The sequence below is a fragment of the Acinetobacter sp. AC1-2 genome (assembly GCF_016124155.1).
Taxonomy (GTDB): domain Bacteria; phylum Pseudomonadota; class Gammaproteobacteria; order Pseudomonadales; family Moraxellaceae; genus Acinetobacter; species Acinetobacter calcoaceticus.
The window spans coordinates 1-57,671 of sequence record NZ_JABFFO010000002.1 but is presented as its reverse complement, the minus strand read 5'-3'; the positions used below and the strand labels follow the sequence as shown (position 1 = coordinate 57,671).

The window sequence follows — 57,671 nt, the reverse complement described above, 5'->3', positions numbered from 1 at the left end:
ATGCACCAAATACAGTGGCTGCTCCGCCGCCGCCAAAAGAGGCACCCGCATCCGCACCTTTACCGTGTTGCACTAGAATCAAGCCAATCATCAGTACCGCTAAAATAATATGTACGATCAGTACAAAAGAGTGCATACCCTATCCTCGTTATTTACTTTGTGCAAAGGCTTGTACGATTTGGTAAAAAGATGCTGCATTTAACGATGCACCTCCAACCAACGCGCCATTAATATCTGGACATGCTGCCAACTCGACTGCATTTTCAGCTTTTACACTACCGCCATATAAAATCGCAATGTCTGGACCCGCAGAGGTAATCTGACTTAAACCTTCACGGATTTTAGCATGCATAGCCTGCGCATCTTGTGGTGAAGCAGTTTTACCTGTACCAATTGCCCAGATTGGCTCATAAGCAATTACAATTTGCTTTTGCCATTGCTCTGCGGTCACTATAGGAGCTATATCACAGATTTGTTGCAATACAACCTGCTCTGCCAAATCTTGTTCACGCTGTTCGAGACTTTCCCCCACACAATAAATGACAGTTAAGCCTGCATTTAAAGAATTTTGGAGCTTTGCCTTCAAAATTTCAACGTTATCACCTAATAAATCACGGCGTTCAGAGTGACCCACCAATACAAAATTAATTTCGCTATCTTTTAATAATTCTGCACTGACTTCACCCGTATAGGCGCCTGTACCTGCTACACGCGATACATCTTGTGCAACTGTATATACTGTTCTTGCAGCATCTTGCAATTGTGTTTGTACCATTGCAAGTGCAATAGAAACTGGAGCAACCCCGACATGGCAGCTTTCATCTGCAATTTGGTTTTGTTGCAATAGTTGTTTAAATTCTTCTATAAGTTGTTTGGCATTGGCACGCATTGGGTTCATTTTCCAGTTGCCAACTACCCAAGGCGTAATCGTCGAACCCGACATACGGCTCACCTTTCATCAAAAATGCAGCACATTCTACACGCATTTCTACAAATTTCAGATACTTTTCTTTAACGGGGTTGCTCATATCTTTTCTACTATTTGAAATCAGTAATAAAACTTTATTGAGCCCAAAGCCTTAGCTTTTAAAAATTAATGAATAAAAACTTCGACTGGTTCAAGCTTTGATAAGCGGATCAAGACGAGAGCATCATTTTCTCAGGTAGTAATTTTAGATAACAAAAGTATAATTTTTTATATACCAATTATAAACATATGAGCACAGGTAGGCAGATGTCAGTCATACATACATCTCCAAAATTTTCGGGGTTTTTTCGACGATTAGTCGAAGAAAAACATGTGTCGGCAGCGACCATGCAAACAGCATTAGATGCGGCAAAAAGAGCTAAACAGGATACAGTTTCGTACCTGATTGAAGAGGTTCATCTCTCCCCTTCTTTATTAGCTGAAACAATTTCTATTGAATTTGCTGAACCATATTTTGATCTGGATGTTTACGATACCAGCCAGATTCCTAAAGATTTGGTCGACCAGAAACTGATTTTAAAACATCGGGTCTTGCCTCTCGTACAAAGAGGACAGATTTTATATGTTGCTACCAGTAACCCCAATAATATTGAAGCGATTGATGCTATTCGCTTCAACAGCAAGCTTATGGTTGAGCAGGTTATTGTCGAGCATCATAAACTTGAGAAAATTCTGGCGCAGCAATTTACTGAAGAAAGCAGTTTCGAGTTTAGTGATGAAGAGTTTGATCTTGATGTAGATCTTGATACCTCAACCGCTCCAGAAGAGGATGAGGATACTCCGCAAGGCGATGAAGCACCTATTGTTAAATATGTTAACAAGTTATTAATAGATGCGATTCGTATGGGGGCTTCTGATTTACATTTCGAACCCTATGAGAAATCGTATCGGGTCCGTTATCGGGTCGATGGCGTTTTGCGTCAGATTGCAAACCCACCTTTGCAACTAGCTAACCGTTTGGCTTCACGCTTGAAAGTTATGTCTCAAATGGACATTTCCGAAAAGCGTGTTCCTCAAGATGGTCGTATCAAACTCAAGCTATCGAAATCTAAAGCAATTGATTTTCGTGTGAACTCTCTTCCGACCTTATTTGGTGAAAAGCTAGTTCTACGTATTCTCGATCCATCTAGTGCCATGCTTGGGATTGATGCTCTAGGATATGAAGAAGAGCAAAAAGCACTCTTTATGGAAGCATTAGATAAGCCACAAGGTATGCTTTTAATTACTGGTCCTACAGGTTCTGGTAAAACAGTATCCTTATATACGGGCCTCAACATTTTAAACACTGAAAGTTCCAATATTTCTACTGCCGAAGATCCAGTCGAAATTAACCTTGAAGGTATTAATCAGGTTAACGTAAACCCTAAAGTAGGTCTCACTTTTTCAGCTGCGCTTAAATCATTTTTACGTCAGGACCCTGACATTATTATGGTCGGTGAGATTCGTGATTTAGAAACAGCTGAAATCGCGATTAAGGCTGCTCAGACGGGTCACATGGTAATGTCCACACTACATACCAACAGTGCCCCTGAAACACTTACTCGTCTACGCAATATGGGAGTTCCATCTTTTAATATTGCGACATCGGTCAATTTGGTCATTGCTCAACGTTTGGCACGTCGATTATGCCCTCAATGTAAGGTGCCTAGTGAAATTCCTAAACAAAGCCTATTAGAAATGGGTTTTACCGAACAAGATCTAACACACCACGATTTTCAAGTTTTTCAACCAGTCGGTTGTCCAGAATGTCGTGAGGGTTACAAAGGTCGAGTTGGTATTTATGAAGTAATGAAAGTCACACCTGAGATTTCCAAGATTATTATGGAAGATGGCAATGCTTTAGAAATCGCTGCCGCTTCTGAAAAACTGGGGTTTAGTAATCTGCGTCGCTCAGGTTTAAAGAAAGTTATGCAAGGTGTTACTTCTTTACAAGAAGTCAATCGCGTAACCAGTGAATAAAAGACAATTTAAAATAAGGATAATGTCATGACTGTCAAAAAGGCACAATTGATGCCGACTTTTGCTTATGAAGGGGTTGACCGTAAAGGCGTAAAAATTAAGGGAGAACTTCCGGCTAAAAATATGGCTTTAGCTAAAGTCACCCTACGCAAACAAGGTGTAACTGTCCGTAATATTCGGGAAAAGCGTAAAAATATTCTTGAAGGTTTATTTAAGAAAAAAGTATCAACGCTCGATATCACGATTTTCACGCGACAACTTGCAACCATGATGAAAGCTGGTGTCCCACTGGTACAAGGCTTTGAAATTGTGGCAGAAGGTCTAGAAAACCCAGCGATGCGCGAAGTAGTACTCGGTATTAAAGGTGAAGTTGAAGGTGGCGGTACTTTTGCCTCAGCTTTAAGAAAGTATCCTCAGCACTTCGACAAATTGTTTTGTTCTCTTGTAGAGTCTGGCGAACAATCCGGTGCGCTTGAAACCATGCTGGATCGTGTGGCAATTTACAAAGAAAAAAGTGAATTGCTCAAGCAGAAAATCAAGAAAGCCATGAAATACCCAGCAACGGTTATTGTAGTTGCTGTGGTTGTTACCATTATTTTGATGGTTAAAGTAGTTCCCGTCTTCCAAGACCTGTTTTCTTCCTTTGGCGCAGATTTGCCTGCATTTACACAAATGGTCGTAAATATGTCGAAATGGATGCAGGAATACTGGTTCATTATGATTATTGTGATTGGTGCAATTATTGCTGCGTTTATGGAAGCTAAAAAGCGCAGTAAAAAATTCCGTGATGGTTTAGACAAACTCACGCTTAAGTTACCTATCTTTGGTGATCTTGTTTACAAGGCGATTATTGCCCGCTACAGCCGTACTTTAGCAACTACTTTTGCAGCAGGTGTTCCGCTCATTGATGCACTTGAATCAACAGCTGGTGCAACCAATAATGTTATTTATGAACAAGCTGTAATGAAAATTCGTGAAGATGTTGCAACAGGTCAACAACTCCAATTTGCGATGCGCGTTTCAAATCGTTTTCCATCTATGGCTATACAAATGGTCGCAATTGGTGAAGAATCTGGTGCACTAGACAGCATGCTCGACAAAGTTGCCACCTACTATGAAAATGAAGTTGATAATGCCGTTGATGGTTTAACTTCAATGATGGAACCTTTAATTATGGCAATCTTAGGGGTACTTGTAGGCGGTCTGGTTATTGCTATGTATCTTCCAATTTTCCAAATGGGCTCAGTCGTGTAATGCAAGAAATTATTGCTTATTTTATTCAAAACTTAACTGCACTTTATATTGCAGTTGCACTATTGAGCCTGTGTATTGGTAGCTTTTTGAATGTGGTGATTTATCGCACCCCCAAAATGATGGAACAAGATTGGCAGCAAGAATGTCAAATGTTACTCAATCCTGAACAACCAATCATTGACCATGAAAAGCTAACATTAAGTAAGCCCGCTTCATCATGCCCCCAATGCCACCAGCCCATTCGCTGGTATCAAAATATTCCTGTCGTCAGTTGGTTAGTTTTAAAAGGTAAATGTGGGCATTGTGAGCATGCAATTAGCATGCGCTACCCAGCCATCGAACTATTAACAATGGCATGTTCACTGGTTGTGGTCATGGTGTTTGGCCCAACCATACAAATGCTTTTTGGACTAGTCCTGACTTGGGTTTTAATTGCTTTAACATTTATTGATTTTGATACTCAGCTGCTACCCGACCGTTTTACCTTACCTTTGGCCGCACTGGGTTTAGGTATTAATACCTTTAGCATCTACACCACACCCACTTCAGCTATTTGGGGTTACTTAATTGGTTTTTTATGCCTATGGATTGTGTATTACCTATTTAAAGTAATTACTGGCAAAGAAGGCATGGGCTACGGCGACTTTAAGTTGCTTGCGGCATTAGGTGCATGGATGGGGCCATTGATGCTGCCATTAATTGTGCTATTGTCATCTTTACTAGGTGCAATTATTGGCATCATTTTACTAAAATTACGCAATGACAATCAGCCCTTTGCCTTTGGGCCGTATATTGCCATTGCGGGTTGGGTTGCCTTTTTATGGGGTGACCAGATTATGAAAATCTATTTGGGAGGTTAAGATGGCTTTTATTCTGGGAGTCACAGGTGGTATTGGTAGCGGGAAATCTGCTGCAACACAATGGTTTGAATCCCAAGGAATACAAGTTGTCGACGCCGACATCATTGCTCGCGAAGTGGTTGAAAAAGGCCAACCTGCCCTTCAAAAAATTCAACAAACTTTTGGAGACTGGGTACTTCAACCTGATGGAAGCCTAGATCGTCGTGCCCTACGCGAGTATATTTTTCAAAACCCACAAGCGCGCCATACACTTGAGCAAATTACTCATCCTGCAATCCGCCAATCTATTATTCAACAACTACAAAATCCACGTAGCGCTTATGTGATTTTAGTTTCACCATTGCTCTTTGAAACCAACCAGCATGAATTGGTTAATCACACGTTATTAGTTGATGCGAGTGAACAAACTCAAATTCAGCGTGCAAGTCAACGCGATGGACAAAACCAAGAACAAATCCAGAAAATTATTGCGGCGCAAATGCCACGTGAACGAAAACGCGAACTTGCCAATGACATTGTGTTTAATGACGGATTACTCGAACATTTACATCAACAATTAGAGCCTTTACATCAAAGTTATTTGAAACGTACAGACTAATCTGGCTCATTTTGCTGTTTAATTTTTTGTGCCAAGCTATCTGGTCGGAACCATCGCCAAGGTTGTAAAGCACCGATTCCCATTCCGACCAAGCCCACAACAATCGATGGGCTTAACGCCTCCCCTAACAGAGGTACGGCCAATATGGCTGCAATAAAAGGCGCCAAAGTGACAATGCTTCCTGTTTTAAAAGCACCTAAACGCTGAATCGCTGCCACATAAGTCAAAGTTGCAATAATAACGACAAACACACCATGGAAGATGCCTTGTATGGCTAAATGAACAGGACTGACTTCCATGAAATGCTTAGGCAAAAATAAAACATAGATGGGCAAATAAATAATTGCAGACCAAATCGCAACACTTGCCATTGAGTGCCATGCAGACAATTTCCACTGTTTAAGTAACACAGTGAAAATACCCCACCAAATCGCACTAATAAAAAGGAGTAGATCACCTATTCCAAAAGCAGAAGCATTACCTTGCAGCATCAAAACACTCATGAGCCCTAAAGCAGCGATCATGATTGCTAGACTAGCCCATGTATGCTTATCAAATGGTTGTCTAAATAAAATATATGCTGCGAACGCAGTACAAATTGGGATACAGCCATTTAAGAAAATTGCAGCGTGAGCGGCGGGAGCATAGAGAAAAGCGGTATAGACGGTAAGACAATAAATGACCCCACCAATCAAGGCCAAAATAACCGCATGCTTACTCCATAAAAAAGCCAGATCTTTTTTATAGATCAGAATAGGCATTAAAATTAAGAAGGCTATAGCGAAGCGTAGTGCGGCAATATCCCAAGCACTGATGTGCCACTGTGCATTTAAACGGGCAAAAAGCGTAAACCCGCCCCAAATGCACATGGTCACCAATACAAAGAAATAACCTTGCTTACGGGGAGACATATCAAGATGACTTAAAAACTAGAAAGGCAGCTAAATTATACCTCAGAACGCTGGCGGCAAGCCTCATAAAGAGCCATACCAGTCGCTACACTGACATTTAGACTTTGTAGATTTCCTGACATAGGAATATAAACTTTATGATCACACTGTGCCTGTGTAATAGGACGCAAACCGGTATCTTCAGCTCCCATCACAATCACAACTGGGCCAGAAAAATCGCACTTTTGAAGTGGCAACGCACTTTCATCAAGCATGGTGCCAATCACACGCACATGCGTTGTTTCTTTAAGATGAGCCAATGTACGAGCTAAATTTGTGACTTGAATGAATTTAACTTTCTCCGCTCCACCCGCTGCAACTTTACGAGCAGTTGGCGTTAAACTTGCCGCACGATCACGAGGCACGATGACCGCTTGTACACCCATCGCAGCGGCAGTACGAATACAAGCCCCTAAGTTATGTGGGTCTGTTACCTGATCCAATGCCAACAACAAGGCATCTGGAGTTTCACTTAAGATTTGATCAAGATCTTGCTCATTTAAGACAGGATGCGGACGCACTGCTGCAACTACGCCTTGATGAAATGGTAGACCTGCAAGTTTTTCAAGACTATCGCGGCTTGCTTTTTGTACACTAATTCCAAAAGGCTCTGCCAATTGCAAAATCTTTTGCAAACGCTGATCATCCCGTCCTTTTAAAGTAAACAGGGTTAGCACACGCTCCGGCTCAAGTTCTAGCAATGACTCCACTGAATGAACGCCATAATAATATTCCTGTTTTGCCATGCATGACCTCTAACAACGTTTGAGCAAAAAAATAAAAATCCTGCAAAGCCAACTTCACAGGATTTCTTTGGGCATAGTGTACCCGATTTGAACAGGAATTTCTTAGCCTTCTAAATGGCACACGTAATCGAGGACTTCATCAGTTTCGATTTTGAAAACGCTATTTCCAGGCACGTAAAATGATTGGCCTGCACGGAACAATTCACTTTCATTACTGTCCGCAATTGTTACGCGACATTCACCTGAAATAATTTCCATACGCTCAGGGACATGCGTTTCAAAAGTTAAGGCTTGCTCAGTCGGCAAAATAACACCTAGTGTTTTTTTCGTTCCATCTTCAAATTGCACGGTATGGCTGATACATGCTCCACCAAAATAAACGTTTGATTTTTTGATGACCGTTACATGATCAAATTGGTTTGTACTCATGCACATTCTCCAGATAATGCCATATTTATATAAATTATGATGAATGTAGTTTAATTGTGCCTAAATAACTAATCAATCAGTTTTCATACGGATAGACTTGTAATTTCCACTGCTCGGCCTGAATTTTTTTGGCAAAAGCATGAGGTAAATTAATCTCAATATTTCGACTATTCGACACAATTGCATCGTATCTGCAAACTTCGACCTGATTTTCATCTAGGAGTACCCAACACACTCTTTGCGCTGTTGGATGGGCAACTGCTGTAGCAACCACCGGTGAACCGTCATTCATTCCTACATGAAAATTTTCACTGTCATTTTGCATTAACACCAGATCATAAGCTGGAAAATCAATAGCATCTGAATCGAATTGCTGGCTATCGTGTATAAGCACACTCTGTTTTAAAGTCGGCCAAATACAATAACGCAAATAATGCTGATCCATTACCCGATTATCCAGATAACGCCCGGTGGCAACATAATCTCTGATATGTGCTTCAATATTATGAAAAATCCCCGTACATCCGCCCCACATTCCAGCCAGAATTAGTTCGGTATGAGAATAGTTATCTCGCATTAAATGAAACCATTTATCGCTCTTGAGCCACGCATCTACAGCCGCCCTTTCACGGTACGACACAATCGAGTCGGCATCACGTATAAGAAAACGCTTAATTGTTGGATCATCCATCACAAAAAAACGCCAAAACAGCCCTGATAGTTGTTTTTGGGAGTCTGTAACTTGGATGACTTGCGCACCCTTCTCTTTTAAACGCTGTTGCACAAGCACTGGTACGGTATCATCTACATAAAATCGGCACGTCCATTCTGGATAAACTTGTTTGGCTAACTCAGTATTTAAAATAGAGGTTTCACAATAACGCGGGTTTGCTCCAAACAATGAAAAAGCAATAATATTTTCTTGAGGGTTTGAACTAAACTCTGGGGGTGCATGATTGGGAATAGGCAAAACAGGTTCGTTCTTAGCCAATTCTTTTTTAGTTGTAATGGCCAAGTGTCCAAATTTTATTGTTTCTTCTTTTTTATTTAAATGATGACAAACTTCTGTTAATCCATCATATAAGTTTGTATTTACGTTAGACCCACTTGCCTGAATCGCTTGCAAATAGTGTTGATAGGCATCGTTATAACGGCGTAAGCGTAGCTCAGTATATGCCAAATCGGATAATGCTCCTGGATGCTTGGGAACTAAATTAACAGCCTGTTTAACATGTTGATAAGCTTTGGCATAATCGCCTTGTGCAGCTGCTTGTTTAAATGCATTAAAATGTTGATTTAAAATTTTATTCATTTCCGCAGGATTGTTTTTTTTATGACGGTTAATCATCCCTATCGGTGGTTTCGGTAAGCTTAATGTTTTTTTCATTGTAAATATCCGCAATCTTGCTGTTCTATAATTTCAGTTAGAATAATAGATCACTTGTAGCAAATTCAAAACTTCTCTATCTTTAACCCATAATTTGGCGCGTTGGATGCGTTTATGCTCACACATTTAACTTTAATTAATTTTGCATTAGCTGATCATTTAGCTATTGATATAGAACAAGGATTTAATGTTCTAACAGGCGAAACAGGTGCCGGAAAATCATTATTACTGGATGCACTTTCTGCCTGTCTAGGGGAACGTACAGATACAAATTATGTCCGTTATGGTTCAGACAAAGCGGATATCACTGCTGTTTTTACCTATCAAAATAATAGCCCTGAAGAAAAATGGCTACAAGAACACGAGCTAGATGATGATTCTGGGGAAATTCATTTACGTCGCGTTATTTTTGCAACTGGACGTAGTAAAGCATGGGTCAATGGCCGCCCTAGCAGTTTATCTGAACTCAAAGAATTGGGCCGTTTACTCGTTCAACTCTATAGTCAGCACAGCCAGCAGCAGCTTCTTGAACCGCCTTATCCAAAGCATTGGCTAGATCGTTATAACAATTTTTATGTTGAAGCGAATGATGTACGTGAAGCCTATAGTATGTGGCAACGCACGATTCGTTTACACCAAGCTGCCTTAGATGCACAAGCAACACGTTTGCAACGTATTGGCACTTTAGAGCATCAAATCGAGGAACTTGAAGAGGTTGTCCAAACCGATTACAAAGAAATTGAGCAAGAATTTGATCGTCTTAGCCATCATGAACATATCATGCAAGACTGTAGCTATAGCTTAAATGTTTTAGATGAAGCTGAGCAGAATATTACTCAAGAAATGTCTTCGATTATTCGCCGTCTAGAATCTCATGCCGGGCGTAGTGATCAACTTTCTGAGATTTATAATTCTTTACTGAATGCTCAAAGTGAAATAGATGATGCAACGGCGAACTTGCGCCAATTTATTGATCGTCAGAGTTTTGATCCAGAGCGAATGGAAGAACTCAACTCTAAACTTGAGGTTTTTCATCGTCTGGCACGCAAATACAGGACTCAACCGGAAACACTTAAAGAAGAATATGAAGCTTGGCAACGTGAGCTTGAGCAACTACATCAACTTGAAGACCCAGAAACACTGGCAGAGCAAGTTGAAAAGTCGCATGAGGAGTTTTTAGAAAAAGCTCAGCATTTAGACAATATTCGTCGTGAAGCTGCCGCTCCGCTTGCTAAACAATTAACTGAACAAGTGAAACCTTTAGCGTTACCAGAAGCACACTTCGAGTTTAAGTTCGAACCATTAGAACAACCAGGTGCAGAGGGTTTAAGCTTTATTCAACTTTTATTTACTGCCAATAAAGGTATTCCTCCACAACCACTGGCACGAGTGGCATCTGGTGGTGAGCTTTCTCGTATTGCACTCGTGATGCAAGTCATGAATGCTGAGAAAACCGAATCCGAAGTTTTGGTGTTTGATGAAATTGATGTCGGGATTAGTGGCGGTACCGCAGAAGTTGTGGGACGTTTACTTGCCGACTTAGCGCAACATGTCCAACTCTTATGTATTACTCACCAAGCACAAGTTGCTGCGCAATCTGATCAGCATTTATTAGTGAAAAAACAACAAACTGACCCAGCCAGCAGTACAATTATAGAACTTGATGAAAATCAAATCATTTTTGAATTAGCTCGCATGTCAGGTGGTGTTGAAATTAATGAAACAACCTTGCAGCACGCAAAACAATTACGCCAACTTAAATTTCAGGCTTCTTCAAATTAATAAAGAAAATGAGAGAAAAAGATTGGCGAAATCCGATTAACTCTTGTATGTTGATAAAAAGAACCTATATAGATAAAAGGGTCGAGAGGCCCTCTAGTGACATTTTTTGAGGGAGAACCGCTTAGGTGACCAAACAATACCTGACTCACCGTTGTCTGATTGCCCCGCCAGAAATGGCAGATGACTTTTTCGCAAACACTGTAATTTATCTTGCTCGTCATGATGAAGAAGGTGCTCAAGGCATTATTATTAATCGTCCTTCTGGTATTCAAATTAAAGAATTACTCAATGATCTCGACATTGAAGCTGACAATGTAAATCCACATGCGGTTTTACAAGGTGGTCCTTTACGTCCTGAAGCTGGATTTGTTCTCCATACGGGGCAACCAACATGGCATTCATCTATTGCTGTAGGTGAAAATGTTTGTATTACGACCAGTAAAGATATTCTTGATGCGATTGCTCATAACGAAGGTGTCGGTCGATACCAAATTGCATTAGGCTATGCGAGCTGGAGCAAAAATCAGTTAGAAGACGAAATTACGCGTGGTGACTGGCTCATTTGTGATGCCGATATGGATCTGATTTTTAACCTGCCTTATGACGATCGTTGGGATGCAGCTTATAAAAAAATTGGTGTAGATCGTGCGTGGTTAGCATCTGAAATCGGACACGCTTAATGACCGAAACACAATCAAAATCGATTATGGCTTTTGACTTTGGTACTCAAAAAATGGGAATGGCGATTGGCCAGTCTTCGATTGAAAGTGCCAACCCTCTCCCTCTATTTGTCATGAAAGATGGTATCCCCAATTGGGATCAACTCTTAAAAATCGTGAAAGAATGGCAACCTGATTTATTTTTGGTCGGTCTTCCCCTAAATATGGACGATAGCGAGTCAGAACTCTCTACACGTGCTCGCAAATTTGCGAGACGTTTACGTCATCAAACCAACATAGAAACCTTAATGGTAGATGAGCGTTTAACGACACGTGAAGCAAGAGAAGAGTTAGGTTTTTACCAAGAACAAGGTCGAGCAAAAAAGCTATCAGCAGATAGTTTTGCAGCTGCACTACTCATTCAGAGTTGGTATCGAAATCCAGTCGGTTTAACACCCTAAGATTTAAAAAAAGAAGGAAGGCTAAAGCCTTCCTTCTTTTTTTTACTTCTCAACAATATGTACGGTAGCAGTTCGTCCAGAGACAAAAGCAAGCTGATTCTTCGGTGTTTCATCCAGTACGATCTTCACGGGTACACGCTGTGCTAAACGAACCCAGCTAAAGGTTGGGTTTACATTGGCAAGAAGCTTAGAGCTACTTGAACGCTCACGATCTTCAATTCCCGATGCAATACCTTGTACATGGCCTTTAATTTTTTGGTTATCACCCATTAACTGTACAGTGGCCTGATCACCGACATGAATACGATTTAATTTAGTCTCTTCAAAATAACCCACAACATAAAGTTGTTTACGGTCAAGTAATGCAGCAACCGCTTGGCCTACTTGAACATAGTTTCCTGGGCTCATATCAAAGTTAGATAAAGTACCATCCGCTGGTGCAACCACTGCGGCACGATGCATATTAAGCTCAGCCAAATGTAAACTGCTCGTTGCTGCCTCAATCAAAGCCTGCTGTTGCTTAACAGTTGCTTCTGCTTGCTCAATTGCTGCTTGTAATTGCTCATGCTCTGCATGGGATTGATCACGTGTTGCAAAAACCTGATCTTGTTCTTGTTTTGAAATCGCTCCATCCATTAAGTTTGAATAGCGGCTCGCATTTTTTTCAGCTAAACGAATATTGGTATCTGATTTAATCAGGTTTGCTTTTGCTTGAGCTAAGCCTGCTTGTGATTGAGCAAATGCTGCTTTCGCTTTTGCTAAATCAGATTTTGCTTGCTCGACATCTAAAGCTCGACGAGACACGTCAATTTTAAAGAGTACCTGCCCCTTCTTCACACTCTGGTTATCTTGAACCAAAACTTCTGTCACAAGGCCAGCTACATCCGAAGATACTTGAATAACGTCACCACGAACTCGACCATCTCGTGTCCACGGCGCTGCATTGTAGTAGTTCCACAAATGCACAATGGTATAGACCGCAACCATTAATGCGACAATCAAAATTACTGGACGGATGACTTTTTTCAAATCCACCTGATTCATTTCACTCACCTAACTCAATCTTTAATTTCGCAATCATCTCTATGCACCCACCCCAACAAAAATTTGATGTATCACCAAGAGTAATAAAAGGTAAAAACACAAATTAAAAATACTAGGTAATGCAATCCAGCCTTGTGCAATCCACTTGTTGGTTAAAATACTTAATCCACGGAAACATATATATGCCAAGAGGGCTTGAACGAGCAAAGAAGGCACGTAAATGCCATAAACATTAAACTCACCCATTTGCTGTGGCTCCTCTAAAGGTACTGTTTTCATTCATTTGATCTGATGAAACATGACACATGCTATAAGCAATATTGTTAAGTGAAATGAGTAATCTTTGTCGCATAGTCATATCGTCAACATTTGAAGCAAGCTGTTTTAGTTCAAATAAAGCTCGATGGATTTTTTCCACTAAAGCCACAGTATTGTCTGCATCATTTTCTTTAGCTCTAAACAGTTCATCCAGATTCTGTTGCAGATTTCCGATGTGATGAGCCAGTTCTGAATTTTGAGGGAACTGATTCGCTAGTTCTTGTAATCTACTTAAATCGACAATACTGCTCGACTCAATCAGTGCTTGATGAATTGAAGTTTTAATCTCGCCAGATTGCACCATTTTGCTGTTTAGAATCCCAATTCGGTCTAGCATGCTGCGTAAGTGAACTTTAAAATCAAGACCATATGGCAAATAAATCGCCTGTCTCATTGCACGATAATGCAAGGCCAAAATACGGCTGGCACTCGTGTCTGGAGACATTGCACGAACCACGTCAATGACAACTAAAGACACTAAGACACCCAAGATCATGGCAAAAGAACCATCAAGATAAGACACTGCATCCATGCTATAAGCATTGTGCAGGTTTAGGCCCATCATGGTATTAATACCCAAAACCATACCCACTGGCATAAGCATCTGGTTAGCCATCATAGAAACTGCAAACAGGAACATAGGTAATAAAACCAGTCCAAGCTCCCAGAATGTGGTGACATGAGGAAAAATACCAAACGCGTAAACGAAGACTAAAACTGCTGAAGCGATACTGCCCCAGATAAAAATACGCAAAACTGGAACGGGGTTATCTAAGGCCGTTAAAATACAGGCCGTTACTGCGCCCATTTGCGCCATCATAAATCCAGCTTTCCACCCCGAAATAATCCAGACCCCAGTCACAATAAATGTAATAAGGACTGCACTAATGCCGCCTCGTATCGCCACACCATGATCACGGTGTAAACTCGGATATTTGGTGGTCATTGGAGTAATGTTGTCAGGAATTTCTTTATTACCTTGCTGAATTCGTTGCCACAAGACTTTAACCGCTAAAACATTGCTAATGAAATGACGTACATCCATTTTCATAGCTGCGACCAAAACTTGCTGATGTGTAGAAGCCGATTCCATCAAACTTGCAAAATCACTTTCAAATTCATCTGGTAACTGCAAAATATTTTCATCAACAATTAGATCTTTTTGCTCCAGAAAATGTACAACATGGGCTGAGAGCTGTTGCAGTTTTTCTGCATGAGTCTCGATAAAATGCAGTTCTTGAAGCTGCTTAATACGCTCAGATAAAGCGACCAGATTAGCGACCACCATTGAGATTTGATGAAGCATTTCCTGCAATGGTTTGGTCATGCCATGCAATTCACCCTTCTCATAACTCAAATGTACTGCCAAAGCATGAATATCTGTGGTGTCGCGAGTAATGGTCGCTAAAAGTTGAGTATTGTTCTGCTGCGGGTCAGCAGTTAATAAATTAGCAAACAGATTTTCTGTATCTTTCAGCGTTTTGATGACGCGTTGCTTAATCGCAGAACCAATGTGCATTGGAAGAATAGTGGCAGAAACCACAGCGCTTGAAATCACCCCAATCGAAATCTCTATGACCCGAGCTAAAGCAATATCAAAAATATTGTATTGATCAATATACGTAATCGCATTGAAGACAATCATGGCTGTCGAATAACCCGCCAGCATAAAAGCATAACTGCGTGGAGTCCGGTCAAGTAAAGACACATAAAGCGCAAAACCCACCCACAACGACAACACCACAGTAAACAACCAAGGTGTATTAATTAGATGTGGCGTTAGCGTTAAGGCAATCACAGCCCCACCAATCGTCCCTACCACACGGTAGACACACTTAGAGGACACCATTCCTGAGTAAGGATTGGCAATAATCAGGACCGTACCAATCGACCACATCGGGTTAATCAGATCTAATTCAAATGAAACAAATAACGCCAGCATGCCGGCAATAAATGTTTTTGTTGCAAAGATCAGATCAAGCCTACTCGGGCGAAACGCCAGTATTTGCTTTAATAACATGAACTCATCTCAAATACAGATTTGAACTGATGAGCATGCCCTTCAATGTTAAATTGCCTTTCTAGAGACAACAAAACTGTGCCATTTGCCTAAAAGCAAATGAGATGAGGAGCATCCTTCAATACAATGATTTTTCCACATCCTGCCTGATTGGCCCAGATGATTTCAATTTGGACGTTATTTAAACGGCCAAACTTTGGAAAGAAGAGGTATCAAGAAATTCGCCTAGAATCGACCAATTTCTCGATTAGATATTTTGTTTGGCAATTTTTTCAAAATAAAGCGATTTAGTCAACTAAAATATCTCTATTTGATAATTTGATATATTTTTTGATAATCATATATGATGTATAAGCCAAGAGAAGTTTTCTCTTTGTCAGAGTAAAATACTCAAATCAGGCATTTATTTTAGAATTGAGACAAATTTTCTTTTTTTCTGTTATAAGAACTCAAACATGACTCTTTGTTAAAGGATACGAACAAGACGCTATGGCAATTTCAAGTTTTGGCAAAATTTTAACCGTATTGGACCTATTTTCAGTTTCGCGTCCAATAATTAATGTCGATATTATTTGCGAAGAACTTGGCTTGTCTAAACCAACCAGTTACCGTTATCTGAAAGAACTGGTGTCTACCGATCTATTAAAACGCATTAATGGAACGTCTGGCGATTATACCTTAGGCTCAAAAATTGCAGTTCTTGACTATATTTCCCGAACCACTGATCCGTTAGTTCAAATCAGCACACCATTTATGCGAAACATTGTGGAGCGTACCGAACTGTGCTGCTTGCTCACCTATTTAAATGATGACTATTGCATTGACATTCATCATGAAATATTCAAAGACACCGAATTACTCTCATATGGCCGAGGCTGCCCAAGACCTATTTATGTTGGGTCATCTCCAAAAACGATGGTTTCGCATTTAAGTAAACAACGGATGCAAGACTACTATCATCGTTACCAGCAAGAATTAAAACAATCAGGTTTTGCTGAAGATGAACCAAGCTTTATTCAGCGTATGCGTAAAATTAAAAAACAAGGGTTCTATTTCTCACAAGGTGAGATTGACCCCAATGTTTCTGGCCTTGCCGTTCCAGTTCGTTTTTCGAACAAAGAGGTACCTTTAGCTTTAACTTTAGTTGCTTCTAAAAATCGTTTTGATTTTTTAAATGTTGAAAAGCTCACCGAAATTTTGCAAGAAAATGCAGCACTTATTGAACAACGTTTTATGGAGTTATCTGAAAAAGGTGAAATTTAAAACCCGACTTTATGATAATTTAACCTTTTCTTACATTTTAATGCATTGAATAGATCACAATATTCTCATATTATGATTTTAGCTCTTATTGATGATTCTTTTCATCAGCAGCTCATCAATAGAAGCATCCCCCTCAGAGGAATAAGCTCATGTTGCCATCATGGGCTTTTTTCTTGCCCAATTTTTAATGAAAGTCATGAAAACTGAAACTGCCTGAAAGTAAGATTAATACGCGGCTGTAAAATCTTTGTTGAGCGATTTAAACGATGTTGCCAATGTTGTTGCGTTTCACCACGCATCACGATGAGTTGGCCTGGTTGTAGCCACAATTCAACTTTCTCTTTACTTTGAATGTGTCTAAAAGAAAATTTACGGGTAGCTCCAAAACTTAAGGATGCAATCGTTGTGGTCTTTGCTAAAGAAACATCCGAATCACTATGCCAAGCCATCCCTTGTGTTCCATCTTCATAAAGGTTTGCTAAGCAGGAGTTAAATTTTTCTGAAAGTCGTTGTTCTACCAATTGTTTGAGTTTGGCAAGCGCTCGATCCCAAGGCAAAGAATCACGAATGACACCCGAATATTTATATTGATAATAATTATCTCCATACCATGCCACTTTTCGAGGGGTGATAAAGTGCTTACCATACAACTTAGCCTCGTCATGTTTCCACGCGAGATGTTGGTAAAGATAGTGAAAATATTGTTCAGCTTCTTCTGGGCTTAAAATACAACCATATTCCTGAACTTCACCATCGTAGGGCAATAAATTTTCACAAGGCTCTGGAGCAAATAAATCCAAGGTCATACGGTCTCTCCATGTTGCTTTGACATCTCCCAGGCTAACAATGCCAATTTACGCCCCTTTTGCCAATGATATTCTCCAACCATGCCTGTTGCACGTATCACCCGATGACAAGGAATTAAATATGCAATCGGGTTTTGTCCAATTGCTGTAGCAACAGCTCTGACAGCCTTAGGCTTTCCAATCTGTTCGGCAATATCTTGATAGGTCCGCAATTGCCCTTCTGGAATGGTCAGTAACGCTTCCCAGACTTGCAATTGAAATGGAGTTCCAGCCAAATTAAGCGGAAGTTTCCGCTGTAAGTGTTCTGAGAAATCTTGATCAAACCACTGTGCAATTTGTTGATGCCAAATCGGCGCCTGATTTTTTAATTGGGCTTTAGGGAACTGCTGTTTAATTATTTCTTCGATATTCTCACGAGTATCGATAAAGCGAACAGAACATATCCCTTTATCACTACTTACAACCAGCAACTCACCAAATGGGCTTGCCTCAATCGAATAATTAAGTGTAACCCCTTCACCTTGCTGTTTATATTCACCAGGCGTCATGCCTTCAAGTTGAATAAACAAATCATGTAAACGGCCAGTACCAGACAAACCCGTGTTTAAAGCAGTGTCTAATAAGCTGCGTTGCTGCATCAAATAGTATTTAGCCTGTTGCAAACTCATATATTGGACAAATTTTTTCGGGCTAATACCCACCCATTCTTGAAACTGACGTTGAATATAACCTGAACTTAAATTCATATGACTCGCAACATCATCCAGACTGGGTTGCTGGTCCAGATGTTCATATAAATATTCAATTACAGTGGCAATTACAGCAAATTGCCGAGAAGAAAGCATTTGCATGTGTCACCTCCTTAGCACTTATATCTTACATTAAAGTAGCTAAAGCTCGGTGACGACCCGATTCTTGCACTATCCGAAAATAAAAAAGCCTTTCATTATAGAAAGGCTTAATCATTCAATCTTAAATTAAGGTTGCTTTAAATAAGGCCAAGCGGCTCTTAGGTAAATAAACATTGACCATAAAGTAAGAATCACAGCGGTATATAACAAGGCATATGCCAGCATTTCTAAAGGCTGCCAATTAAGTAAAAACACACTGATGGCAATCATCTGAAAAGCTGTTTTATATTTACCTACTGTCGATACAGCCACACTCGTTCTTGCGCCAAGTTCTGCCATCCACTCACGCAAAGCAGAAACTGTAATCTCTCTTGAAATAATGACAATTGCAGCAAAAGCCATTGATATGGTGGGATTCCACTGCACCAAAACAATCAGTGCTGCTGCCACCATAAGCTTATCTGCAACTGGATCTAAAAAACGGCCAAATGCTGAAGTCTGGTTTAAAGTTCGTGCCAAATAGCCATCAAACCAATCGGTAATAGCAGCAAACACAAAAATTGCAGTCAAGATAATATGACGACTCATACTTCCTTCTTGCTCACCAATACCCATTGCAGGCGGCCAATACGCAATCACCAAAAATACAGGAATAAGCGCGATACGCGCCAAAGTTAGGATATTTGGGATATTCAGGATTCGCCCTGTGGTCATAAACACCGCCAATTTAGTCTTCAAGCATCTTGTAACAGACAAAAATACTTTCTTCAATATTGTATCTATCTGTAACAGCCACTTTATACGAAATATATGAATCGAGGAAGTAGACTGCTTAGGTAAATACCGTAACAGTTTGCCGTAAAATTGCAATTAAATGATCATTTTGATCCCATAAATGCGCATATTCTGTGGAATAACCTTCACCAGCATATTCAGTTACCACTTTATATTTAAACCAGTCACATAGTTGATGCTGGATTGGATGCACATAGGTGATGTGCCAAGTTAAAGAACTTGCAGGAGCAACTTGTTTAAACATCGGTAATACACCAGGTGGCCAAATATCCATCAGAACAATTAAATCTGGCAAAGTCATTTGACGATTTTCATGCTTCTCTGGGGAGAACCTTGACCATCCTCCAAAGTCAGCATACTGACTTCCTGTAACAGGATGATGACCTTCTGCCCAGCATACATCAAAATGTTGATAGCATTCTGGCATTTGTCTAGCAAAAGGAAGAGGTTTTAAGTCTTCTGGTGGTGCATAAACTGGAACCATAGGTTCTTGGCGTACTTCAATATTCGAAGTACGAGGCACACCAAAGCTTGCAACCAAAATGGTTTGTACCGCGCCATCTTGCCATAAACGGGTTTCAAGCGTAGTGACCGACTTTCCTTCCCTTAAAATTTCAATAGTCAATTGGGCAGGTCCCTGCTGTACAGGGCCAACAAAAGTAATACTACAACTTAATAATCTTTTATTTGGGTCGTGAATATTTGAACATGCTTTTTGCATCAATAACCCTGCAACAAAACCACCAAAAACCGTGCGGCCTTGTAACCATCCTTCAGGTATTTCAATCCATTCCTTTTCTTTTATTTCTTCAAATATTCGCAGCAATGACATTCCTTTCCCTAAAACGAAAGTGTTGTTAGGAAATATCTTTCATCATTTTGATTGGAATGTGAATGGTCAATCATTTAGTAATTGGCGAATTATTTTGTCACTCACATTATTCGCATGATTATTCGTGCAGAATTTTATAAATTGTTCTGGCCATCATCTCACCAAAACCAGGCACAAGTGTGAGCTCTTTTTCCGAAGCTTTCAAAACACCTTGGATCCCACCAAAATGAGTCAATAAATCTCGACGGCGTTTCGGCCCCAACCCAGGAATTGCCTCTAAAACTGATGTACTACGACGTTTATCACGTTTAGCTCGGTGTTTAGTAATTGCAAAGCGATGGGCTTCATCACGCACCTGTTGAATCAAGTGCAATGCTTTATTGTCTTCTGGTAATTGAATTTTAGTGCCATCAGTAAAATGTAGGGTTTCAAGTCCTGGTTTACGCCCTTCACCTTTCGATACCCCCACCATAAAAGCATCGAGCCCAAGCTCTTGCATGACGTCCATCGCCATGTGAAGTTGACCTTTACCGCCATCAATCAACAACAGATCAGGCAATATGGCTTTTTTATAACGTCGTGTTAAAGCTTGGCGCATAGCAGCATAATCATCGCCACCAGTAATATCTTGAATGGCAAATTGGCGGTAATCACGCTTACGAGCACCACCTTGGTCAAACACCACACATGATGCAATTGGAGCTTCACCCATGGTGTGACTAATATCAAAGCATTCAATACGATCGACTGGTCTTCCAATCACTTGTTCTAACTGATGAAAACGTTCATTGAGTTCTAAATGATTACTCAACTGCCCCTTAATGGCATGTTGAACGTTCATTTCAGCAAGCTCTAGCCACTCCGCACGAGTTTCTCGCACACTACTCTTAATTTGGACCTTCTTACCAAACTGCTGTGCTAATGCCTCTTCTAACTCCTTACGATCAGGTAATGCAATATTCACAATAAGTTCATTTGGAACTTCATCTGCAACCTGAAAGTAAAAGTTAGCCATAAAGTCACTGAGCATTTGGCCAAGATCATCGCCAAGCATGTCAGGGAAATAACTTTTACCGCCTAACATTCGCCCATTTCGTACATACATAATTTGTACGCATGTCACGCCAGCCTGATATGCAATTGCCAGAATATCCGCTTCACCCTTAACCTTAAAAACAGCCTGTTGTGCTTGTACTTCACGAAGCAAAGACAATCGGTCGCGGTAAAAAACAGCTTTTTCAAATTCGAGTTCAGCCGCAGCTTGCTCCATTTTGGCAATCAGCTCTTGATTTAACTCTTTGGTGTCGCCTTGCAAAAAGCGAATACTGTTATTAACGTCTTCTTTATAATCTTCGGGTGAAATCAAACCTACACAAGGTGCAGAGCAACGCTTGATCTGATATTGCAAACATGGACGCTTGCGCTGTGAGAAGTAGCTATTTTCACACTGACGCACATTAAAAAGTTTTTGCAAAACAAGTAAGGTATCGCGAGCGCTATAGGCGCTTGGATAAGGTCCAAAGAACTTACCAATTTGATGCTTCCCTTTGCCACGACCGCTCGCAAGTCGAGGATAGGGCTTATCTGACGAAACAAAAATATAGACATATGACTTATCGTCCCGCAGCATGATGTTATAAGGCGGACGATGTTGTTTAATTAGGTTTTGTTCTAAAAGTAATGCTTCGGTTTCTGAACGAGTCACCAAAGTTTCAATATTATAAATTCGTGCAACCAAAGCCTGAGTTTTAGGATGCTCAATCGTTTTAACAAAATAACTCGATACCCGATTTTTTAGGTTTTTTGCTTTGCCGACATATAACAATTCGCCCTCTTTCCCTAGCATTTTATAAACGCCTGGAAGTTGGGTCATGTGGGCTAAAATTTTTTCAATGTGGGGACGAGCGTTTTGATTCACTATTGGCAGACATGGCTTAATACTGAATAGCTAATGTGATGTTTTAACCACTACTTTTCAAGTGCTTTACTGTGCCAGAAGCCAAATTTGAAAAGAGATTTTGATAGGCCCCGACAGACTATGTCGTACTATTTTAAGAATCGAGACGATAGTAGCTATATTTCACGTCTTTCTCTTTATAGACCGCATAGGTTTTTTGGCGAAAATCCGAGAACCAGCCATTGCCTGTATAACCTGCAATATGACCATATGTGTGCCCACTTGTCCGCTCAATAATATAGATATCACCTTCTTGAGGACGGTTAAAAGCAGGTTTAATTTTCTTATAGCCATTCTTCTCAAGCGTATGCCCCCAATCAGAGGCAGCTACTGGGTGCTTAGACACATCTGCTCCTGCCGCTTGTAAAGCAATACGAATATTTTTGGCACATTTTTCTTTGCTATGGTTGGCAGATATACTTTCAAGCTTACTTGAGAACTTGTGCAAATTAATATTTTGATCTTCAGATGGCTGTCTTTTAGCATCAGATTTTTTATGTTTTTCAGACGTCGGAGCTGCTTGTCTTAACATCACTTTCATTTTTAAATCATCTTGAGAGCTTTCTTCTTTTCTCTCTTCGATATGATGAACATGTGCATGAACTGCGTGATGAGCATGAGCCATTTTAAAACCTACTTGCGCTAACCAGTCTTCGAAAAAACCGCGCCATTGTAGAATCAAAATTGCTCTTTGGTTTTTAATAGTTGTAACAAATTGCCAGCACTGTGAAATGAGTCACAAAATTTAATAAAGGTTAGTTTCTATGAATACTAAAGAATTTGTCAAAGAACTTATAAATACTGTTTCAGATGAATATATCGATACTTATCAACAAATTTATTCATCCACCTTAATCGATAGTAAAATTAAAAAAGATCCCTACTGGTTTGATGCTCTCACTTTTTATCAATCTTTATCTCCAAAAGATAAAGAAACCTTATTTAAAATCATTAAACAGACGACTATTGATACTACAAGTATAATTCTAGGTATTATTGATGGTCCTGTGACTTTAAATCAGATCCCTGGTGACTTTACGCTGACATATACAGAAAATGAGAAGACAGTAATTTTAAATGGAGATCTACAAGATGAATTCCTTACCAAAATAAAAGATAAAGACAAATCACAACAATAATATATATGGAATTATAATTAGGAAAATAAAATTATGAGATTAAAACAAAAGTTTATTTATAGAAACTCGAAAAATGAGAAAATCAAATTAGTACTTGAACCTTGGGCAGAAGAATATAATATTGAATCAAATTCTGAAGTGGAGATCATTGTTGAAGGCGATATAGAAAAAGGATATTTAATGATTGAGTCAGAGATAGATCGTGTTGTCATCTATGGTTGGCAAGGGAGTCTTATACAAGTTTTCAAAGATGGGGAACTTATTTACTAAAGATTTAACCTATATTTTATTAATAACAGGCTATTTTTAGCTTAAAATAAAAAACGCCCTTTCGGGCGCTTTAATTAAAATACATATGGTCGAACAAAAATCAGGAAGAAAATCCCAAGCATCAAGAACCATTTTAAGAAGTAATACAACTTACGATTTTTAGCTTTTAAAGCTTTAGCTTTAATACGAATTTGGTAAACATAACCAAAAGCTTTATTTAAACCGCCTGTTTGGTCACCTGTTTCATTCGGTGAGCTTGCCGCGGTCATCACACTACGACCGAACCAATGGTTGAAACGTTCCATCCATTTCACTTTCATTGGACGTTCAACATCTGCAAAGAAAATGATACGGTTTTGATCTGTCTTATTTTCAGCATAGTGAATATAAGTTTCATCAAACACTACACTTTGGCCATCACGCCAAGAGTATCTTTCACCATCGACATCAATAAAACAACGGTCATCATTTGGTGTAATTAAACCCAAGTGATAACGCAATGAACCTGCATATGGGTCACGGTGTCTTACCAAACGGCTATCAGGTGCAAGCTCAGTAAACATTGCGGCTTTAATCGTTGGCAATGTTTTAAGAAGAGCTGTGGTTTTTGGACAAAGCTCAGCAGCAGACGGATGACTTGATTCGTACCATTTTAAATAAAAACGTTTCCAGCCTGTTTTAAAGAACGAGTTAAAACCTAAATCGTTATAAGTACTCGATGCTTTAATCCCACCTTGATCATATAAAGCTTTCGCTTCGTCACGAATCATTTCCCAATTGTCGTCCAACACTTTTAAATCTTTAAAATGCTGAGTGTCGATATAAGGCTGATTCGGCACCTTTGAAAAGATGTACATTAAAAAGTTAATCGGTGCGAGCAAGGTTGAATGATCAAAAAATTGACGATAAAACGAGTGACGCACTTTGCCGCGATGTTGGATATACAATGCTGATATCACAAAAATCGCTAATATGATCCACTTAATCATATTGCTACTCTTTTAAAAGATTGGGGCAACTTCACCTTATATTTAAGGCAATAGAAACCGGAGGTTTATTTAATTGGCGCAAATTTTAACAAAATTGACTTATAAAAAGCCAATGTAAAAAAATTAAGTCAAATGATAGAGATCATACTTTAAATAAAAAAAATAAATATACGTTATTTTTCCATAACTTTAAGAGAGTTAAAATTCATGAATGTTCCTAATATTATTTACAGACTAACCTACTAACAATTGACATTTTTGACAAAAAGTTAAGCTTTAAAACTTAATCGTTTTTATATAAAAATTTGATAATTCCAATGCTTTATAAAGAAAAAATTAAATTAAAACAAATGACTTTGGTTTACAGCTATCTTTATGATTTCTTTTATGCATTTACTAGAGATGAATTAAATAAAAAATAAGATGACCCTTGCGTCACGGCTTGATACAACTTGTCAGGTTTTTTTTAGATATAGTTATCGTAAGATTAGCGAAGCATAAATGTGTACCTAAGCTGTGCACACGCTTCATAACATCAATTTAGAAGTCCTCCAAAACCAAGGAGATCAGGCATGATCCACGCTGGCAATGCCATTACCGTCCAAATGCTTTCGGACGGAATTGCAGAATTCCGCTTTGACTTACAAGGTGAGTCGGTCAATAAATTTAACCGTGCAACAATTGAAGATTTCCAAGCTGCTATTGCTGCGGTAAAAGCAAATAATGATATTAAAGGCTTAGTTGTTACCTCTGGCAAATCAACATTTATTGTTGGGGCAGACATTACCGAGTTTGGTGAAAATTTCGCTCAAGGTGAAAAAGCGATTGTTGACTGGCTTATGCCTGTTCATGAAATCTTCAATAGCTTTGAAGATTTAGACATTCCAAAAGTTGTTGCTATTAACGGTATGGCGTTAGGTGGCGGTTTTGAAATGTGTTTAGTGTGTGACTATCGAGTGATGTCAGAAGCTGCACAAGTGGGCTTACCAGAAATTAAACTTGGTATTTACCCAGGTTTTGGCGGTAGCGTACGTTTAAGCCGTGTTATCGGTATCGACAACGCTGTTGAATGGATGGCGATGGCTGCTCCGAAAAAACCGGCTGCTGCATTAAAAGATGGTGCTGTAGATGCGGTTGTAGCTGCTGATAAATTACTTGATGCTGCAACTGATTTAGTTAAGCAAGCAATTTCTGGTCGTTTAAACTGGAAAGCAAAACGTCAAGAAAAACTTGATGCTGTGAAATTGAACCCACTTGAACAAATGATGGCGTTCAACACAGCAAAAGGTGCAGTACTTGCTAAAGCGAATCCGGCTCAATACCCTGCTCCAAAATTATTACTTGATTCATTACAAGCAGGTGCAAGCCTTGCACGTGACGAAGCCTTAAAAGCTGAAGCTGAAGGTTTTGCTAAAGCAGCAATTACTCCACAAGCTGGTGCATTGATTGGTTTATTCCTCAATGACCAAGTTGTTAAGAAAACTGCTAAGAAACATGAAAAAGGTGCTCACCCTGTAAACCAAGCAGCTGTACTGGGTGCTGGTATCATGGGTGGTGGTATTGCTTACCAAGCGGCAAGCAAAGGCACACCAATCATCATGAAAGATATTGGTAACCCACAACTTGCACTAGGTATGTCAGAAGCGAACAGCTTGTTAACTAAACAAGTTGAACGTAAGAAAATGAAACCTGCGCAAATGGGTGAAACGCTTGCACGTATCCGTCCTACTTTAAGCTACGATGAGTTTAAAGAAGTCGACATCGTGATCGAAGCAGTTACAGAAAATCCAAAAGTTAAAGAAATCGTTCTTGCAGACACTGAAAAGCATGTTCGTGAAAATACGATTATTGCGTCTAACACCTCTACAATTTCAATTACACGTTTAGCGAAAGCTTTACAACGTCCTGAAAACTTCGTAGGTATGCACTTCTTCAACCCGGTTCACATGATGCCATTGGTAGAAGTGATTCGTGGTGAAAAGACTTCTGAAGAAGCAATTGCAACAACTGTTGTTCTCGCTCAAAAAATGGGTAAAACACCAATCGTTGTAAACGACTGCCCAGGGTTCTTGGTTAACCGTGTATTGTTCCCTTACTTTGGTGCGTTTGACCTTCTTGTAAAAGACGGCGCAGACTTCCAGCAAGTTGACAATGTAATGTCTAAGTTTGGTTGGCCAATGGGTCCTGCTTACCTCATCGACGTTGTAGGTATCGACACAGGTGTACATGGTGCAGAAGTGATGGCTGAAGGTTTCCCAGACCGTATGAAGCCAGACTACAAAGGTTCAATCCAAGCAATGTACGAAGCTAAACGTCTTGGTCAAAAGAATGACGTTGGTTTCTACAAATACGAACTCGACAAGAAAGGCAAGAAAGCAAAAACTGTTGATCCAACAGCGTATGAAATCATTGCTCCTTTCGTCACTGGTGAAAAACGCGAGTTTGATAACCAAGAAATCATTGACCGCATGATGCTTGCTTTCTGTAACGAAACAGTTCGTTGCTTAGAAGACAACATCGTTGCAACTGCAGCAGAAGCTGATATGGCAATGATTATGGGTGTAGGTTTCCCTCCATTCCGTGGTGGTCCATGTCGTTATATCGACCAAACAGGTGTTGCTGAATACGTTGCGCTTTGCAACAAATATGCACACTTAGGTAAGGCTTATGAAGCGCCACAAATGTTGCGTGACATGGCTGCTAACAACAAAAAATTCTACGGTTAAGGAGCAACGTGAATGGCTACTTTAAATCCACGTGACGTTGTCATCGTTGATGGCGTACGTTCTGCAATGGGTAAAACCAAAAACGGTATGTTCCGCAATGTACGTGCTGACAGCTTATCTGCTGAATTAGTTCGTGCACTCGTTGCTCGTAACCAGTTTGATACCAATGAAGTTGAAGACTTGATCTGGGGCTGTGTAAACCAGACTCTAGAGCAAGGTATGAACATTGGACGTAACATCGGCTTATTGGCTGACCTACCAAAAACTGTGGCAGGTCAAACGGTAAACCGTCTTTGTGGTTCATCTATGCAAGCGCTTCATACGGCTGCTGCACAGATCGCAACCAACCAAGGTGATATCTTCATTATTGGTGGTGTAGAGCACATGGGCCACGTAGGTATGATGCACGGCATCGACCTAAACCCAGAAGCATCTAAACACTACGCAAAAGCATCTAACATGATGGGCTTAACAGCTGAAATGTTAGGTCGTATGAATGGCATTAGCCGTGAAGAGCAAGACGCATTTGGTGTTGAATCTCATCGCCGTGCTTGGGCTGCAACACAAGAAGGTCGTTTTAAAAACGAAATCGTTGGTGTTGAAGGTCACGATGCAAATGGCTTTAAAATCCTTTGTGACATCGATGAAGTGATTCGTCCAGATGCAAACCTTGAATCGTTCAAAGCATTACGTCCTGTATTCGATCCGAAAGGCGGTACGGTAACTGCGGCTACATCTTCAGCGTTGTCTGACGGTGCTTCTGCAATGTTGCTTATGTCTGCAGAGCGCGCACAAGCGTTAGGTTTAAAACCACGCGCTGTAATTCGCTCTATGGCAGTTGCAGGTTGTGACGCTGCAATTATGGGTTACGGTCCAGTTCCGGCAACTCAAAAAGCGCTTAAACGTGCTGGTTTAACGATGGCTGATATTCAAACTATCGAGTTAAACGAAGCATTTGCTGCTCAAGGCTTATCAGTAATGAAAGGCTTAGGTGTTTATGACAAGCAAGACATCATTAACTTAAATGGTGGTGCGATTGCTTTGGGTCACCCACTAGGCTGTTCTGGTGCACGTATCACCACTACGTTGTTGAACGTAATGGAACAACAAGATACTCAAATTGGTCTTGCAACGATGTGTATCGGCCTTGGTCAGGGTATTGCAACGATTATCGAACGTGTTTAATTAACACCAAGATGAAAAAATCCCCGCTCAATGCGGGGATTTTTTTATCTATTATAAAAACTTCTTAACTTTAAATCATCAATAATAGCATCTAATTTATCTAGAAAACTTCTATATAATTCCAGATATTCATTTTCTGTATATTCCTTAAAACTCAAACTTCTTTCCTCCCAAACAAATTTAGATAACACTACAATATCAGTCAATTTTATTTTATTCTTCTCAATCTGATAAGGACTAATTACATAGCTAAAATAATCATCACAAGAAAATAATGGCTCATATCCTTTAATAAAATCGCTATCACTTACAACAAAAACCCCACAATTAAAAATTGAATAATTCACGTCAATTTTCTTGTTTAAAAAATCAATATTAGACAATAAATTTTGATTTATATTATTCATATCAAAATCATAATCATGTAACAAAATCTCTTGCCACACCAGACTAAAACCATCAACTTCAACTAATGGCTCTTCACCATTTTTTGACAGGAAAAATCCCGTTATAAATATTTCATCATCATTATCAAATGATATAAGACTATATATTTTATAATTTTTAAAAATTGAAAAATCTAATGAAAAAAGTTTTCTAAAAATATTCCCTCCACGATTATAAACCACATATACATTTTGACCAACCAAGTCCTCATCTAAATCAAAAAAATACTTAATATCTTCATCAAATATATAAAAATGATCATTATCAAACAACTTTGCCAACTTTAATCTTCTATTTAAATTTTTAAATTCAAACTTATAATCTAACCATAGCTCATCTAAATCTGCATTTATTTTCTTTCTAACTTCCTTACTTAACATATTTTTTATCATAGAAATCGATGGGCTCTTATTATTATCAAGGTAAATTTTTAAGAGTTCCAATAAATCATCTTTTATTTTTAAGTTGAATTTTTCTTTCCACACATCTCTATTTATATTTAAACAATCTTTTGCTGAAATATTATAATAATCAAGAACTCCTCCCAATCCATAAGTTTCAAATTCATGTAAGTTCCGTGCAATAGCCTGTTGTCCTTTATAACAAATATCTAAAGAGCTTTTAGTTTCATTAAAATAAAATTTATAACCTATGCCTTTTTCCTTATCCCATAACATGTCTTTATTTGAAAAGAGAGAATTATTTAAAACTTCGTTATTAATACTATCTAAAAACGATTTTCTCCAAGCATAATCAACAAAATCTTTATTAAAAATAAAATTATTTTTTTCTAGCTTTAAAGCACGATTCTTATGATTGAAAAATTTCTCACTTTTAATACTAATATTAATCGTAGTTCCAACTTCTCTATCTAAATTATTTCTTTTAGAAATAAAACAGTATCCTTTTTTCGCACTTAAAGGAGAGTTTATTACAATCTCTAACGTTTCGTTAGAGAAATAACTTTTAGATATTATTTCAATTTTTTTATATTCATCATCAAGTCCATCCATGAGTAAAAATGCACTATGCAATCCTATTCCAAACTCACCAGATGGTTTCATCCACAATGGCATTTTATCTAAAATTTTCTTCTTTTCTATATTCTTACTTGACCCAGCTATTTTCTGCATATACTTTAAATCATTTATATTTATTCCAATTCCATGATCAATAATTTTTAATATCCAATAACTAATACCATTATCTTCATTCACTTTTTCCAAATCAATTTCAATTGGAAAATCTTTTAGTATTTCCTTAAAATCATCATGAAATGGGTTAATTTTTTCCCAATTCAGTTTATTTTTACTAATCCATATTCTTAATAGCGTTGCATCCACAGCATTTTGAAAAAGTTCTCTAATTATACTTATTTCATTTGAATATAAATTAGCACCTTGTATTAATTCTATTACCTTTTCCTCATCCACACTAAATTTCATAGGCTTATTATCTAGTAATACCTTTTCTATTTTTACTCCCTCTTTATTTTTTATTTCCATTCTTACATCTAATTGTTCAATAGTTGGTAATGCACCAAATTTTTCATTAGGTACAATTAAATTCCATTGTGACATTTGATTTTGAAACTCTTCACGTATCCAACCAAACCAATTCTGAGTTTCTACATATGCCATCTCGTTTGGGCACTCTGCAACAAGTTTTACAGTTCTTTTATCAAGTTGGAACTCTCGTAAAGATAAATGTTTATCTTCATGTACTTTGCTTAAGCTTGGTTGATGACTCATATGCTTAGCCATCACTGGGCAAAAACGATTATCGTCTAAGTCAAATAAATCACCTAAACGAAGCAAACAACCTATAAATCGTGGATGACAATCTTCAATCCCTAAACCAGTTTGTTTGAAGGGTAGCTTTTCCAGCACATCAACAAAATTCATACCATGTGACATACAAATTTGACCTAAATAGCGATAAATACGTTTAGGTAATAATTCTGTTCTTGGAGAAGTAATATTTAGAAATTTAAATGGATCCTCAACTAACCCACCTATTCGTCTATCATGATTTCTTCGAAACCATTCAGCAATCAATTGTCTATATTTTTCAACACCATCAAAAGGATGTTCTTCTGAACCTATTGCACCGGTCCAGTCAGCCTGTAAATAAGTTAAGCAAAATTTATGTAAATCATGCCCCTTATCTAAGGCAATGGTTTTAATCATAAATTTAAAATCTTCATTATCATGTACGTCTTTTGCTGATTTAGCATCTACTAGCATCCCAACATCGTGCCAATATGCTGCTTCAAGAATAAGCCAAGTATCTGTAGCGGTTAATAAATCAATATCATTTCCTAAAATACGTTCAATATTGACTAAAATCTGCTGTGAATGTGAGGCATTATGATTACTGAAGTGCGGATAAAACCCACCAATATTTTCTAAAGCTTTACCTACAAGTTTTTGATCAAATTCCCACTGAGAAAGTAAAATTTTTACGTTGTCATCAGCTTCACATTTCTTTTTTAAATGTGCGATTAATTGAGTGCTCATATCTTTATTTTTAAAAAGTATAGTTATACTGATAATACCGCATCTTTTATTTTTCGATCAAAATAACAGATTCTTTTTAAATAAAAATCCCCGCTCAATGCGGGGATTTTTTTAACGACCAGCTAATCCATTTTCGATTTTCTTCTGTAAATCTATAATGTCATTAATATTGACTTTCATCGTACCCTCACGATAAGCATCGACATTACTTCGGTAAATTTTCAGAGGCTCTAACATCTTAAAAATACCATTGGTTGGATCAGAAGACTGAATTCCACCCGCTACCGCTAAAATGTATTGTTGTAAAAATGGAGAAAGTTGAGACAAATCAGGCTGTGCCATAACTGGCTGATAATCTACCGTAGTCATGCCTTCAGGGACTAAAGCATTCTGTATATCGTAATGAGTTTTATACTCACGATGTTGCAGAGCCTGACGCACTTTTTTATCTTCTTGAAACGGTACAAACCCCACTTCTTCACGTAGCTCAGATTCAGCCATAACGCGAATTGTTGGTAAAGTAGCGACCTCTTCAGCTTGAACAGTCGGCAACCCCATAAAAGCAAATGCAGCGATCAAAGCTGATTGTTTTAGAAAGTTCATAACTTGCTCCAAAAATCAGTCACCCTATTCAAATTAAAAGATGATGATTAAATTAAAAGTATCTATAAATAGGCTACAACAAAGTCGAATTTGATTCAGTAAGGCTCAGATAAACGGTAAATATAATTAAAAATTTTAATGTAATAGTAAGGTTCTTTTATTTATTAGAAGAGTCCAATTATATAAATGCACTCTATAACTGAGACAAAAGTGTTCAGATTATAGAGTGCGATTTATCTTATAAATTTTATTTGCTCTCTAACATCTCTTTTAAAGAATTCACGACTTGTGGAAACGTCGTATAACCTTCCCTTCCTAAAAAATGCCCGCCATTAGGTACTGTAATGTACGGCGCATCAATTTCTTTAGCGAATTGAATCGTAAGTTTAGGCGGAACCAAATCATCATTATCAGACAAATACACAAGCTTTTTCTTTATGCGATGAAAGTAACTCGTATCGACTTTGCTTTTTGTTATATAAGCATCGAGTGGAGAAAAATCTGAAATAGGTCCAGAAAATCCGGATACTAAAATCATTCCTCCAATATTTTGGTAATCATGTCTTTGCAGAAAGTGCAGTAACGTAATTACCCCTAAACTGTGTGCAACAAAATAGGTATTTTCATTTACAATAGGAATATGTTGGTCTAAAACCTTCTGCCACGCATCTACATCTGGATGTTCAGAATCTGGAAATGGAATTAAAGTAACGGTTGTATGTTCATCTTCTATTTGATGTTTTAGATCTAAAAACCAGTGATCGTCGATAGAAGCAGAATAACCATGAAGTACAAATATTTGACGCATGTTGTTCTCCCGAAGTTCAATTATTTTGGCATTTGCAACAAATGACATGAAGCCGAATAACACCAATAAAATGAGTTTTCTAATCATGGAACAAGTACCATTTTGAAAGATATAAACATGCTAAACTATGACACCACTGTTAAGGTCAACCCTATTTTATGAACCTTGCCAAAGTTGCCGAACTCACAAAAGTAAGCCCTCGTATGCTGCGTTATTATGAGAGTTTAGGGCTTATACAGCCTCATCGGGCGAGTAATAACTATCGAAGTTATACGCAAAAAGATATTGAAAATATTAAGAAAATTAAAATATTAAATGATGCGGGAATGAATCTAAAAGACATTCAGGCTTTGTTACCTTGTTTTGATTTAGATGAACGCGTATTTACGCTATGTTCAGTAGTTCAAGAAAAGCTGCAAACTGAGCTCATGCACGTGTCCCAGCAGTTAATCAAACTACAAACTTCTCAAAGTTTATTACAATCTTTTTTAAGTAAAGGGAAAGCTGAGAGCACCAATCCATAAATTTTGATGCTCACGTTCAATTTATTCTTTTAAATCTCCCTCTAATGCAGCTACGTTCCTTTTCTTAATTTTTTCAACTTTTGCATTCAGCTTTAAAACATCTTGGTAAAGCTGGTTAAATTTTTTGACTTGGGCATTTTCATGAAAAAGAATCATTTGGTCTTTCTTTTGCCATGGATAGTTTTTTAGAAGTTTAAACATTTCTTCTGCTTTATCTAAAATTTGCAGTTCAATCATAAAAATTGCGTGATCTTGATCAGCCTTTTGTTGAGACCCCAATTTCATTTCCAGCAGTTGTCTCATCTCTGCATCCACAGATAATTCCTGAACTTTTGCTAAGAAAGTTTTATGAATTTTTTCATATTGAGTTTGATATTTATCTGAAGCCGTACGAACATCGGCTAACATTTTTTCTGTTTCCACATACTTCTGTTTTTTATCAATATCTAAACGATCAACATTTAAAAAAGTATCCCACTTGGCTGCTTTTAATTCTCTTAAATATTCATTACGTGCATTTATATTTTGAATCCAATAACTTAAGAGAAATTCTGAAATTTGCTTATAGTGACCTGCTAAACGTTTATCGTGAATATCCAGTTGGATGGGTTTAGACCAGTCTTGTGCTTGGTCATAAAGCTGGTTCATTTTTTCAGTCATGACCACATCAAACATTTGGCTACTGTCTTTGGCCTGTTGCTGTTTGATATGTTGATAGGTGAAAAAAATAATACTCGTGATAACAACCAGACTTGCAATTGCAATCAAAACTCGGCGCATACACACCTCCTATTTCCCTTCTTATAGTTTTGCTCTTTATAGTTATGAAATAGAGCTTATATCTTCTTTATATGCCATTTATTTCACAATACGCAACACTCTATTCGCTATTCAAAGCTTTAAATCCTTGGACATCATCCCTATTATGATGGGTAATTAAAATTTATGAGATTCTCCCATGCGTGTTGATGTCTGGTCTGATGTAGTTTGTCCTTTCTGTTATATCGGCAAAAAACGCCTTGAACATGTAGCTGCTGAAGCAGGTATTGAGCTTGAAATTCACTGGCATAGTTTTGAATTAGATCCTGATGCGCCAGCAAAACATGACACATCAAATACAGAACGTTTGGCTAAAAAATACGGCCGTACCTATGAAGAGATGGAAGAAATGGAGCGCAATATTGCGGCCATGGCTGCCTCTGAAGGTATTGATTTCCAATGGCAAAAGGCTAACTCTGGCAATAGTTTCAATGCACACCGTATTATTCACCTTGCGCAAAGCAAAGGCTTAGGCAACCAAGCAAAAGAAGCTTTTTTCCATGCTTATATGACCGAAGGCCTGGCAATTGGCGAACGTGAGGTTGTTGAAGAAATCGCTTCTCGTATTGGCCTTGATAATGCCGAAGTTGAATTTGTATTAGATACAAATGAACTATCTGACTTTGTTCGTCATGATGAAAAAATTGCGAAAGAACAGCTAAATATTACTGGCGTGCCATTTTTTGTATTTGACCAAAGAATTGCGCTCGCAGGTGCTCAACCACGTGAAGTCTTTTTAAACGTTTTAGAGCAAGCACAGCTCAAAGCAAATGCTGAAGAAGTTGAACAGGATGATGCGGCTGTTTGTAATGATGAATCATGTGATATTCCACAGAAATAAATCAGCACAATTAAAAGTGTGATTAAATCGTATGTTTTATCACCATTTTAGCAATAGAGCGTTCTAAAAAAAGAACTATCCAATTGTTTAAAATCAGTTTATCATTGCCGCTTAGAATATTCGCGCTGTAATGTTCTGTTTTTTATGTGTTTAATGATCGGAATTTGAAGTTTCCTTGATCTATCATCCCCCTTAACTGGGGGATTTTTTTTATGTAAAAATAATCGCTACTAGCTTAAACTTTTTAATTTATTTCAAATATGTAAGAAAAGTTAAATTTACTTAACTTTTGTGTCGCCCTCTTGATTTTATTAGAAAAATCAACAAAAGTGGAAACAACAACAAAACATAAAGATAGATATGAAAACATTTCATGTAATGCCGTACCGGCAGATTTTTGCACTTTTAACGCTTGGATTCGGTTCAGTATGCATTACTCATGCAGAGACCATCTCTTCTTCCTCAAACCAGCAGGTAGGAGGTTCGTCATCTGGAGTCCAAACCGAAGTCACAACAGATGAAAATCTTCTAGATCAGATTCCGCGCTGGGTAGATGCGACCCCCACCATTTTTCCAGAGCAGTCTAATCAACCTATTGTTCCACCTACCGAACAAACAGAAGATCAGACATGGGTTGACCGTAAACAAAAGAACATTCGTAATTGGGCCGATCGTACTTCTGAAAAAATTGACAACTGGTTTGGTGAAGTTGATCCAAAGAAACCGGCGACAGCAACTATTCGCGTAATGGTCGATAACTATTGGAATGAATACGATAACTTTGAAATTAAGCCCAGAATTCGCGGTAGGATTAAGCTACCTACTCTAGAAAAACGTCTAAGCGTCGTGTTTGGTGATGACTCTTTAGATAACGAATTTAATAACAGTCCAGCCAATATTAACCAGAACCCAAATCAAGGTTCAAATAAGAAACTAGACGGTAAGCAAACTCGAGATGACAACAGTTCTATTGCTTTACGTTGGTCAGATTTCTCGAAAAAATTGCCTTTTGAAACAGATGCTGACTTAGGTATTCGTTCTGGAGACGATATTTATGTTCGTTTAAAAGCATCAAGAAATTGGCAACTCCGTAATGATTTTAAATTTTATGCAGAGCAAATTTATCGTTATGGCATAGACAGCGAAAACTACTTACGTACTAATCTTGAACTTACACATGCTAGACCAAATCAACCGATTTTATCGAATCAGTTCAGCCTGACCTACGCCGATGATCAAGATGATGATCTAGCTTGGGAAAACCGTACTTTCCGCGAGCATAATTTCTTTGCAAATAACCGTTTTAACTATGGTATTTATACCAGTGGTTATTACAACGACAATGACTTGCGTTTAAATAGTTGGGGACCATTTGTTTCATGGCGCCAACCTGTTTTACGTGAATGGTTCTTTGTTCAAGGAGATGTAAATTACTTTAATGATCACCGTGAAGATCGCAACCATTTCGTCAGCACCTTCTTGCGCTTAGAAGCTCTTTTTTAAGCTGCCAAACATCACCTTGGAATCCATCCAAGGTGATGAATAATAAAATACTTTTAAATAAAATTTTAAGCTTAGCCTTTTAAAGTACTGTTCTAATTTTTATTTTTGATTCCTTCTCTTAAAAAATGAATCAATTCTCCCCTTTTTCATTTCACTACAGATCAACTGTCTTAGTTTGTATATATAGTCTGGGCGTCTTGGCTTTACTTCCACATACTCAATTTTTTTACAGTTCTATAAAGCACCAACGTTCAAGACGACATTCCTACTCGTCGAACCAACTCAGCAAAGTAAAAAGACTATCTCTGCCATTTGCACTCTCTCCTTGTGAAATAGAGACAAATAATGCTTTACCCGATGGAGCCTTAATTCAAGAACTTATGGCTGTATTCGGAAATGATACGTTATGGAAGCGTGCAACCCAGCCTGAACACCCTTATAAAGCCTTAGGTAAGAAAAAGAAGAAAGCATCATCAAATCAAATTGAACCAACTAATCCACTCACTGCAAGCTGGACCACCATTTCAACCTGGATGCCTTTTGAAAATAATCTTGATTTAGGTTCAAACTCAGAAAGTGATGTCTATGTACAATTTTTGGCCAAAAAAAAATGGAATTTAAGGCATAACATTAGTTTGGATACAGAACAGATATTTCGTTACGGTTCGACCAGCCGGCACTACACTGAAACCACCTTAAACCTAACGCAGAAAATGCAAGATAACACATTATTTTCTAATAAATTTAATGTAAACAAGGGCGAAAATGAAGATTACAACTGGGGAAATTGGACTTTTCAACAATTTGAATTTGTAAAAGATAATAGTCTGACTTACGGTGTTTATAGTGGTGGCGTATATACCAAAAATGATATGCGTTTAAATAGCTGGGGACCTTATATTTCGTGGCGCCAGCCTGTGTGGCGAAATTGGCTTTTTATGCAAAATGACCTTAACTTTTTTAACCATATTGATGATGATCCAAAACATCAACTCAGCGTTCAAATGAACCTAGAAGCTAATTTTTAGCCAAAAATTATCAAATTGTGGATAACTCTTTCTTTATCCACAAAAAAGCCCCTGAAGGTTCAGAGGCTTTTTTTTATACTGAATTATTTCAGCAATAAGCTATTAATACGTTTTACATAAGCTGCTGGATCTTCTGGCAAACCGCCTTCAGCAATAACGGCCTGATCGAAAATCACATTTGCCAAATCATCAAAATGTTCTGAACCTTCAAGTTTTTTCACTAATGGATGTTCAGGATTAATTTCTAAAATTGGTTTGATTTCAGGAACTTCTTGCCCCGCTTGTTTTAACATGCGAATAAGTTGAGGTGATAACTCACCTTCGCTTGTTACTAAACACGCAGGAGAGTCGACCAGACGCGTAGTTACGCGTACTTCTTTGGTTTTCGTTTTCAATGAATCACTTAGCTTATCAATAACAGGTTTGAACTGTTCAGCTGCTTGCTCAAGTGCTTTTTTCTCTTCAGCATCTTGCAAGTCACCTAAATCAACCGCACCTTTAGAAACATTCTTTAATGGCGTACCTTCAAACTCTTGAACAAAGTTCATTGCCCATTCGTCAACACGCTCTGCCATTAATAAGACTTCAATGCCTTTTTTCTTGAATAACTCAAGCTGTGGCGAGTTTTTCGCCGCCGCTAAACTGTCAGCAGTCACATAATAGATGGCTTTTTGGCCCTCTTTCATACGTGCCTTATAGTCAGCGAAAGAAGTCGTCACTTCATCATTTGTTGAAGTCGCATAACGTAATAATTTTAAAATACGTTCACGGTTACCAAAGTCTTCGCCCAAGCCTTCTTTAATGACTGAGCCAAACTCACTGTAGAAGGTCTTGAATTTTTCTTGGTCTTTTTCATCTTCCGATTTAGCCAAACCATCAAGCACAGTTAATACACGGCGTGCGTTACCTTCACGAATCGTTTTTACATCACGGCTTTCTTGTAGCAACTCACGGCTTACATTGAGCGGTAAGTCAGCACTATCCACCACACCTTGAACAAAACGTAGATAATTTGGAATTAAATTATCGGCATCATCCATAATGAACACACGTTTTACATAGAGCTTAATGCCCGCTTTTGCTTCACGAGTAAAAATGTCATGTGGTGCTTTACTTGGAATATAAAGTAACTGTGTATATTCGGTACTACCTTCAACTCGGTTATGCGCCCAAGCCAATGGCGCTTCAAAGTCGTGAGTTAAATTTTTGTAGAACTCAATGTACTGCTCTTCAGTCACTTCACTCTTGTTACGTGTCCATAACGCACTTGCCGAGTTGATCGCTTCCCACTCGCCAGTTTTGACCATTTGACCGCCTTTAGACTCTTCGCCTTCAGCCGCCTCTTCCTCTTGCCAAACTTCTTTTTGCATTTCAATTGGCAAGCTAATGTGGTCAGAGTATTTATTAACGATCTGCTTAACTTTATAAGATTCTAAATAATCAAGCGCGTCATCACGCAAGTGAAGAATGATGTCAGTACCACGTGAAGCCTTATCAATTTGCTGAACTTCAAACTCGCCTGTACCACCACTAATCCAACGCACCCCTTCAGATGCATCTAGACCTGCACGGCGTGATTCCACTGTAATTTTATCGGCAACAATAAAACCTGAGTAAAAACCAACACCAAATTGACCAATCAACTGAGCATCTGCTTTTTGATCACCAGTCAATTTTGACATGAAATCTTTAGTACCCGATTTTGCAATGGTACCTAAGTTATCAATCGCTTCTTGCTGGTTTAGGCCAATACCGTTATCAGAAATCGTTAAAGTTTTATCTTCTTTATTTAAAATGACTCGTACATGTAAATCTGGATCATTTTCATAATATTCAGGATGATTAATTCCTTCAAAGCGCAACTTATCACATGCATCTGATGCATTAGAGATAAGCTCGCGTAAGAAAATCTCAGGGTTAGAATAGAGAGAATGCGTCACTAAATGTAAAAGCTGTGCAACTTCCGCTTGGAAACTATAATTTTGTGATGCTTGTTCACTCATAAATCACTCCTTAAATTTTGAAGTCTGTTTGTTCTCGAATGCTTTATGAATGGAGTACTTCTAGAATTTTTCAATCCTGAATATTAAAAATTTTTACTCTAATTAAAATGGACCATGGCTTAGTACTCTATTTTGCAATATTGTATCTAACTGCTTTTGACGTTGTTGATAAGCTTTAGCAATACAACTTACACCAGCAGCACAAGCATTTCTTTTTTTCAGCCATTGCTGCTGAGCATCTTTTTGGTTGTCCCGCCCGCCCATTGGTAAAGCATGCAGAACAATTTGATAAGTCGTTGCCATTTTTACATCTGCATCATTTAAAGAACGATTTTTACAAATACTCTTTTCCGTTTTAGTTTTTGCAGCATCACACGAGAAACTTGCAGCTTGCAAACTCTGTGTAAAAGCAATACCACTAAAAAGAGCCAAACATATCGCTAATTTGTTATTCATGATTTTATTCCCATGTTTGTAATGAATAAAAATTAGTTTAGAAAAAAATATGCATAAGATGTGTAGAAAACTGTCTGTTTTATGCTTTTTTTAGTGCAAGTAAAACTCATAAAAAAACCTCACATAAAATATATGTGAGGTGCCTGAGTCTAGGTTTATTATTATATTGTTCTATTTATTATTATGCTTAAAATTTATAGCTATAACCTAAAGTGTAAACAAACGGATTAATATCTAAATCAAACTTAGCACCATTTGTTAAAGTAACTTCCGGACTAATATCCATATAACGAACATCTACAAATACTCCCCAGTTTTTAGCATCAGCAGGCTGAAAATTAAAACCAACTTGCCCTGCTACACCAAAATCTTCTTTAACTTTGTCAGCAACCCCTTCTTCATCCCAAGGAATAAATGCGGTTGCACCAACACCTATATATGGTGTGAAACGTGTCGAGTTTTTAAAATGATACTTTGCTGTAATTGTCGGTGGTAACTGTTTAATACGCGCTACCTTGTTTCCATCTAACAAAACATCATGATTAATAGGTGTTGCTAATAATAACTCTGCCGAAAATGGAGATTGACCAAAAAAGTATTCTACTGATGGCGTAAATGCATATTCATTATCTGCTTTTACCACACCCAAAGGAGTTGTTGTGTCTTCTGATGGAGCAATAACACTCCCACCAAATTTAACTTGCCAGTTACCAGCAAAAGTAAAAGAAGACATCCCCATTAATGCAACAACCAAAGCTTTTTTGAACACTTTAATATCTCCAAACTTATTTATATTTATAATAAACATGTATTTTAAAATCATGCAATACTCATTATAAAATTATTTTATCGTTTATTTTTAAATAACTGTTTTAAATAAAATTATATATTAACCAACTATTTTAATTGGTTTTAAATCCAACCTTATTAATCAAGATTATTTTACATTACCAACCATTTTAATATACTTTTTAATTCTGAGTATTTTAATATAATTTATTTTAAATACATCTTTTATTTATTTAATAAAAAACCTTCTTAATTTAAATCTAAAGATCATCATTAAGAAGGTTAATCATTCAATATTTTATAAAAAACTTATAAAACCATTGCAGCAATCCAGCCAAAAATTAATAGCGGAATATTAAAATGAATAAATGTAGGTACAACCGTATCCCAAATATGATCATGTTGCCCATCTACACCTAAACCAGCTGTTGGTCCTAAGGTTGAATCAGAAGCTGGTGAACCTGCATCACCTAATGCTGCTGCCGTCCCAATAAGGGCAATAGTCGCTAATGGTGAAAATCCAAACTGTACGCATAAAGGTACATAAATGACAGCAAGTACAGGTACACTTGAGAAAGATGAACCAATACCAATTGTGACAAATAAACCAATGCATAGCATTAAAAAAGCCGCAAGTGCACGATTATCTCCAATAATATCGACTACACCGTTCACTAGCTGATTAATATCTCCCGTATGGGTCATCACTGATGCGAAGCCCGCAGCGGAAATCATAATGAAACCCACTAGGGCCATCATCCGCATGCCTTGTACAAAGACATCATCTGCATCTTGCCACTTAAAAATTCCAGCAGTAGATAAAACAGCAAAACCGACTAAACCGCCCAAAATCATTGAACCGGAATAGAGCTGTGCAGCGAGTGTCAGACCGATTGCAAGGAGTGCCATAAAAATGGTTTTCTTCGCAATCACTGGTGCCTGCTCTGCCTCATGCTTTAACTCTTCAGCATCTGCTTTTAAGTCAGCTGTTTCGACTTGAGTAGTTGCACGAAGAGGCTTATCTAAATCAATCGTTGTGGTTGGCGTAATAGCGCGATCGGCATAAATCCTTGGTTTCCGGTAGCTAATAAATACAGCAACCAAAGTACCTAAAACCATTCCTAAAACTGGAATGGCCATGCCAATTGACATCATCCCACGCTCTACATGCAAGCCGTACGCCGCACCGACCTTGTTGATATTTCCCATCAAAATTTGTTCAAGGAAAATTGCACCAAACCCAACTGGAAGGAAAATATAAGTTCCGACTAAACCTAGCGTAAGCACACAGGCTGCTGCTCTACGGTCTAACTTTAAATGGTTCATTACCCGTAATAATGGCGGAACGAGTACAGGAATAAAGGCAATATGAACCGGAATAAGGTTCTGAGAGAAAATAGCTGAAATAAGTAAAATACCTAATAGTAGATATTTCACTTTAGTTTGACGGCTTTTTCCCGCTTCCATTCCCAACAAACCAATAAGTTTATGAGCAAGTAAATCAGGTAAACCAGATTTTGAAAGTGCTAGAGCGAATGCTCCTAGCACTGCATAGGCAAGTGCGACTTCAGCACCATCACCAAGACCAGCGTTAAAGGCATCAACGGTTTGAGAAAGGCTTAAACCTGCTACGAGGCCGCCTACAATGGCAGAAACCACTAAAGTCAGTACGACAGAAACGCGTGCCAGTGATAATAAAAACATCACTGCAATCGCAATAACGACAGCATTCATGAATAAATTCAGAGCAAAACAAAAGGCGATATTCTATCAGATTCAGATCTATGAAGCCGAAAATATCGCCGAATTAACTGTTTTATGCAGTCACTCAATCATTAAGCTTGAGCCTTAATAAACTGACGAATATGATCTGCAATTTTCGCAGGCTCACTCAGAATTGCCCAGTGATTTGCTTCAAGCTCTACATATTCAAATTTTTCTACCCACTTTGGCATAGCCTCAGTGATATATTCAGGGCTCACAAAAGTATCATATTTTAAAATAACCGCTTTAACTGGACATTGCGCATAACGTTGACGTGGGCCAGTTAAACGAGGAATAAAATTGGCACGATATAAATTAATGCCATATTTACCATCAGCATTAATATTATTATTTAAAGGTAAATTACTTTTCCTCTCCAACTGAGTCAGAACTTTCCCCCATTTTTCAGGGCTAAAAAGAGACCACACTGTTGGCGCTAGTAATGGAAGATGGAATGCACCGATATACCATGATTTAGTTAATATTTTTAAAACATGGCTTGGTGCAGATTTAAATTTGTCACGTAAGAATAAAGCTGCATGATCAAGACATGGCCCAGAAATTGTTGTATATGACAATAAACGCCCTTTAAATTTAGGCTCTGTTGCCGACTCCCAAGATTGGATCGAACCCCAATCGTGTGCAGCCATATGAAATTGACGATTTGGTAATAATTCATCAACGACTTCTTGTAAGTCTAGAGATAAACGCTCTAAACGGTAATCACGAATACGTTTTGGTATAGATGACAAACCCGCTCCACGTACATCATAGGTGACAATGTAGAAGTCATTGATTAAATGTTCAATGATTGATTCCCATACTTCTTGATTGTCAGGATAACCATGTACTAAAACCAACGGTGTATTTTTTTCGTCGCCCCATGTCTTGGCACAAAGCGTTTGTTGGTCACTTGTTGTTACTGTATGAACTTTTGGCTGCATAATCATTTCCTATCTTGTTTTTCAATCGATCATGTCGTTAGTCGGATAGAGCATTGCCATCAATATAAAAAAGATGATACTTATCTAGTATGAATACTGTTTCAATAAAAAAAATTGACTATTATGGCTATTTTAAGAAGACTTCAGAACAATCCTACGATTTCAAAATTTCTATTTAATCACTACCCTCCTTATCGAGGAGCAGGGATTTATATTGAAATCATGAATTTAGAACTTTGTCATGTACGAGTAAAAATGCCTCTGACTTGGAAAAACCAAAATTTGGTTGGAACGCATTTCGGGGGCAGTATTTATTCAATGGTTGATCCATTTTATATGATGATTCTGCTGCATCATCTCGGATCAAAATATATTGTTTGGGATAAAGCTGCTGAAATTAATTTTCTTTCCCCTGGTCGAAGCACTGTGCATGCAGATATTCGAGTCGACTTGGCTGAAATTGAGCAAATTCGTGAACTTGCCGACAACTTCGAACCTGTTTTAAGAACCTATCATTTAAACATTTTTGATGAAACTGGAGTAAGAATTGCTGAAGTTCAAAAAACGCTTTATATCAGACGTAAAAAAGCAAAACCCTTTCAACAATAAAAATAAGCGCTGAATAAGCGCTTATTTTATTAATTTGCTAAATTTTTATTTTTTCTCTTCAATCGCTGCACCAGCACCACCACCAATCGCACCGCCAATTGCAGCACCAGAGTCACCACCCAATATTGCTTTACCTACCACAGAACCGATACCCGCTCCGATCGCACTCTTAGTCGTGGTTTGCTTACTACCGCCTTGGGTATTTGAACCAACACCAGCACCTACTGCTGCGCCTAAGCCTGCACCCACACCACCGCCTACATGGTTACCTAAACCACCACCTAGTGCACCACCTGCTGCTGCTGCACCAATACGCTGGTCAGATGGACTCATATTTTGACAACCTGTAAACATAAGCGTAGACAGCATCACAGCAGAAACTAATCCAATTGTTTTTTTCATGACCATACTCACTATTATCTGTTCTAATAAAAAGCATAATCCTCTTTTATGAGGAATTTGATCAGATTGTGTTATTCGTCTGTCCTAATCGATTGATATTTTGTAAAGCTCTTCCTTTTATACCTACTCATTGAAATTTTAATTATAAAAAAGGCATAAAAAAGAAGTCTCTAATAAGATAAAGACTTCTAAGGTTTAAACATTATTAAGGGTACTTTTAGTACTTCCCTTTCTTCTCTTCATAGGCTGCGCCTGCACTACCACCTAGTGCTCCACCTGCAGCAGCACCAGTGTCGCCACCAATTACTGCTCCACCTAATACCGCACCGACACCAGCACCAATTGCGCTATTACGAACGGTTTTACTACTAGACCCTTTTGCATTAGCTGCAACACCTGCACCGAGTGCCGCTCCTAAACCTGCACCAATATTACCGCCCACATGTTTACCGACGGCACCACCTGCACCACCACCAATCGCAGCTGAACCAATACGTTTACTTTCTGGGCTTGCATTCTGGCAACCAACAAATAAAGTTGTTGACATCAACCCAACACTAACAATCATCATCATTTTTTTCATTAGATTTACTCCAGTCTTCATAAGCAGGTAGCCTAATATGTTTTTGTGGAGGGTTTATCCCGCTTAAGTAATAAAATAATGGCTCTTCAATATGTTTTTGTAATTACCACTTTTAATTGTTATAAATAAAAAAGGCACCCTTAGGTGCCTTTTTTAGTGCCAGTCCAAACTTAGAATTGTTCTGAGTTTAATGCTTGGCTGAATGCTTGGTCTACTTCGCTGAAGTCATTGTGAAGCTCATGTTCAGCAGCTTCTGCTTCTTGACGACGACGTTCTAGGTGATATGCAAGACCAGTACCAGCTGGAATCAAGCGACCCACTACAACGTTTTCTTTCAAGCCACGTAAATCATCTTCTTTACCTGTTACAGCCGCTTCAGTTAACACACGAGTTGTTTCCTGGAACGATGCAGCAGAGATGAACGAGTCAGTAGAAAGCGATGCTTTAGTGATACCCATCAATAGACGTTCGAACTTCGCAGGGAACTTGTTCTGAGCCAAGACAGCTTGGTTCTCTTGTACCATGCGGATGTAATCCACTTGCTCGCCTTTGATGAAGCTTGTATCGCCACCATCGGTGATATCAACTTTACGCAACATTTGACGTACGATAACTTCAATATGTTTGTCGTTGATTTTTACACCTTGGAGACGGTATACGTCTTGAACTTCGTTCACGATGTAGTTAGTTAATGCAACTTCGCCTTTCAAACGTAAGATGTCATGCGGGTTTTGTGGACCATCAGAAACAGTTTCACCACGGTTCACATGCTCGCCTTCAAACACGTTGATTTGACGCCATTTTGGAATCAACTCTTCGTAGATCTCAGAACCATCATCAGGGCTAATTACCAAACGGTTTTTACCCTTAGTCTCTTTACCGAAGCTTACAACACCTGAAACTTCAGCAAGAATTGCATGTTCTTTCGGCTTACGTGCTTCGAACAAGTCAGCTACACGCGGAAGACCACCGGTAATATCACGAGTACGTGATGTTTCTTGTGGTACACGACCAATAACGTCACCCACACCAATCGTTTCGCCATCGCGAACAGTTACGATTGTGTTTTGTGGCAAGAAGTAGAACTGTTCGCCGCCATCTGTTGTATCCAACACGATTGCAGGACGTAAATCTTTACCAGAAGCAGGACGAGCTGTTACAGGCAAGATTTCAACGGTAGTCATACCAGTTGCATCATCAGTTTTTGATGTTGCAGTTACACCATCAGCGATTTGGCTGAAACGTGCTTTACCAGCAACTTCTGTAACAAGTGGATGCGTATGCGGATCCCAAGTCGCCACAATACCGCCAGCTTCTACAGATTCACCATCTTTCAACAAGATGCTTGCACCGTAAGGAAGTTTATAGCGCTCGCGTTCACGACCTAAATCATCGGCAATACCAATTTCACCTGAACGAGAAACTGAAACCAAGTGACCTTTTGCATGTTGTACAGTTTTCACGTTATGGAAACGTACAGTACCTTTGTTACGTACTTGAACACTGTTTGCAGCAGAAGTTCGGCTCGCAGCACCACCAACGTGGAACGTACGCATCGTTAACTGTGTACCTGGTTCACCAATAGACTGTGCTGCCATTACACCTACTGATTCACCTGGGTTAACCAAGTGACCACGTGCAAGGTCACGGCCATAACATCTAGCACATACACCAAAAGCAGATTCACAAGCAATTACTGAACGTACTTTGACTTCATCCACACCCGCTTCTTCAAGATGAGCTGCGATTTTTTCGTCAATTAACGTACCGCGAGGTAATACAACTTCATCATCAGACGCACGACGTACATCTTCAGCAGTTACACGACCTAATACACGGTCACGTAATGGCTCGATAACATCGCCACCTTGAATGAATGGAGTCATCACTAAACCACCCGCTGTACCACAGTCAGGCTCAGTAATTACCAAATCTTGTGCTACGTCTACAAGACGACGTGTCAAGTAACCAGAGTTCGCAGTTTTTAATGCTGTATCGGCCAAACCTTTACGCGCACCGTGTGTTGAAATGAAGTACTGAAGTACTGTCAAACCTTCACGGAAGTTCGCTTTAATCGGCGTTTCGATAATCGAACCGTCTGGTTTTGCCATCAAGCCACGCATACCAGCAAGCTGACGAATCTGTGCCGCACTACCACGGGCACCAGAGTCAGACATCATATAGATGCTGTTGAATGATTTTTGCTTCTCGTCTTCACCTTGTTTGTTTTTCACAACGGTATAAGACAAGTTATCCATCATTGCTTTAGCAACTTGGTCGTTTGTACGCGCCCAGATATCGACAACTTTGTTATAACGCTCACCAGCAGTTACGAAACCTTGTTCGAACTGTTGTTCGATTTCACGAACTTCTGTTTCTGCTTTATCAATAATTGTGTGCTTAGTAGGTGGAATTAACATGTCTTCCATACCTACAGATACACCTGAACGAGTCGCTTGACGGAAGCCCAAGTACATTAATTGGTCAGCAAAGATAACTGTATCTTTCAAACCAAGTTTACGGTAACAAGAGTTGATTAACTTTGAGATATTCTTTTTAGTCATCTCAAGGTTGATCATGTCAAAGCTTAAGCCTTGTGGAACAACTTCCCAAAGCAAACAGCGACCTGGTGTTGTCTCAACAATAATAGTTCCGTGTTCACGTTCACCATCTTCATTGATAACAGTTTGATGCACACGTACTTTAACACGAGCATGAATCGCAACCTGACCAGTTGCAAGTGCACGGTTTACTTCGTGAGTATCAGCAAACACCATGCCTTCGCCTTTAGCATTTATCGCATCACGTGTGATGTAATAAAGACCCAAGACAACGTCCTGAGAAGGAACGATGATCGGCTCACCATTTGCTGGTGACAAGATGTTGTTTGTTGACATCATCAATGCACGAGCTTCTAACTGTGCTTCAAGTGTCAATGGAACGTGTACCGCCATTTGGTCACCGTCGAAGTCGGCGTTAAACGCAGCACAAACGAGTGGGTGAAGACGGATTGCCTTACCTTCAATAAGAATAGGTTCAAATGCTTGAAGACCTAAACGGTGAAGTGTTGGCGCACGGTTCAACATTACTGGATGTTGACGAATTACAGAAGCAAGAACGTCCCAAACTTCTGGGGTCTCACGCTCAACCATTTTCTTCGCAGCTTTAATGGTTGTTGCCTGACCTGAAGCTTGTAGTTTCGCGAAAATGAATGGCTTGAATAATTCAAGTGCCATTTTCTTCGGAAGACCACATTGGTGAAGGCGTAAAGTAGGACCTACAGTAATTACCGAACGACCAGAATAGTCAACACGCTTACCAAGTAAGTTCTGACGGAAACGACCTTGTTTACCTTTGATCATATCTGCCAAAGATTTTAACGGACGTTTGTTAGAACCAGTAATTGCACGACCACGACGACCGTTATCAAGCAATGCATCTACAGACTCTTGTAACATACGTTTTTCGTTACGTACGATAATGTCTGGTGCTGCAAGATCAAGAAGACGCTTCAAACGGTTGTTACGGTTAATGACACGACGATATAAATCGTTCAAGTCAGAAGTCGCGAAACGACCACCTTCAAGTGGAACTAATGGACGTAAATCAGGTGGAAGTACCGGAAGTACATTCATCACCATCCATTCTGGCTTATTGTTTGAATCGTTGAATGCTTCCATCAATTTCAAGCGTTTAGACGCTTTTTTCAACTTCGTTTCAGAAGTTGTTTGAGGAATTTCTTCACGTAAACGTGCGATTTCAGCTTCAAGATCGATATCTTTTAATAAGTCCTGAATCGCTTCTGCACCCATTTTCGCAGTGAATTCATCACCGTGCTCTTCAAGTGCATTGAAGTATTCTTCGTCTGTTAAAAGTTGATACTTTTCAAACGGAGTCATACCTGGGTCAGTTACAACGTATGATTCGAAATACAATACACGTTCGATATCACGAAGTGTCATATCAAGTAATAAACCGATACGAGATGGTAACGATTTTAAGAACCAGATATGTGCAACTGGAGAAGCGAGTTCAATGTGACCCATACGTTCACGACGAACTTTCGCTGTAGTTACTTCAACGCCACATTTTTCACAAATGACGCCTTTGTATTTCATACGCTTGTATTTACCACACAAGCATTCGTAATCTTTTACTGGACCAAAAATTTTGGCACAGAACAAACCGTCACGTTCTGGTTTGAAAGTACGGTAGTTAATTGTCTCAGGTTTTTTAACTTCACCATGAGACCATGACTTAATCATTTCTGGTGACGCAAGACCAATACGGATACGGTCAAACTCAATTGGTGCATGACCATCTGAGTCCGTTTTCTTACGCATGATATCGAGCAAGTCTTTCAATTTTTTTCTCCGTGTGTCGGGAAGCAACGCTTACCCGACTGGGTCACAAATATTGTTTTTTCCTAAAAAATCGTGAGTCTTACGACTTAGTCACCATTTTTCAGTTCAATGTTGATACCTAAAGAACGGATCTCTTTGGTCAATACGTTGAACGATTCAGGCATACCCGGATCCATATAATGGTTACCATCTACAATATTCTTATAGATGCGTGTACGACCTTCAACGTCATCCGACTTAACAGTTAACATCTCTTGAAGTGTATATGCTGCGCCGTAAGCTTCGAGTGCCCAGACCTCCATCTCACCGAAACGCTGACCACCGAACTGTGCTTTACCACCAAGCGGTTGCTGTGTAACAAGTGAGTAAGAACCAGTTGAACGCGCATGCATTTTGTCATCAACCAAGTGGTTCAATTTGAGCATGTACATGTAACCTACAGTTACAGGACGATCAAACTGTTCACCCGTACGACCATCAAACAATACTGTTTGACCAGTACGCGAAATATCAGCTAATTCAAGTAAGTCTTTAATTTGACTTTCTTCAGCACCATCAAATACAGGAGTAGCTAAAGGCACACCAGCACGTAAGTTGCCTGAAAGTGCTAAGACTTCAGCATCAGTTAAGCTATCAAGATCTTCTTGCTCGCCGCCGACTTTGTTATAAATCTTGTCTAAGAATTCGCGAAGTTCTAAAACTGTGCGCTGTTCTTTCAACATTTTTTCGATTTTATCACCAAGCCCTTTAGCTGCCATACCCAAGTGAGTCTCAAGAATCTGACCCACGTTCATACGAGATGGTACACCCAATGGGTTCAATACGATATCTACCGGCACACCGTTAGCATCGTGTGGCATGTCTTCAACAGGTAAAATGTTAGATACAACACCTTTGTTACCGTGACGACCAGCCATTTTATCACCAGGCTGAATACGACGTTTAACTGCCAGGTAAACTTTAACAACTTTCAGAACACCAGTTGTTAACTCATCACCAGTCGAAAGCTTACGTTTCTTCTCTGCAAACTTCTCATCAATTTCTGCGCTCTTCTCTTTCAAGAACACTTGAATTTGAGATAAACGTTCAGCAATTGCTTCGTCTGTAGGTTGGATTTCAAGTAAGTCAACAAGTTCTAAACCAGACAACATATCTTCAACGAGCTTGTCGCCACGTTTAGTCGAACCACCACCGTTAGACTCTTGACCATTAAGCAAACGAATTACACGCTCACGAGCTGCTTCTTCAAAGATCTTGTATTCTTCTTTCAAGTCTTTACGGTAAGCGTCAAGCTGTGCTTTTTCAATTGCCATCGCACGGTCATCTTTCTCTAAGCCATCACGAGTGAAGACTTGAACATCGATAACTGTACCTTTAGTACCAGATGGAACACGTAAAGATGAGTCTTTAACGTCAGCTGCTTTCTCACCAAAGATTGCACGAAGCAATTTTTCTTCAGGAGTTAACTGAGTTTCACCTTTAGGCGTTACTTTACCAACAAGGATGTCACCAGCAGTAACTTCCGCACCGATATAAACGATACCCGATTCATCAAGTTTAGAAAGTGCAGCTTCACCTACGTTAGGAATATCGGCAGTAATTTCTTCTGCACCTAACTTAGTATCACGCGCTACACATGATAATTCTTGAATATGAATAGAAGTTAAACGGTCTTCTTGAAGTACACGCTCAGATAATAAGATCGAGTCTTCGTAGTTGTAACCATTCCACGTCATGAACGCTACACGCATGTTTTGACCAAGCGCAAGCTCACCCATATCTGTTGACGGACCGTCTGCCAGAATGTCACCGCGAGCAACTTTGTCGCCTAAATTCACGATAATATTTTGGTTGATACAAGTGTTTTGGTTAGAACGTGTATATTTAATGAGGTTGTAAATATCTACACCAGCCTCACCTGCAATCATTTCATCTTCGTTTACACGAATAACGATACGAGAAGCATCTACATATTCAATCGCACCACCACGGTTTGCGATCACACATACGCCTGAGTCACGTGCAACGTTCGCTTCCATACCTGTACCTACAAGCGGTTTATCCGCACGTAGAGTAGGAACCGCCTGACGTTGCATGTTTGAACCCATCAATGCACGGTTCGCGTCATCGTGTTCAAGGAATGGAATAAGTGATGCAGCTACAGATACAACCTGCTGTGCAGATACATCCATATGCGTCACTTTTTCAGGTGGCATACGTACAAAGTCACCTTGGTGACGAACAGAAACAAAATCTTCTGTTAAGTTACCATCTTTATCTATCGCAGAATCGGCCTGTGCAATAACAGTACCTACTTCTTCAATAGCAGAAAGGTATTCAACAGCATCAGTTACTCGGCCATCTACCACTTTACGGTAAGGTGTTTCCAAGAAACCAAAATCATTCGCTTTTGCATAAACAGAAAGCGAGTTGATCAAACCAATGTTTGGACCTTCCGGCGTTTCAATTGGACATACACGACCATAGTGAGTTTGATGTACGTCACGTACTTCAAAGCCCGCACGTTCACGCGTTAAACCACCAGGCCCAAGCGCTGAAACACGACGTTTATGTGTAATCTCAGATAATGGGTTGTTTTGATCCATAAACTGAGACAATTGGCTTGAACCAAAGAATTCTTTGATTGCAGCTGCAACTGGTTTTGCGTTAATGAGATCTTGCGGAGATAAATTATCTGTTTCTGCTTGGCTTAAACGCTCTTTAACAGCACGTTCAACACGAACCAAACCAACACGGAATTGGTTTTCAGTCATTTCACCAACAGAACGTACACGACGGTTACCCAAGTGATCGATATCATCGACTTCACCTTTACCGTTACGGATTTCAACTAATGTACGTAATACATCGATGATATCTTCGTGCGATAAAATACCTTCTACTTCACGTGACTTCTGGTCAGTACCAACTTCGTATGGGCGACCCAAACGACGGTTGAATTTCATACGACCTACTGGAGATAAGTCATAACGTTCAGAAGAGAAGAATAAGTTATTAAATAAGTTTTCAGCAGCTTCTTTTGTTGGTGGCTCGCCTGGACGCATTACTTTATAGATTTCAACTAATGCTTCTTCACGACCAGATGTTGTGTCAGCACGTAATGAGTCAGCAACAAATGAACCACGGTCAATATCGTTCGTAAATAAGATATTGAACTGTTTAACACCGCCTTCTGCCAGTTTCACCATAACTTCATGGCTTAACAATGTATTTGCAGCAATCACATCACCATTACGTAAAGTAATATCTTCGGCAGTGATACGCTCATACAAGTACTCATCAGGAACTGATAGCTTAGCTAAACCAGAAGCTTCCATTTGACGTACGTGACGTGCATTAATACGTTTACCTTGCTCAACAATGATTTTGCCATCATTGTCTGCAATATCAAATTGCGCCATTTCGCCACGCAGACGATCTGGAACGAGGTCAATTTGATAGCTACCCATATCAAGATATACAGGCACTTTTTCATAGAACAAATTCAAAATTTGTTCATTGTTATAACCCAATGCACGCAACACAACAGTTGCTAATAATTTACGACGACGGTCAATACGTACATAAACTAAATCTTTTGCATCAAATTCGAAATCTAACCATGAACCACGGTAAGGAATAATACGTGCAGAATAAAGTACTTTACCACTTGAATGTGTTTTGCCTTTATCGTGATCAAAGAACACACCAGGTGAACGGTGTAATTGAGATACGATTACACGCTCAGTACCATTGATCACAAAGGTACCATTGTCTGTCATGAGTGGCATTTCACCCATGTAGACTTCTTGTTCACGTACGTCTTTAATAGATTTAGTTTCGCGATCTTTAATAATCAAACGAATTTTTACGCGCATTGGTGCCGCATAAGTCGAACCACGTAAAATACATTCACGCACATCAAACTCAGGCTTACCAAGGCTATACTCAACAAATTCTAAAGCAGCATTGCCAGAATAACTTTCTATAGGGAAAACTGAACGAAATGCGGCTTGGAGACCGATATCTTCGCGGTTTTTTGGAGATTTGCCACCTTGCAAGAACGTTCTATACGAATCGACCTGGATCGAAAGTAAGTACGGTGCTTCCATTACTTGGGGCAATTTACCAAAATTCTTACGGATCCGTTTCTTTTCGGTATATGAGTATGCCATCTGGAGTCCTCGGAAAGTAAACCAAGCCCGCCTGCAGAACGGGCTCAGAAGGAATTACACAGGCCGATATGGCCACCACTGTTTACAAATGCTGCAATTTTTAGTGGTATTAAAACGCTTAACAATATTTTTTAAAAAGAAAAATATTGGTAAACATTTGAAATTACTCTGATTATTCTAAAACACGACAATTATTGTACAGAACAAACAAAAATCGAGCCGATTATTGTAACGCAAAAAGGCTGATGACCCAAGAGCCATCAGCCATTTTATGGAGCCGATTTAAAAACCGACTCCTTTTACAATTACTTAAGTGTAACTGTAGCACCAGCTTCTTCAAGTTTCTTCTTAAGTTCTTCGCCTTCTTCTTTAGAAACGCCTTCTTTAAGAACTTGAGGAGCACCTTCAACTAGGTCTTTAGCTTCTTTAAGACCAAGGCCAGTTGCTTCACGAACTGCTTTAATTACAGCTACTTTGTTAGCACCAAAAGAAGTCAACTCAACGTTGAATTCAGATTGTTCTTCAGCAGCAGCAGCAGCAGGAGCAGCAGCTACAGCTACAGCAGCAGCAGATACGTTGAATTTTTCTTCAAAAGCAGAAATAAGTTCAACAAGTTCAAGAACAGTTTTTTCAGCAACTGCGTTTAGGATTTCTTCGTTTGTTAAAGCCATGAGATTAACTCCAAATGGGTATTGAATGGTGTGGAAGTAGATTTAAGCTTAAGCAGCTTCTGACTCGTTTTTCTCTTGAAGCGCTGTAAGTAAGCGACCCAATTTCGAAATAGGAGCTTGAAGAACAGATGCGAGCATAGTAAGCGCTTTTTCTTGGTTTGGAAGGTTTGCGATAACGCTAACTTCAGCACCTTGATAAAGTTTGCCGTCAAATGCAGCAGCTTTTAATTCAAATGCTTTGTTAGTTTTAGCAAATTCTTCAAACAAGCGTGCAGCTGCACCCATATCGTCTTCAGAAGTTGAGAATGCTAAGATTGTTGGGCCAACAAGGTTGTCATTCAAGATTGCAAATTGCGTATCTTGAAGAGCACGTTTAGCCAAAGTATTACGTACAACACGTGTAGCAACACCTAGTTTACGAGCTTCAACACGAAGAGCAGTTAATTGCTCAACAGTTAAACCTTGATAGTCAGCAACAACGGCAGCGAACGCTGTAGAAGCAGTTTGAGCCACTTCAGCAACGATCTGTTTTTTGCTTTCAATAAGAAGAGCCATTGTAAAACCTCCTAACGGTGATTTATGTACTCAAAAAAGTACACTCCCAATTCGCAAGTCAACAAAGATTTGACTTACACGCGGAGGAGGAATAAATCACACCACCGCGTCTACGCAGGCTGGGCTATTAAGAAGATATTCAAAAGAAGTCTCTTCGCCTGTGGTCTTTGACGCTGATAAATTTACATTTATCAATTCAAAGTCCGCCTGATGAGTGAGGAAACAAAGCATTACTTTGAATGAGTATAAAAAATCTATGATTTTTTATACTCTGCCCTCAATCAGGACTTTAAAATTCTTGACTAAGTTTTAAACTTAGTTAGAAACGTTGCTTACATCAACAGTAAGACCAGGACCCATAGTTGAGCTCAAAGTGATCTTTTTGATGTAAACACCTTTAGAAGTTGCAGGTTTTAACTTTTTCAAGTCAGCAACTAAGGTTTCAACGTTTTGACGGATAGCAGCAGCCTCAAAGCCTAACTGACCGATCGCAGCATGGATAATACCCGCTTTGTCTACACGGTAACGAGCCTGACCAGATTTAGCGTTTTTAACAGCATTCGCTACATCAGGAGTTACAGTACCAACTTTAGGGTTTGGCATTAAACCACGTGGACCAAGAATTGTACCGAGCTTACCAACAACACGCATAGCGTCAGGAGCAGCGATTACAACATCAAAGTTAAGGTTTCCACCTTGGATGCTTTCTGCAAGGTCATCAAAACCTACGATGTCCGCACCAGCTTCTTTAGCAGCTTCTGCTTGCGCGCCTTGAGCAAATACCGCTACACGTACAGTTTTACCAGTACCAGCAGGTAATGTAGTCGCACCACGAACAACCTGATCAGATTTACGCGGATCTACACCAAGGTTTACAGCTACATCTAAAGATTCTTTGAACTTCGCAGCAGGTAAGCTGTTAAGAACTTGAACCGCTTCTTCCAAAGTGTAAACTTTGTTTGCTTCAACAGCAGCAGCAATGGCTTTTTGACGTTTAGTTAACTTTGCCATGTCTTATAGCTCCACTTCCAAGCCCATAGAACGTGCAGAACCAGCGATGGTACGTACACGTGCGTCTAAATCAGCACCAGTTAAATCTGGTTCTTTAGTAGTCGCAATTTCTTCTAACTGAGCACGAGTCAACTTACCAACTTTAGTTTTGTTTGGTACAGGTGAACCTTTTTGGATACCAGCAGCTTTCTTAAGAAGAATAGAAGCTGGTGGAGTTTTCATGATGAATGTGAACGACTTGTCGTTATACACAGTAATCACTACAGGAATTGGAAGACCTTGTTCAACTTTTTGTGTAGCAGCATTGAATTCTTTACAGAATGCCATGATGTTTACACCACGTTGACCTAATGCAGGACCAATTGGTGGAGATGGATTTGCTTTACCAGCTGGAACTTGCAGCTTGATATAGCCGTCAATCTTCTTAGCCATTTTAAAATACCTCTGGGTACAAACGCCGCTAGGCTCCCCAATGTTTACGCTACACTTTTATTACAACAACAATGCCCGATAAAATCGGGCGTTTTTCAACCAATTAAGATTAAATCGTTTTTTCGACTTGGCGAAACTCGAGTTCAACCTGAGTTGGTCGATTAAATACGTTAATCGTCAACGTTAAACGTGACTTCTCATATTGAACTTCTTCCACAACACCTTTAAAGTCTGTGAATGGACCGTCAATAACAAGTAATTCTTCGCCTGGCTCAAACATCGTCTTAGGACGTGGTGCTTCACCTGTATTACGTACACGCGCAAGAATCGCATCCGCTTCACGCTGAGTGATTGGTGCTGGTTTTTCAGGTGTACCACCGATAAAACCTAGAACCTTTGGACATTCTTTAACGATATGCCAAGTATCATCATTCATTTCCATTTCGACTAACACATAGCCAGGAAAGAATTTGCGCTCAGATTTACGTTTCTTACCATCCTTCATTTCTACCACTTCTTCGGTAGGAACAAGGACATCACCAAAGCTATCAGCAACAGCGCTACGCTGGATTCGTTCTGTAAGTGAACGTAACACTTGTTTTTCATAGCCAGAGTAGGCATGAATAATGTACCAACGTTTCATAGCTCTTTTACCCGATAATCAACTTAATTAACCAACCCAAACCATAGTCAAAGCACCATAAAACCAATGATGCAACAACTACAACCAATAGAACCTGCCACGATGTGGTGACTGTTTCTTGTTTTGTTGGCCAAGTTACTCGACGCAATTCGACTCGTGCATCTTTTAGCAAACGAACGAAGCCTTTACCTTGATGGGTGGCGTATAATAAACCTAAAGCCACAACGATACAAGCAAAAATTGCCCCAACGCGCACCCAAATATTGTTTGCAGGTGCCCAATGCGCTGGTAAATACTGATTCGCCATAACAGCTAAAACCAATAATGCAATCGCAATCACCCATAGAACAATATCTAGAGGCGAACCAGAACGAACAACTTCAGCAGAATTATTTCTTTGAGGAATTGGCGCGTCGCTCAATGCGTCACGCGATTTATCATTCGACATTTTTGTACTCGTCGTAGAACTCGCGACTTATTATATGAACAACTAAGCCAGCATCAAGCTTTTTATTTGAAAATATGGCAGGCCAGGAGGGACTCGAACCCCCAACATTCGGTTTTGGAGACCGACGCTCTACCAATTGAACTACTGACCTATAATGCAAGTTGAGAGCCAAAGCCCTCAACCTGAGACGAAATCCGTCACTATATTATGCTTATGCAGTTACTTTCGCAACAACACCAGCACCTACAGTACGACCACCTTCACGGATCGCAAAACGTAGACCTGGGTCCATTGCGATTGGGTGGATTAATTCTACTGACATTTCAACGTTGTCACCTGGCATAACCATTTCAACGCCGTCTTGTAATTGGATTGCGCCAGTTACGTCAGTTGTACGGAAGTAGAACTGTGGACGGTAGCCGTTAAGGAATGGAGTATGACGACCACCTTCTTCTTTAGAAA

53 protein-coding genes, 1 tRNA gene and 2 pseudogenes (1 of these 56 running past the window's edge) are annotated in these 57,671 nt (G+C 39.1%); 18 read left to right on the top strand and 38 right to left on the bottom strand.

What is annotated here, in order from left to right:
* Both secG and tpiA read right to left on the bottom strand, forming a co-directional pair.
* On the bottom strand, positions 1-136 hold the start of the coding sequence (gene secG, locus HL290_RS10470; RefSeq protein WP_092710024.1) for a preprotein translocase subunit SecG. 194 nt of this gene lie to the left of the window's left edge; the window shows 136 of its 330 coding nt (coding positions 1-136); it begins with the start codon at positions 134-136; its stop codon lies off the left edge, out of view.
* 12 nt (positions 137-148) lie between these two features.
* Positions 149-943, bottom strand: coding sequence for a triose-phosphate isomerase (tpiA, locus tag HL290_RS10465; protein ID WP_198496442.1), 795 nt, complete (start codon positions 941-943; stop codon positions 149-151).
* 291 nt (positions 944-1,234) lie between these two features.
* On the opposite strand from tpiA, the gene pilB reads away from it, so the two are divergent.
* Genes pilB through coaE form a run of 4 tightly spaced genes read left to right on the top strand, consistent with a single transcriptional unit; the run spans position 1,235 to position 5,659 of the window.
* Positions 1,235-2,947 (top strand): type IV-A pilus assembly ATPase PilB, encoded by a 1,713-nt coding sequence (gene pilB / locus HL290_RS10460; protein ID WP_198496441.1) that lies wholly within the window; start codon positions 1,235-1,237, stop codon positions 2,945-2,947.
* 27 nt (positions 2,948-2,974) lie between these two features.
* Positions 2,975-4,201 (top strand): type II secretion system F family protein, encoded by a 1,227-nt coding sequence (locus HL290_RS10455; RefSeq protein ID WP_198496440.1) that lies wholly within the window; start codon positions 2,975-2,977, stop codon positions 4,199-4,201.
* Positions 4,201-5,061 (top strand): prepilin peptidase, encoded by an 861-nt coding sequence (locus HL290_RS18790; RefSeq protein ID WP_198496439.1) that lies wholly within the window; start codon positions 4,201-4,203, stop codon positions 5,059-5,061. Before HL290_RS10455 ends, HL290_RS18790 begins: the two co-directional genes overlap by 1 nt.
* 1 nt (position 5,062) lies before the next feature.
* The gene (gene coaE / locus HL290_RS10445; RefSeq protein ID WP_198496438.1) at positions 5,063-5,659 is read left to right on the top strand and encodes a dephospho-CoA kinase; all 597 of its coding nucleotides are present in this window, start codon (positions 5,063-5,065) and stop codon (positions 5,657-5,659) included.
* Here coaE and HL290_RS10440 read toward each other — a convergent pair.
* The 4 genes from HL290_RS10440 to HL290_RS10425 all read right to left on the bottom strand — a co-directional run bounded on the left by HL290_RS10440 (position 5,656) and on the right by HL290_RS10425 (position 9,171).
* The gene (locus tag HL290_RS10440) at positions 5,656-6,570 is read right to left on the bottom strand and encodes a DMT family transporter (protein ID WP_056483131.1); all 915 of its coding nucleotides are present in this window, start codon (positions 6,568-6,570) and stop codon (positions 5,656-5,658) included. The genes coaE and HL290_RS10440 overlap by 4 nt on opposite strands.
* Before the next feature lie 35 nt (positions 6,571-6,605).
* Positions 6,606-7,355, bottom strand: a complete 750-nt coding sequence (gene rlmB, locus HL290_RS10435; protein ID WP_005037200.1) for a 23S rRNA (guanosine(2251)-2'-O)-methyltransferase RlmB — start codon at positions 7,353-7,355, stop codon at positions 6,606-6,608.
* A gap of 102 nt (positions 7,356-7,457) precedes the next feature.
* On the bottom strand, positions 7,458-7,784 hold the full coding sequence (locus tag HL290_RS10430; RefSeq protein WP_003654567.1) for a pyrimidine/purine nucleoside phosphorylase: 327 nt from the start codon (positions 7,782-7,784) through the stop codon (positions 7,458-7,460).
* Between the two features lie 76 nt (positions 7,785-7,860).
* A complete protein-coding gene (locus tag HL290_RS10425) occupies positions 7,861-9,171 on the bottom strand; it encodes a tetratricopeptide repeat protein (protein WP_198496437.1) in 1,311 nt (436 codons plus the stop codon).
* Positions 9,172-9,285: 114 nt separating this feature from the next.
* On the opposite strand from HL290_RS10425, the gene recN reads away from it, so the two are divergent.
* The 3 genes from recN to ruvX all read left to right on the top strand — a co-directional run bounded on the left by recN (position 9,286) and on the right by ruvX (position 12,073).
* Entirely contained in the window at positions 9,286-10,953 is a 1,668-nt protein-coding gene (gene recN / locus HL290_RS10420) for a DNA repair protein RecN (RefSeq protein ID WP_045436815.1), read from the top strand.
* Positions 10,954-11,078: 125 nt separating this feature from the next.
* Complete coding sequence (locus HL290_RS10415) at positions 11,079-11,633, top strand: YqgE/AlgH family protein (RefSeq protein ID WP_003654562.1); 555 nt, start codon at positions 11,079-11,081, stop codon at positions 11,631-11,633.
* The gene (gene ruvX, locus HL290_RS10410; RefSeq protein ID WP_002115066.1) at positions 11,633-12,073 is read left to right on the top strand and encodes a Holliday junction resolvase RuvX; all 441 of its coding nucleotides are present in this window, start codon (positions 11,633-11,635) and stop codon (positions 12,071-12,073) included. The genes HL290_RS10415 and ruvX overlap by 1 nt, the downstream gene beginning before the upstream one ends.
* 42 nt (positions 12,074-12,115) lie before the next feature.
* On the opposite strand, the gene HL290_RS10405 is transcribed toward ruvX, so the two are convergent.
* The 4 genes and pseudogenes from HL290_RS10405 to HL290_RS10390 form a co-directional block, all read right to left on the bottom strand.
* A complete protein-coding gene (locus HL290_RS10405) occupies positions 12,116-13,117 on the bottom strand; it encodes an HlyD family secretion protein (RefSeq protein ID WP_127493314.1) in 1,002 nt (333 codons plus the stop codon).
* Positions 13,118-13,156: 39 nt separating this feature from the next.
* On the bottom strand, positions 13,157-13,363 hold the full coding sequence (locus HL290_RS10400) for a DUF1656 domain-containing protein (protein ID WP_198496436.1): 207 nt from the start codon (positions 13,361-13,363) through the stop codon (positions 13,157-13,159).
* The gene (locus HL290_RS10395) at positions 13,356-15,455 is read right to left on the bottom strand and encodes an FUSC family protein (RefSeq protein ID WP_198496435.1); all 2,100 of its coding nucleotides are present in this window, start codon (positions 15,453-15,455) and stop codon (positions 13,356-13,358) included. Before HL290_RS10395 ends, HL290_RS10400 begins: the two co-directional genes overlap by 8 nt.
* A pseudogene (locus HL290_RS10390) lies at positions 15,446-15,577 on the bottom strand (hypothetical protein). The gene HL290_RS10395 and the pseudogene HL290_RS10390 overlap by 10 nt, the downstream one beginning before the upstream one ends.
* Positions 15,578-15,944: 367 nt before the next feature.
* Here HL290_RS10390 and HL290_RS10385 point away from each other — a divergent pair.
* On the top strand, positions 15,945-16,718 hold the full coding sequence (locus HL290_RS10385) for an IclR family transcriptional regulator (protein ID WP_003654555.1): 774 nt from the start codon (positions 15,945-15,947) through the stop codon (positions 16,716-16,718).
* A 194-nt stretch (positions 16,719-16,912) separates the two neighbouring features.
* On the opposite strand, the gene HL290_RS10380 is transcribed toward HL290_RS10385, so the two are convergent.
* The 6 genes from HL290_RS10380 to HL290_RS10355 form a co-directional block, all read right to left on the bottom strand.
* On the bottom strand, positions 16,913-17,524 hold the full coding sequence (locus HL290_RS10380) for an alpha-ketoglutarate-dependent dioxygenase AlkB family protein (RefSeq protein WP_198496434.1): 612 nt from the start codon (positions 17,522-17,524) through the stop codon (positions 16,913-16,915).
* Positions 17,521-18,375, bottom strand: a complete 855-nt coding sequence (locus HL290_RS10375) for a methylated-DNA--[protein]-cysteine S-methyltransferase (protein WP_198496433.1) — start codon at positions 18,373-18,375, stop codon at positions 17,521-17,523. The genes HL290_RS10380 and HL290_RS10375 overlap by 4 nt, the downstream gene beginning before the upstream one ends.
* A gap of 126 nt (positions 18,376-18,501) precedes the next feature.
* Positions 18,502-19,089, bottom strand: a complete 588-nt coding sequence (gene pgsA, locus HL290_RS10370; protein WP_004640822.1) for a CDP-diacylglycerol--glycerol-3-phosphate 3-phosphatidyltransferase — start codon at positions 19,087-19,089, stop codon at positions 18,502-18,504.
* Positions 19,090-19,207: 118 nt separating this feature from the next.
* Positions 19,208-20,002: a thioesterase family protein gene (locus tag HL290_RS10365; RefSeq protein ID WP_003654548.1), complete on the bottom strand. Its 795-nt coding sequence runs from the start codon at positions 20,000-20,002 to the stop codon at positions 19,208-19,210.
* 118 nt (positions 20,003-20,120) lie between these two features.
* Positions 20,121-21,920: an excinuclease ABC subunit UvrC gene (uvrC, locus tag HL290_RS10360; protein ID WP_004640818.1), complete on the bottom strand. Its 1,800-nt coding sequence runs from the start codon at positions 21,918-21,920 to the stop codon at positions 20,121-20,123.
* A gap of 133 nt (positions 21,921-22,053) precedes the next feature.
* Positions 22,054-22,584 carry a CHAP domain-containing protein gene (locus HL290_RS10355; protein WP_198496562.1) on the bottom strand — a complete coding sequence of 177 codons (531 nt, stop codon included), beginning with the start codon at positions 22,582-22,584 and terminating at the stop codon, positions 22,054-22,056.
* 139 nt (positions 22,585-22,723) lie between these two features.
* Here HL290_RS10355 and HL290_RS10350 point away from each other — a divergent pair, with 139 nt between their 5' ends.
* Both HL290_RS10350 and HL290_RS10345 read left to right on the top strand, forming a co-directional pair.
* Positions 22,724-23,098, top strand: a complete 375-nt coding sequence (locus tag HL290_RS10350; protein ID WP_198496432.1) for a transposase — start codon at positions 22,724-22,726, stop codon at positions 23,096-23,098.
* 33 nt (positions 23,099-23,131) lie between these two features.
* A complete protein-coding gene (locus tag HL290_RS10345; protein WP_198496431.1) occupies positions 23,132-23,368 on the top strand; it encodes a hypothetical protein in 237 nt (78 codons plus the stop codon).
* Positions 23,369-23,442: 74 nt separating this feature from the next.
* On the opposite strand, the gene lpxO is transcribed toward HL290_RS10345, so the two are convergent.
* Positions 23,443-24,357 carry a lipid A hydroxylase LpxO gene (lpxO, locus tag HL290_RS10340; protein WP_198496430.1) on the bottom strand — a complete coding sequence of 305 codons (915 nt, stop codon included), beginning with the start codon at positions 24,355-24,357 and terminating at the stop codon, positions 23,443-23,445.
* Positions 24,358-24,662: 305 nt separating this feature from the next.
* Between lpxO and HL290_RS10335 the strand changes: the two genes are divergently transcribed.
* From HL290_RS10335 to fadA, 3 genes are all read left to right on the top strand, one after another.
* Positions 24,663-24,779, top strand: a complete 117-nt coding sequence (locus tag HL290_RS10335) for a hypothetical protein (protein WP_198496429.1) — start codon at positions 24,663-24,665, stop codon at positions 24,777-24,779.
* A 150-nt stretch (positions 24,780-24,929) separates the two neighbouring features.
* On the top strand, positions 24,930-27,083 hold the full coding sequence (gene fadB, locus HL290_RS10330; RefSeq protein WP_017388496.1) for a fatty acid oxidation complex subunit alpha FadB: 2,154 nt from the start codon (positions 24,930-24,932) through the stop codon (positions 27,081-27,083).
* A 12-nt stretch (positions 27,084-27,095) separates the two neighbouring features.
* On the top strand, positions 27,096-28,268 hold the full coding sequence (fadA, locus tag HL290_RS10325; RefSeq protein ID WP_004640802.1) for an acetyl-CoA C-acyltransferase FadA: 1,173 nt from the start codon (positions 27,096-27,098) through the stop codon (positions 28,266-28,268).
* Positions 28,269-28,312: 44 nt separating this feature from the next.
* Here fadA and HL290_RS10320 read toward each other — a convergent pair whose 3' ends face one another.
* The 3 genes from HL290_RS10320 to HL290_RS10310 all read right to left on the bottom strand — a co-directional run bounded on the left by HL290_RS10320 (position 28,313) and on the right by HL290_RS10310 (position 32,732).
* Entirely contained in the window at positions 28,313-31,234 is a 2,922-nt protein-coding gene (locus HL290_RS10320) for a histidine kinase (protein WP_198496428.1), read from the bottom strand.
* Between the two features lie 111 nt (positions 31,235-31,345).
* The gene (locus HL290_RS10315) at positions 31,346-31,837 is read right to left on the bottom strand and encodes a hypothetical protein (RefSeq protein WP_198496427.1); all 492 of its coding nucleotides are present in this window, start codon (positions 31,835-31,837) and stop codon (positions 31,346-31,348) included.
* A gap of 247 nt (positions 31,838-32,084) precedes the next feature.
* Complete coding sequence (locus HL290_RS10310; RefSeq protein WP_198496426.1) at positions 32,085-32,732, bottom strand: RBBP9/YdeN family alpha/beta hydrolase; 648 nt, start codon at positions 32,730-32,732, stop codon at positions 32,085-32,087.
* A gap of 71 nt (positions 32,733-32,803) precedes the next feature.
* Here HL290_RS10310 and HL290_RS10305 point away from each other — a divergent pair, with 71 nt between their 5' ends.
* Entirely contained in the window at positions 32,804-33,169 is a 366-nt protein-coding gene (locus HL290_RS10305; protein ID WP_133975705.1) for a MerR family transcriptional regulator, read from the top strand.
* A gap of 21 nt (positions 33,170-33,190) precedes the next feature.
* Here the strand turns inward: HL290_RS10305 and HL290_RS10300 are convergent, their stop codons facing one another.
* Positions 33,191-33,949, bottom strand: a complete 759-nt coding sequence (locus HL290_RS10300) for a hypothetical protein (RefSeq protein ID WP_045436774.1) — start codon at positions 33,947-33,949, stop codon at positions 33,191-33,193.
* A gap of 178 nt (positions 33,950-34,127) precedes the next feature.
* Between HL290_RS10300 and HL290_RS10295 the strand changes: the two genes are divergently transcribed.
* The 3 genes from HL290_RS10295 to HL290_RS10285 all read left to right on the top strand — a co-directional run bounded on the left by HL290_RS10295 (position 34,128) and on the right by HL290_RS10285 (position 37,360).
* Positions 34,128-34,829, top strand: a complete 702-nt coding sequence (locus HL290_RS10295) for a DsbA family oxidoreductase (protein ID WP_198496425.1) — start codon at positions 34,128-34,130, stop codon at positions 34,827-34,829.
* A gap of 360 nt (positions 34,830-35,189) precedes the next feature.
* Positions 35,190-36,332, top strand: a complete 1,143-nt coding sequence (locus HL290_RS10290; RefSeq protein WP_198496424.1) for a hypothetical protein — start codon at positions 35,190-35,192, stop codon at positions 36,330-36,332.
* A gap of 125 nt (positions 36,333-36,457) precedes the next feature.
* On the top strand, positions 36,458-37,360 hold the full coding sequence (locus HL290_RS10285) for a selenocysteine synthase (RefSeq protein ID WP_198496423.1): 903 nt from the start codon (positions 36,458-36,460) through the stop codon (positions 37,358-37,360).
* Positions 37,361-37,443: 83 nt separating this feature from the next.
* On the opposite strand, the gene htpG is transcribed toward HL290_RS10285, so the two are convergent.
* From htpG to HL290_RS10260, 5 genes are all read right to left on the bottom strand, one after another.
* Positions 37,444-39,363: a molecular chaperone HtpG gene (htpG, locus tag HL290_RS10280; RefSeq protein ID WP_198496422.1), complete on the bottom strand. Its 1,920-nt coding sequence runs from the start codon at positions 39,361-39,363 to the stop codon at positions 37,444-37,446.
* Between the two features lie 102 nt (positions 39,364-39,465).
* Positions 39,466-39,819 carry a lysozyme inhibitor LprI family protein gene (locus HL290_RS10275; RefSeq protein ID WP_198496421.1) on the bottom strand — a complete coding sequence of 118 codons (354 nt, stop codon included), beginning with the start codon at positions 39,817-39,819 and terminating at the stop codon, positions 39,466-39,468.
* Between the two features lie 187 nt (positions 39,820-40,006).
* Positions 40,007-40,588, bottom strand: a complete 582-nt coding sequence (locus tag HL290_RS10270) for an OmpW/AlkL family protein (protein ID WP_198496420.1) — start codon at positions 40,586-40,588, stop codon at positions 40,007-40,009.
* A 329-nt stretch (positions 40,589-40,917) separates the two neighbouring features.
* Positions 40,918-42,342, bottom strand: coding sequence for a Na+/H+ antiporter family protein (locus HL290_RS10265; protein ID WP_004640760.1), 1,425 nt, complete (start codon positions 42,340-42,342; stop codon positions 40,918-40,920).
* 101 nt (positions 42,343-42,443) lie between these two features.
* The gene (locus tag HL290_RS10260; protein ID WP_080026185.1) at positions 42,444-43,322 is read right to left on the bottom strand and encodes an alpha/beta fold hydrolase; all 879 of its coding nucleotides are present in this window, start codon (positions 43,320-43,322) and stop codon (positions 42,444-42,446) included.
* Positions 43,323-43,439: 117 nt separating this feature from the next.
* Between HL290_RS10260 and HL290_RS10255 the strand changes: the two genes are divergently transcribed.
* A complete protein-coding gene (locus HL290_RS10255) occupies positions 43,440-43,925 on the top strand; it encodes a DUF4442 domain-containing protein (RefSeq protein WP_005045166.1) in 486 nt (161 codons plus the stop codon).
* Positions 43,926-43,970: 45 nt separating this feature from the next.
* On the opposite strand, the gene HL290_RS10250 is transcribed toward HL290_RS10255, so the two are convergent.
* The 12 genes and pseudogenes from HL290_RS10250 to HL290_RS10195 all read right to left on the bottom strand — a co-directional run.
* Complete coding sequence (locus tag HL290_RS10250) at positions 43,971-44,327, bottom strand: hypothetical protein (RefSeq protein ID WP_003654509.1); 357 nt, start codon at positions 44,325-44,327, stop codon at positions 43,971-43,973.
* Between the two features lie 217 nt (positions 44,328-44,544).
* A complete protein-coding gene (locus tag HL290_RS10245; protein ID WP_005045169.1) occupies positions 44,545-44,910 on the bottom strand; it encodes a hypothetical protein in 366 nt (121 codons plus the stop codon).
* A gap of 170 nt (positions 44,911-45,080) precedes the next feature.
* Positions 45,081-49,274: a DNA-directed RNA polymerase subunit beta' gene (gene rpoC, locus HL290_RS10240; RefSeq protein ID WP_003654505.1), complete on the bottom strand. Its 4,194-nt coding sequence runs from the start codon at positions 49,272-49,274 to the stop codon at positions 45,081-45,083.
* Positions 49,275-49,360: 86 nt separating this feature from the next.
* A complete protein-coding gene (gene rpoB, locus HL290_RS10235) occupies positions 49,361-53,449 on the bottom strand; it encodes a DNA-directed RNA polymerase subunit beta (RefSeq protein WP_198496419.1) in 4,089 nt (1,362 codons plus the stop codon).
* Positions 53,450-53,754: 305 nt separating this feature from the next.
* Positions 53,755-54,120 (bottom strand): 50S ribosomal protein L7/L12, encoded by a 366-nt coding sequence (gene rplL, locus HL290_RS10230; RefSeq protein ID WP_005037257.1) that lies wholly within the window; start codon positions 54,118-54,120, stop codon positions 53,755-53,757.
* A 48-nt stretch (positions 54,121-54,168) separates the two neighbouring features.
* Positions 54,169-54,675: a 50S ribosomal protein L10 gene (gene rplJ, locus HL290_RS10225; RefSeq protein WP_005037259.1), complete on the bottom strand. Its 507-nt coding sequence runs from the start codon at positions 54,673-54,675 to the stop codon at positions 54,169-54,171.
* A gap of 315 nt (positions 54,676-54,990) precedes the next feature.
* Positions 54,991-55,686 carry a 50S ribosomal protein L1 gene (gene rplA / locus HL290_RS10220; protein ID WP_198496418.1) on the bottom strand — a complete coding sequence of 232 codons (696 nt, stop codon included), beginning with the start codon at positions 55,684-55,686 and terminating at the stop codon, positions 54,991-54,993.
* Between the two features lie 3 nt (positions 55,687-55,689).
* Positions 55,690-56,118 (bottom strand): 50S ribosomal protein L11, encoded by a 429-nt coding sequence (gene rplK / locus HL290_RS10215; protein ID WP_003654500.1) that lies wholly within the window; start codon positions 56,116-56,118, stop codon positions 55,690-55,692.
* Between the two features lie 109 nt (positions 56,119-56,227).
* Positions 56,228-56,761 (bottom strand): transcription termination/antitermination protein NusG, encoded by a 534-nt coding sequence (gene nusG / locus HL290_RS10210; RefSeq protein WP_003654499.1) that lies wholly within the window; start codon positions 56,759-56,761, stop codon positions 56,228-56,230.
* Positions 56,762-56,768: 7 nt separating this feature from the next.
* On the bottom strand, positions 56,769-57,209 hold the full coding sequence (secE, locus tag HL290_RS10205) for a preprotein translocase subunit SecE (RefSeq protein WP_004640737.1): 441 nt from the start codon (positions 57,207-57,209) through the stop codon (positions 56,769-56,771).
* A gap of 75 nt (positions 57,210-57,284) precedes the next feature.
* Positions 57,285-57,360 (bottom strand) — tRNA-Trp (locus tag HL290_RS10200).
* Between the two features lie 60 nt (positions 57,361-57,420).
* Positions 57,421-57,671: pseudogene (locus HL290_RS10195) on the bottom strand (elongation factor Tu); the annotation flags it as partial.

What these genes read in the sequence shown, in the direction of transcription:
- tpiA (WP_198496442.1), bottom strand. Translation starts at nt 943, where the DNA reads ATGTCGGGTTCGACGATTACGCCTTGGGTAGTTGGCAACTGGAAAATG.
- pilB (WP_198496441.1), top strand. Translation starts at nt 1,235, where the DNA reads ATGTCAGTCATACATACATCTCCAAAATTTTCGGGGTTTTTTCGACGA.
- HL290_RS10455 (WP_198496440.1), top strand. Translation starts at nt 2,975, where the DNA reads ATGACTGTCAAAAAGGCACAATTGATGCCGACTTTTGCTTATGAAGGG.
- HL290_RS18790 (WP_198496439.1), top strand. Translation starts at nt 4,201, where the DNA reads ATGCAAGAAATTATTGCTTATTTTATTCAAAACTTAACTGCACTTTAT.
- coaE (WP_198496438.1), top strand. Translation starts at nt 5,063, where the DNA reads ATGGCTTTTATTCTGGGAGTCACAGGTGGTATTGGTAGCGGGAAATCT.
- HL290_RS10440 (WP_056483131.1), bottom strand. Translation starts at nt 6,570, where the DNA reads ATGTCTCCCCGTAAGCAAGGTTATTTCTTTGTATTGGTGACCATGTGC.
- rlmB (WP_005037200.1), bottom strand. Translation starts at nt 7,355, where the DNA reads ATGGCAAAACAGGAATATTATTATGGCGTTCATTCAGTGGAGTCATTG.
- HL290_RS10430 (WP_003654567.1), bottom strand. Translation starts at nt 7,784, where the DNA reads ATGAGTACAAACCAATTTGATCATGTAACGGTCATCAAAAAATCAAAC.
- HL290_RS10425 (WP_198496437.1), bottom strand. Translation starts at nt 9,171, where the DNA reads ATGAAAAAAACATTAAGCTTACCGAAACCACCGATAGGGATGATTAAC.
- recN (WP_045436815.1), top strand. Translation starts at nt 9,286, where the DNA reads ATGCTCACACATTTAACTTTAATTAATTTTGCATTAGCTGATCATTTA.
- ruvX (WP_002115066.1), top strand. Translation starts at nt 11,633, where the DNA reads ATGACCGAAACACAATCAAAATCGATTATGGCTTTTGACTTTGGTACT.
- HL290_RS10405 (WP_127493314.1), bottom strand. Translation starts at nt 13,117, where the DNA reads ATGAATCAGGTGGATTTGAAAAAAGTCATCCGTCCAGTAATTTTGATT.
- HL290_RS10400 (WP_198496436.1), bottom strand. Translation starts at nt 13,363, where the DNA reads ATGGGTGAGTTTAATGTTTATGGCATTTACGTGCCTTCTTTGCTCGTT.
- HL290_RS10395 (WP_198496435.1), bottom strand. Translation starts at nt 15,455, where the DNA reads ATGTTATTAAAGCAAATACTGGCGTTTCGCCCGAGTAGGCTTGATCTG.
- HL290_RS10385 (WP_003654555.1), top strand. Translation starts at nt 15,945, where the DNA reads ATGGCAATTTCAAGTTTTGGCAAAATTTTAACCGTATTGGACCTATTT.
- HL290_RS10380 (WP_198496434.1), bottom strand. Translation starts at nt 17,524, where the DNA reads ATGACCTTGGATTTATTTGCTCCAGAGCCTTGTGAAAATTTATTGCCC.
- HL290_RS10375 (WP_198496433.1), bottom strand. Translation starts at nt 18,375, where the DNA reads ATGCAAATGCTTTCTTCTCGGCAATTTGCTGTAATTGCCACTGTAATT.
- pgsA (WP_004640822.1), bottom strand. Translation starts at nt 19,089, where the DNA reads ATGACCACAGGGCGAATCCTGAATATCCCAAATATCCTAACTTTGGCG.
- HL290_RS10365 (WP_003654548.1), bottom strand. Translation starts at nt 20,002, where the DNA reads ATGTCATTGCTGCGAATATTTGAAGAAATAAAAGAAAAGGAATGGATT.
- HL290_RS10355 (WP_198496562.1), bottom strand. Translation starts at nt 22,584, where the DNA reads ATGGCTCATGCTCATCACGCAGTTCATGCACATGTTCATCATATCGAA.
- HL290_RS10350 (WP_198496432.1), top strand. Translation starts at nt 22,724, where the DNA reads ATGAATACTAAAGAATTTGTCAAAGAACTTATAAATACTGTTTCAGAT.
- HL290_RS10345 (WP_198496431.1), top strand. Translation starts at nt 23,132, where the DNA reads ATGAGATTAAAACAAAAGTTTATTTATAGAAACTCGAAAAATGAGAAA.
- lpxO (WP_198496430.1), bottom strand. Translation starts at nt 24,357, where the DNA reads ATGATTAAGTGGATCATATTAGCGATTTTTGTGATATCAGCATTGTAT.
- fadB (WP_017388496.1), top strand. Translation starts at nt 24,930, where the DNA reads ATGATCCACGCTGGCAATGCCATTACCGTCCAAATGCTTTCGGACGGA.
- fadA (WP_004640802.1), top strand. Translation starts at nt 27,096, where the DNA reads ATGGCTACTTTAAATCCACGTGACGTTGTCATCGTTGATGGCGTACGT.
- HL290_RS10320 (WP_198496428.1), bottom strand. Translation starts at nt 31,234, where the DNA reads ATGAGCACTCAATTAATCGCACATTTAAAAAAGAAATGTGAAGCTGAT.
- HL290_RS10315 (WP_198496427.1), bottom strand. Translation starts at nt 31,837, where the DNA reads ATGAACTTTCTAAAACAATCAGCTTTGATCGCTGCATTTGCTTTTATG.
- HL290_RS10310 (WP_198496426.1), bottom strand. Translation starts at nt 32,732, where the DNA reads ATGATTAGAAAACTCATTTTATTGGTGTTATTCGGCTTCATGTCATTT.
- HL290_RS10305 (WP_133975705.1), top strand. Translation starts at nt 32,804, where the DNA reads ATGAACCTTGCCAAAGTTGCCGAACTCACAAAAGTAAGCCCTCGTATG.
- HL290_RS10300 (WP_045436774.1), bottom strand. Translation starts at nt 33,949, where the DNA reads ATGCGCCGAGTTTTGATTGCAATTGCAAGTCTGGTTGTTATCACGAGT.
- HL290_RS10295 (WP_198496425.1), top strand. Translation starts at nt 34,128, where the DNA reads ATGCGTGTTGATGTCTGGTCTGATGTAGTTTGTCCTTTCTGTTATATC.
- HL290_RS10290 (WP_198496424.1), top strand. Translation starts at nt 35,190, where the DNA reads ATGAAAACATTTCATGTAATGCCGTACCGGCAGATTTTTGCACTTTTA.
- HL290_RS10285 (WP_198496423.1), top strand. Translation starts at nt 36,458, where the DNA reads ATGAATCAATTCTCCCCTTTTTCATTTCACTACAGATCAACTGTCTTA.
- htpG (WP_198496422.1), bottom strand. Translation starts at nt 39,363, where the DNA reads ATGAGTGAACAAGCATCACAAAATTATAGTTTCCAAGCGGAAGTTGCA.
- HL290_RS10275 (WP_198496421.1), bottom strand. Translation starts at nt 39,819, where the DNA reads ATGAATAACAAATTAGCGATATGTTTGGCTCTTTTTAGTGGTATTGCT.
- HL290_RS10265 (WP_004640760.1), bottom strand. Translation starts at nt 42,342, where the DNA reads ATGAATGCTGTCGTTATTGCGATTGCAGTGATGTTTTTATTATCACTG.
- HL290_RS10260 (WP_080026185.1), bottom strand. Translation starts at nt 43,322, where the DNA reads ATGATTATGCAGCCAAAAGTTCATACAGTAACAACAAGTGACCAACAA.
- HL290_RS10255 (WP_005045166.1), top strand. Translation starts at nt 43,440, where the DNA reads ATGGCTATTTTAAGAAGACTTCAGAACAATCCTACGATTTCAAAATTT.
- HL290_RS10250 (WP_003654509.1), bottom strand. Translation starts at nt 44,327, where the DNA reads ATGAAAAAAACAATTGGATTAGTTTCTGCTGTGATGCTGTCTACGCTT.
- HL290_RS10245 (WP_005045169.1), bottom strand. Translation starts at nt 44,910, where the DNA reads ATGAAAAAAATGATGATGATTGTTAGTGTTGGGTTGATGTCAACAACT.
- rpoB (WP_198496419.1), bottom strand. Translation starts at nt 53,449, where the DNA reads ATGGCATACTCATATACCGAAAAGAAACGGATCCGTAAGAATTTTGGT.
- rplL (WP_005037257.1), bottom strand. Translation starts at nt 54,120, where the DNA reads ATGGCTTTAACAAACGAAGAAATCCTAAACGCAGTTGCTGAAAAAACT.
- rplJ (WP_005037259.1), bottom strand. Translation starts at nt 54,675, where the DNA reads ATGGCTCTTCTTATTGAAAGCAAAAAACAGATCGTTGCTGAAGTGGCT.
- rplA (WP_198496418.1), bottom strand. Translation starts at nt 55,686, where the DNA reads ATGGCAAAGTTAACTAAACGTCAAAAAGCCATTGCTGCTGCTGTTGAA.
- rplK (WP_003654500.1), bottom strand. Translation starts at nt 56,118, where the DNA reads ATGGCTAAGAAGATTGACGGCTATATCAAGCTGCAAGTTCCAGCTGGT.
- nusG (WP_003654499.1), bottom strand. Translation starts at nt 56,761, where the DNA reads ATGAAACGTTGGTACATTATTCATGCCTACTCTGGCTATGAAAAACAA.
- secE (WP_004640737.1), bottom strand. Translation starts at nt 57,209, where the DNA reads ATGTCGAATGATAAATCGCGTGACGCATTGAGCGACGCGCCAATTCCT.